Origin of the sequence: Dyella monticola (genome assembly GCF_003363155.1) — a bacterium.
GTDB classification, from domain to species: Bacteria; Pseudomonadota; Gammaproteobacteria; order Xanthomonadales; family Rhodanobacteraceae; genus Dyella_B; species Dyella_B monticola.
In genome coordinates this window covers 143,795-201,465 of sequence record NZ_QRBE01000002.1, presented here as the reverse complement: position 1 = coordinate 201,465, position 57,671 = coordinate 143,795, and the positions used below count along the sequence as shown (strand labels likewise).

General features: G+C 58.5%; 39 protein-coding genes, 2 pseudogenes and 2 other annotated features (2 of these 43 running past the window's edge). Of the genes and pseudogenes, 11 read left to right on the top strand and 30 right to left on the bottom strand.

The window, feature by feature from the left end; translation table 11 throughout:
* The 7 genes and pseudogenes from DWU98_RS04730 to DWU98_RS04700 form a co-directional block, all read right to left on the bottom strand.
* Window positions 1–98, bottom strand: partial view of a lanthionine synthetase LanC family protein gene (locus tag DWU98_RS04730; protein WP_115494346.1) — the 5' end (the start) only. Its footprint begins 2,164 nt before the window's first position; only the first 98 of its 2,262 coding nucleotides appear in the window; it begins with the start codon at window positions 96–98; the stop codon falls past the left edge of the window.
* Window positions 22–1,170, bottom strand: coding sequence for a phosphotransferase family protein (locus DWU98_RS04725; protein WP_158544969.1), 1,149 nt, complete (start codon window positions 1,168–1,170; stop codon window positions 22–24). The genes DWU98_RS04730 and DWU98_RS04725 overlap by 77 nt, the downstream gene beginning before the upstream one ends.
* A gap of 96 nt (window positions 1,171–1,266) precedes the next feature.
* Window positions 1,267–2,115 carry a hypothetical protein gene (locus DWU98_RS04720; protein WP_147293217.1) on the bottom strand — a complete coding sequence of 283 codons (849 nt, stop codon included), beginning with the start codon at window positions 2,113–2,115 and terminating at the stop codon, window positions 1,267–1,269.
* A 31-nt stretch (window positions 2,116–2,146) separates the two neighbouring features.
* Window positions 2,147–2,677, bottom strand: a complete 531-nt coding sequence (locus tag DWU98_RS04715; protein ID WP_115494343.1) for a hypothetical protein — start codon at window positions 2,675–2,677, stop codon at window positions 2,147–2,149.
* Window positions 2,678–2,707: 30 nt separating this feature from the next.
* The gene (locus tag DWU98_RS04710; protein WP_115494342.1) at window positions 2,708–4,546 is read right to left on the bottom strand and encodes a hypothetical protein; all 1,839 of its coding nucleotides are present in this window, start codon (window positions 4,544–4,546) and stop codon (window positions 2,708–2,710) included.
* Between the two features lie 36 nt (window positions 4,547–4,582).
* Complete coding sequence (locus DWU98_RS04705) at window positions 4,583–13,336, bottom strand: Tc toxin subunit A-related protein (RefSeq protein ID WP_115494341.1); 8,754 nt, start codon at window positions 13,334–13,336, stop codon at window positions 4,583–4,585.
* A 658-nt stretch (window positions 13,337–13,994) separates the two neighbouring features.
* Window positions 13,995–14,147, bottom strand: a pseudogene (locus tag DWU98_RS04700) (IS3 family transposase); the annotation flags it as partial.
* A 301-nt stretch (window positions 14,148–14,448) separates the two neighbouring features.
* Between DWU98_RS04700 and DWU98_RS04695 the strand changes: the two are divergent.
* The gene (locus DWU98_RS04695) at window positions 14,449–15,336 is read left to right on the top strand and encodes a phytanoyl-CoA dioxygenase family protein (protein ID WP_158544968.1); all 888 of its coding nucleotides are present in this window, start codon (window positions 14,449–14,451) and stop codon (window positions 15,334–15,336) included.
* 259 nt (window positions 15,337–15,595) lie between these two features.
* Entirely contained in the window at window positions 15,596–15,973 is a 378-nt protein-coding gene (locus DWU98_RS22540; RefSeq protein ID WP_115494339.1) for a glycoside hydrolase domain-containing protein, read from the top strand.
* Window positions 15,974–16,052: 79 nt separating this feature from the next.
* Here DWU98_RS22540 and DWU98_RS04685 read toward each other — a convergent pair whose 3' ends face one another.
* The 4 genes from DWU98_RS04685 to DWU98_RS04670 form a co-directional block, all read right to left on the bottom strand.
* On the bottom strand, window positions 16,053–17,450 hold the full coding sequence (locus tag DWU98_RS04685) for an FAD/NAD(P)-binding protein (protein ID WP_115494338.1): 1,398 nt from the start codon (window positions 17,448–17,450) through the stop codon (window positions 16,053–16,055).
* A gap of 41 nt (window positions 17,451–17,491) precedes the next feature.
* Window positions 17,492–18,010 carry a cysteine dioxygenase gene (locus DWU98_RS04680; protein WP_158544966.1) on the bottom strand — a complete coding sequence of 173 codons (519 nt, stop codon included), beginning with the start codon at window positions 18,008–18,010 and terminating at the stop codon, window positions 17,492–17,494.
* A 504-nt stretch (window positions 18,011–18,514) separates the two neighbouring features.
* Window positions 18,515–18,985, bottom strand: a complete 471-nt coding sequence (locus DWU98_RS04675; RefSeq protein ID WP_115494336.1) for a hypothetical protein — start codon at window positions 18,983–18,985, stop codon at window positions 18,515–18,517.
* A gap of 175 nt (window positions 18,986–19,160) precedes the next feature.
* Entirely contained in the window at window positions 19,161–19,820 is a 660-nt protein-coding gene (locus DWU98_RS04670) for a hypothetical protein (RefSeq protein WP_115494335.1), read from the bottom strand.
* A 610-nt stretch (window positions 19,821–20,430) separates the two neighbouring features.
* Here DWU98_RS04670 and DWU98_RS04660 point away from each other — a divergent pair.
* Window positions 20,431–21,480 (top strand): hypothetical protein, encoded by a 1,050-nt coding sequence (locus DWU98_RS04660; protein ID WP_115494333.1) that lies wholly within the window; start codon window positions 20,431–20,433, stop codon window positions 21,478–21,480.
* Window positions 21,481–21,724: 244 nt separating this feature from the next.
* Here DWU98_RS04660 and DWU98_RS04655 read toward each other — a convergent pair whose 3' ends face one another.
* On the bottom strand, window positions 21,725–22,333 hold the full coding sequence (locus DWU98_RS04655) for a hypothetical protein (RefSeq protein ID WP_147293216.1): 609 nt from the start codon (window positions 22,331–22,333) through the stop codon (window positions 21,725–21,727).
* A gap of 284 nt (window positions 22,334–22,617) precedes the next feature.
* Window positions 22,618–29,259, bottom strand: a complete 6,642-nt coding sequence (locus DWU98_RS04650; RefSeq protein WP_115494331.1) for an autotransporter outer membrane beta-barrel domain-containing protein — start codon at window positions 29,257–29,259, stop codon at window positions 22,618–22,620.
* Between the two features lie 359 nt (window positions 29,260–29,618).
* Between DWU98_RS04650 and DWU98_RS04645 the strand changes: the two genes are divergently transcribed.
* Together DWU98_RS04645 and DWU98_RS04640 are read left to right on the top strand one after the other, a co-directional pair.
* Entirely contained in the window at window positions 29,619–32,327 is a 2,709-nt protein-coding gene (locus DWU98_RS04645) for a serine/threonine-protein kinase (protein ID WP_158544965.1), read from the top strand.
* A 30-nt stretch (window positions 32,328–32,357) separates the two neighbouring features.
* Entirely contained in the window at window positions 32,358–32,891 is a 534-nt protein-coding gene (locus DWU98_RS04640) for an ECF-type sigma factor (RefSeq protein WP_158544964.1), read from the top strand.
* Here the strand turns inward: DWU98_RS04640 and DWU98_RS04635 are convergent.
* The 5 genes from DWU98_RS04635 to DWU98_RS04620 form a co-directional block, all read right to left on the bottom strand.
* The gene (locus DWU98_RS04635) at window positions 32,888–33,319 is read right to left on the bottom strand and encodes a hypothetical protein (RefSeq protein WP_147293215.1); all 432 of its coding nucleotides are present in this window, start codon (window positions 33,317–33,319) and stop codon (window positions 32,888–32,890) included. The two genes, DWU98_RS04640 and DWU98_RS04635, sit on opposite strands and share 4 nt — an antisense overlap.
* Before the next feature lie 803 nt (window positions 33,320–34,122).
* Window positions 34,123–34,707: a metal-dependent hydrolase gene (locus DWU98_RS04630; protein WP_147293214.1), complete on the bottom strand. Its 585-nt coding sequence runs from the start codon at window positions 34,705–34,707 to the stop codon at window positions 34,123–34,125.
* The gene (locus DWU98_RS21625) at window positions 34,700–34,915 is read right to left on the bottom strand and encodes a hypothetical protein (RefSeq protein WP_147293213.1); all 216 of its coding nucleotides are present in this window, start codon (window positions 34,913–34,915) and stop codon (window positions 34,700–34,702) included. Before DWU98_RS21625 ends, DWU98_RS04630 begins: the two co-directional genes overlap by 8 nt.
* Before the next feature lie 789 nt (window positions 34,916–35,704).
* Complete coding sequence (locus DWU98_RS04625; protein WP_115494326.1) at window positions 35,705–36,304, bottom strand: DUF6933 domain-containing protein; 600 nt, start codon at window positions 36,302–36,304, stop codon at window positions 35,705–35,707.
* 278 nt (window positions 36,305–36,582) lie between these two features.
* Window positions 36,583–37,814 (bottom strand): IS3 family transposase gene (locus DWU98_RS04620; RefSeq protein ID WP_115494325.1). Its coding sequence is split into 2 segments (ribosomal slippage): window positions 36,583–37,526 and window positions 37,526–37,814, totalling 1,233 coding nucleotides; the frame shifts between segments, so codons are not numbered across the junction.
* Window positions 37,420–37,536 (bottom strand) — a sequence feature (AL1L pseudoknot). (Overlaps the previous gene by 117 nt.)
* Between DWU98_RS04620 and DWU98_RS04615 the strand changes: the two genes are divergently transcribed.
* The 3 genes from DWU98_RS04615 to DWU98_RS04605 all read left to right on the top strand — a co-directional run bounded on the left by DWU98_RS04615 (window position 37,733) and on the right by DWU98_RS04605 (window position 42,095).
* The gene (locus tag DWU98_RS04615; protein WP_147293212.1) at window positions 37,733–38,938 is read left to right on the top strand and encodes a hypothetical protein; all 1,206 of its coding nucleotides are present in this window, start codon (window positions 37,733–37,735) and stop codon (window positions 38,936–38,938) included. The two genes, DWU98_RS04620 and DWU98_RS04615, sit on opposite strands and share 82 nt — an antisense overlap.
* Window positions 38,939–39,093: 155 nt before the next feature.
* The gene (locus DWU98_RS04610; protein WP_230474687.1) at window positions 39,094–41,016 is read left to right on the top strand and encodes a M1 family metallopeptidase; all 1,923 of its coding nucleotides are present in this window, start codon (window positions 39,094–39,096) and stop codon (window positions 41,014–41,016) included.
* 263 nt (window positions 41,017–41,279) lie between these two features.
* Complete coding sequence (locus tag DWU98_RS04605) at window positions 41,280–42,095, top strand: alpha/beta fold hydrolase (RefSeq protein ID WP_115494323.1); 816 nt, start codon at window positions 41,280–41,282, stop codon at window positions 42,093–42,095.
* Window positions 42,096–42,215: 120 nt separating this feature from the next.
* Here the strand turns inward: DWU98_RS04605 and DWU98_RS04600 are convergent, their stop codons facing one another.
* Window positions 42,216–43,328 carry an AraC family transcriptional regulator gene (locus DWU98_RS04600; protein WP_230474686.1) on the bottom strand — a complete coding sequence of 371 codons (1,113 nt, stop codon included), beginning with the start codon at window positions 43,326–43,328 and terminating at the stop codon, window positions 42,216–42,218.
* 91 nt (window positions 43,329–43,419) lie between these two features.
* Here DWU98_RS04600 and DWU98_RS04595 point away from each other — a divergent pair, with 91 nt between their 5' ends.
* The gene (locus DWU98_RS04595) at window positions 43,420–43,605 is read left to right on the top strand and encodes a hypothetical protein (RefSeq protein ID WP_115494322.1); all 186 of its coding nucleotides are present in this window, start codon (window positions 43,420–43,422) and stop codon (window positions 43,603–43,605) included.
* Between the two features lie 21 nt (window positions 43,606–43,626).
* Here DWU98_RS04595 and DWU98_RS04590 read toward each other — a convergent pair whose 3' ends face one another.
* From DWU98_RS04590 to DWU98_RS04565, 8 genes and pseudogenes are all read right to left on the bottom strand, one after another.
* The gene (locus DWU98_RS04590; protein ID WP_115494321.1) at window positions 43,627–44,415 is read right to left on the bottom strand and encodes an alpha/beta fold hydrolase; all 789 of its coding nucleotides are present in this window, start codon (window positions 44,413–44,415) and stop codon (window positions 43,627–43,629) included.
* Window positions 44,416–44,655: 240 nt separating this feature from the next.
* Complete coding sequence (locus DWU98_RS04585; protein WP_115494606.1) at window positions 44,656–45,654, bottom strand: AraC family transcriptional regulator; 999 nt, start codon at window positions 45,652–45,654, stop codon at window positions 44,656–44,658.
* A 246-nt stretch (window positions 45,655–45,900) separates the two neighbouring features.
* Entirely contained in the window at window positions 45,901–46,791 is an 891-nt protein-coding gene (locus DWU98_RS04580) for a PQQ-dependent sugar dehydrogenase (RefSeq protein ID WP_329955397.1), read from the bottom strand.
* 49 nt (window positions 46,792–46,840) lie between these two features.
* Window positions 46,841–46,954: pseudogene (locus DWU98_RS22470) on the bottom strand (PQQ-dependent sugar dehydrogenase); the annotation flags it as partial.
* Between the two features lie 391 nt (window positions 46,955–47,345).
* On the bottom strand, window positions 47,346–48,686 hold the full coding sequence (locus DWU98_RS21620) for a hypothetical protein (protein ID WP_147293211.1): 1,341 nt from the start codon (window positions 48,684–48,686) through the stop codon (window positions 47,346–47,348).
* Window positions 48,683–49,672 (bottom strand): ATP-binding protein, encoded by a 990-nt coding sequence (locus tag DWU98_RS04575; protein WP_115494320.1) that lies wholly within the window; start codon window positions 49,670–49,672, stop codon window positions 48,683–48,685. Before DWU98_RS04575 ends, DWU98_RS21620 begins: the two co-directional genes overlap by 4 nt.
* A gap of 3 nt (window positions 49,673–49,675) precedes the next feature.
* Window positions 49,676–51,535, bottom strand: coding sequence for a hypothetical protein (locus DWU98_RS04570; protein ID WP_115494319.1), 1,860 nt, complete (start codon window positions 51,533–51,535; stop codon window positions 49,676–49,678).
* Entirely contained in the window at window positions 51,528–52,118 is a 591-nt protein-coding gene (locus DWU98_RS04565; RefSeq protein WP_115494318.1) for a hypothetical protein, read from the bottom strand. Before DWU98_RS04565 ends, DWU98_RS04570 begins: the two co-directional genes overlap by 8 nt.
* Window positions 52,119–52,971: 853 nt before the next feature.
* On the opposite strand from DWU98_RS04565, the gene DWU98_RS04555 reads away from it, so the two are divergent.
* The gene (locus DWU98_RS04555) at window positions 52,972–54,042 is read left to right on the top strand and encodes a hypothetical protein (protein ID WP_115494317.1); all 1,071 of its coding nucleotides are present in this window, start codon (window positions 52,972–52,974) and stop codon (window positions 54,040–54,042) included.
* A gap of 531 nt (window positions 54,043–54,573) precedes the next feature.
* Here DWU98_RS04555 and DWU98_RS04545 read toward each other — a convergent pair.
* Both DWU98_RS04545 and DWU98_RS04540 read right to left on the bottom strand, forming a co-directional pair.
* Window positions 54,574–55,338, bottom strand: a complete 765-nt coding sequence (locus DWU98_RS04545; protein ID WP_115494315.1) for an SseB family protein — start codon at window positions 55,336–55,338, stop codon at window positions 54,574–54,576.
* 29 nt (window positions 55,339–55,367) lie between these two features.
* Window positions 55,368–56,162 (bottom strand): hypothetical protein, encoded by a 795-nt coding sequence (locus DWU98_RS04540; RefSeq protein ID WP_115494314.1) that lies wholly within the window; start codon window positions 56,160–56,162, stop codon window positions 55,368–55,370.
* Window positions 56,163–56,310: 148 nt separating this feature from the next.
* Here DWU98_RS04540 and DWU98_RS04535 point away from each other — a divergent pair, with 148 nt between their 5' ends.
* Window positions 56,311–56,634, top strand: coding sequence for a helix-turn-helix domain-containing protein (locus DWU98_RS04535; protein WP_115494313.1), 324 nt, complete (start codon window positions 56,311–56,313; stop codon window positions 56,632–56,634).
* A gap of 152 nt (window positions 56,635–56,786) precedes the next feature.
* On the opposite strand, the gene DWU98_RS04530 is transcribed toward DWU98_RS04535, so the two are convergent.
* A partial coding sequence (locus DWU98_RS04530) for an IS3 family transposase (protein ID WP_230474685.1) occupies window positions 56,787–57,671 on the bottom strand: 885 nt, incomplete at its 5' end.
* Window positions 57,612–57,671, bottom strand: a sequence feature (AL1L pseudoknot) (it continues 34 nt past the right edge of the window). It overlaps the preceding gene by 60 nt.

Genomic DNA, 57,671 nt, shown 5'->3' with positions numbered 1-57,671 from the left:
TCGGCATGCAGATAGCCTTGGTCATCGCAATGCAGGTTTTCGAACAGAGCGGCGTGGTGCATCCACCAGGGGCGGGTGAGATCGGGAGGGGCGTCCATGGGGCTCCAGCAAGTAAGTGGCGCCTTCTTCAGGTTGCAGCAGCAGGTTGCGCGCCAGTTGCAACAGCATCAGATGTGCGGGCAAGAGATTGATCTCGCCATCATTTTCTTCGTATAGCGTTTGGATCAGCCGGGCGCCGCACAGTGCGACGAAGTGCGTTCGGCTGACGCCGGGGCGTTCGGCCAGGTACGCCTGCCACAGCGCGCTCAACGCTTGCTGGAATGGTGCGAAGCTGGCTGCGCCGCGTGAAGCGAGATCCTGCTGGCTGTCGACAGCGTCGACCGGTACACCGTCCAGCCAGGTCTTCAACCACGATTGCGCAAGACCGGCCAGATCCCACAAAGGATCGCCGAGCGCTGCCATTTCCCAATCGATGAAGACACAGTTCGTGGCGCCGTCAGTGGCGGCGCGCATCAAACAGTTCTGCCACTTCATGTCGCCATGGATCAGTTGCCCGATCGGCCAGTTGGCAGCGAGCGCTGCCAGCGCGGGGAGTATGTCTTCTTGCTGCCCGATCAGGGCGACCAGCCGTGCCTGCGCCCAGCTCTGGTCTTCGCCGGCCAGCGGATGCAGACGATGAAATTGCAGCACCCAGGGCGGGTCGTTCGAAAACGCCTGGCCATGACTATCGGTATGACCCGCGCTCGCCAAATATGCATGAAGGCCAGCCAGGGCCGTACCCAACATGGCAGCCACGGTCGGATCTATTTGGCCGTCCACAATGGCCAGGTCGGCGCAGGGAACGGCATCCGGCTGCCAGTCCATGACCAATGCCTGACGTTGCGCATCGAACAGGCGCAACGCCGGGATAGGGGTCGGTGAGCTGCCGCCACGCTGCAGAGCTTGCAGAATGCGTGCTTCGTTCACCACGCTGGAATGCGATTCCCATGGTCCGGCATCGGGCTGGTGTTGCTTGACGTAATAACCCTGGCCGTTGTGCCAGGTCACGCTGAAACCGCGGTTGCGCTGCGTGTGACTGCGAACGATAAGCGCGTGCTCAACCAGATCCTGCGCGGATATCAGCCGATGGTTGAGCAGGAACAGCAAGGTGTTGTGACGTGTAAGTATCAAGCAGGCATTCCACCGGTAACGGCAAAAAGCAGCGCCGGGTACGCTGCGGGTACCCGGCACTGCCATGAATCACGGCCTACGGCCGCGTCGAACAGACTACTTGCAATTGGGCGTCTTGGTTGGCTTGCAGCAGGGATTGCGGGTCGGCTTGCACGTCTTGGCCTTGGTACTGGCAGGTGCCGGTGCTCCCGGTGGCTTGCAGCAGGGGTTACGCGTCGGCTTGCAGGTCTTGGCCTTGGTGCTGGTCGTTCCCACGGTGGTCTTGGCTGCGGATTCGGGCGACGGCTTGCAGCACGGATTACGCGTTGGCTTGCATGTCTTGGTCTTGGTGCTGGCGGTCGCCACGGTGGCGTTGGCCGCTGATGCAACGGGCGTCTTGCAACAGGGGTTGCGGGTGGGTTTGCACGTTTTGGTCTGCGTGCCGCGCACGGCTTCGTGACCGACGCCTTCTTCGCCAGGGCGGCAGCAGGGATTGCGCGTGGGCTTGCAGGTCTTGGCCTTGGTGGAGAGCACGACATCCGTGTCGAGGACTAATTCCTCGCTGGCGCGACAACAAGGATTGCGCGTCGGTTTGCAGGTTTTGGTCTGCGTTCCTTTGGCAGCTACCACGTCACGGCATTGCGGTGGCCTGGTCGGCTTGCAGCAGGGATTGCGCGTCGGTTTGCAGGTTTTGGTCTGTGTTCCTTTGGCAGCTACCACGTCACGGCATTGCGGCGGCTTGGTCGGCTTGCAGCAGGGATTGCGGGTCGGCTTGCACGTCTTGGCCTGGGTACTCGCCGCACCGCTGCCGGAGCCGCCGCCCTTGCTGCCGGAGGACGATGCCGCTTTGCTGCTTGCGCTCCGCGTTGCCGCCTGGAGGTGTTGCTCCAGGATGCGTCCCGAAAGCATGGCTGCAAAACCAGGCGTCGCAGTGTCGCCGGCTGATGGGAGTGATTGTTGTGTCATGCTGTGCTCCTCTCCTGTTCCAAAAAGATGTCTATGCTGGCGTGGCTGTCGTGGTGACGGCTTGGCCCCAGCGGTTATGTGCAGGATCGTCTGTCGATCGACCCGGGCAGGTTTCCGATTTCATGCTCACCTTGCGCGACAACGGACAGCCACAGAGGCCGCACACGCCCAGTTCCGAACGTGTGGCTTGCAGCAGATGATTGCCCGCGGCGCGCCGGTCCGGGCAGGCGAGGCAAGCCTCCGTGCGCTGCTGGCGTTCCACCGGATCGGTGGTGGAAAACCCGCTCTTGGACCAGGCGAGCATCGCCCGGCTGCCTCGCTGCAATAATTCCATCGTGCCGAACTCGCTCTTGCGGATGGCACGCTGTGGCGGCGAGGCGAGCAGCATGCGCAACATCTGCGGTGTCCGCCGGCTGCTCAGCAAGCTGCGCGCATAGCTTTCACTGGCTAACGCCGCATTGAGGACATCAGGCGAAACCGGTTCGCCCAGGCCGAGCAGCTCGCCGAATTCCGCGCAGAGCTGTCCCTCGGAGGCGTAGGTGTCTTGCGAGTCGATAGTCATGGCACATGTCTCCCTGGCATGCGGTCCCACTTACTGCACCGTGGTGCTGGTGGCTTCGGGATCGAGCGTCGAGCCATTGTCGGCAAGGATATCCCTTACCGTGAGCGTCAGTTCCTGCTCGGGTTCGCCGCCATCGATGATGAGCCACGCAACCGAACGATCGCGCGCATCCAACTGCACCAGGCCGATGGTGATCGCGGTGTTCTGCTCATCGGTCAGACGGTAGTTGAGCGGATTGCTCGCAGTGCTCGTGCGCAAGCGCAGGTTGAAGTCGACCTTGATGGCCAACGCCTGCTCGTAGTCGGTCCAGACGGCGCTTTCCAGCCTGAGTGCACCCGGCACCGGGCCGCCGGCGCAAGCGGGCAGCGGAAGGCCGGAAACGGCTGCGTTGATGGTTTCCAGGCGGCAAGGAATCGAGGGTGTCGAGCACATCTCGTAGCCCGGCAGGTTTTCCGGATCGATCAGACTGAACATCCGCTTGATCTGCTGATAGCCCTCCATCGCCCAGCTCATATAGTCGCCGTAGAACAGCGTCTGCAATATCTGGTTGGCGCCGCTGTAGTCGGCAGGTCCGGTGCACAGCAGACCGGAGTCGTTGGTCGTCTCGCTAGGCAGAAAACGCGCTGCGCCATGCGCCATGATCATGGCCAGGCCCTGCTTGAACATGCCATTGAGGCGCAGCAACTGCCCTGATACGTAGACGGTGTCCTGCCCGTAGGCGTTGAACGCGAAGGCGTTGGGATTGAGGTCCTCCCAGTTCAGATAGAAATTCACACGCGGATAGAAGGCCTTGAACAACGAGGCGAAATATTTGAACTCGTTGACCAGGAAGGTCTCGGTCAAGCCGCGGAAGGTACCGTTCAATGCGATGTCGCGCGCCTGCTTTTGAGTGATGTACGGGGTCGCGCCGAAAGGCACCGGCGACTGCAACGCGAGTAGTTCGTCCAACGGGGTGAAATGAAGCGAGACGATCTCATGAGCGCCTTCACTCAGCGCGGCGGATGCGGAAACGGTATTGCGAGCGCTGGCGGCATAATCATCGGTGCCAATCTTCGGCAGTTCGTCATGACTATCCACGAACATGGCAGCAATCGTGTCGGCATCCTGCATCGCCATCACCATATGGTCGCCGGCGACCACGCCGTTGGCTTCGAGGAACCAGCCCGCCTCCTCCTGATTCTCGAATTGCTGCGCCGAAATCGCATGAAAACCGACCCTGTATCTGCCCAGCACGACGGCGGTCACCTTGACGGGGTCGCCGTGATAGTCGACCAGGTAATCGTCCAAGGTGATGCGGTCGGCGGTCTTGAGGGCGCCATCGGCCATCAGCATCGGCTGGTCCGGGGTAACCACGAGTTCACCCTGCTCGCCATACTGCAACAGCACGGCCGTTTGGTTGTCGGCCGGCTCCATGCCGTCGGAGAACGTGACCGGCCGCGAAATCCAATCCAGTACCGGCTTGCCGTTAACGACCCTGACCCGGGTAGTCAGGACGGGATCCTCAAGGCCAATGGATTCAACGACGCGGTAGGCACCTGGCGCGACGGTAATGCGCGTGCCCCAGGCAAAGCAGGAGCAACAGCAGTAGCAGGCACGCCACGACCAATCGCGGTCTGAGTCGCGCTTCTGAAGGCAACCATCCATGGTGATTTTGTAGATTCGCTCGCCGGTAGCGCGGTTGTAGCATTCACCGGCCTCCACCGGGAAAGAGCCTCCTTGCGGCTTGCAGTCGGGAAGGTCCTTGCCATCCCAGCCTTTGCACTTGCACCATTTGGCCATGGTGGAGGATTCGCGAAAAACTTCGCAGTGATTTTCGGTACAGAGACTGGTGCCGGGCGGGATGTTCTTTTGACACGCGTCGTTAGCCATGGGGTATTCCTTGTTGGTTAATGGCGTGCGCTGCCTCTACTTGAAAACCGAGGCAGTGAATTGCACGGAAAGGAAGATGTTCAACAGTGCGTCGGCGCTGATGTGACCGTCTGGATCTAGCAAGCGGGCCAGCTCCTTGTTGGCTTTCATGGCATCCAGGTTGAAGGTCAGATTCCATCGGCCGGTGATTGCGTCCCGGCCAACCTGCGCATAAGTGACCCTGCCGGCCAGGCCAAGGGTGGGAATGGCCTGAACCGCCTGGTCTCCGGCGGATAACGACATGAAGCTCGCCGATGCCGGCAGGGAGATGCCATCGCCAACCACCATCGCCACGATCACCTCGTCCACGACGAGGCCGGTGGTGTGGGGCGGGAACAGGCTGTTCGCCACGTCGAAGGAGAGGGTTTGGCTCTTCGCGGAAGCGGTGTCGTCGATGAACTCGTTCCAGCGGTCTTCGTAGACGGCCACCATGTTGAGCATCAGCGCTGCGCTATAGCGAGAACCCGATAGCGCTTCCTCCACCCGTCGCTGGTAGGTGGCGCCGGCGTCGAGCGCGGTGTAGCGCAAGGTCAGCTTGACGTCCTCGATCGCCGAGAAGTCGAACTGGTTGGTGGCCTTAGGTAACTGGTAGCGCCAGTGCGAAACGGCACCCGTGCCCTCGAAGCGCTGCAGCTTCTCGCCATCGCCGAAATATTCGATGAAGGCGCCGTCGGCCATGGCGCGCCGGCTCAGCGAGACAGTCTGGTTGGCGCGCCAGTCCTGCCAGACCGCATCACCCGGATCGCCGCTGTTATCGAGCATGTATTGCAATCCGGCGGGAGTTGGCAGCCGCAGAATCTTGTTATGGGTCTGGATGATGATCGCATGTGCTTCTTCGAAGGCGCCGTTTTCGTCCACCGGCAATAAGCTGACTTCGAGGGTTTTGATGCGGCGGCAGTAGTGGCTGGGGAAGTCGAAGTCGAACAGTGCTTCGCTCAATTCGAAGTCCGCTACGCCCTCGCTGCGCAGACGCAGCAGCTGCGCCGGATTGATCTGCGAGAGCAGAATTTCCTTGGTGATTTCCTGGCGCAGAATGTCCTTCTGCGAATAGGCAAACTCCATGCGGTCCAGCGCCAGGTTGAGGCTGTTGCCTGCCATGAGGCCGCGGCGAGACGGGTCCCACGGATCGCTGGCGAGATAGTTCTCGGTGCTGGCCAGCGCCCATTGCAGGCTGCTCTGCGCGGCGTCGACCGCCTTGAGCGCCAGTTGATAGGCCTGGTAATAGAGCGCCGATGCACGACTGACCCGCCAGGCGTAGTAATCGGGGTTGTCGAACTTGTTTTGCAAGAAGGCCTGCTGCGCCTTGGCGTTGTCCATTGATACCTGGTGCGCCGCGTAATCCGCATTGGCCGAGGCGACCTCCGCTTGTGCCGCCGCGATCTGCTTATCGATCTGCACCAGTTCTTTTTCCGCCTCGCTCTTCTGCTGCTCCCACTCGGCCTTCAGGCGCTGGAACTGGCCGATGCTGTCGGTCAGGTCTTTGGCCGTGTCGAATACGGTCGACACCTGATTCAGCGTGCCGGCGGTGCGATGCAGGCCCAGCTCTACCTGTTTGCCGCCATACGTCATGGCGAATGGCGAGCCCACTTGCGGTGCGAGGGCGAAGATCGCCGCACCGGTTTCGAAGCCGATCGCCGAAAAGCTGGCGATGCGCGAGGCCAAGCCGAAGGTAATGGACAGAATTTCCGCGGCGATCATGCCGTTGGATGCGAGGTCGGCGTAATACTTGCGACGCTGCTCAGTGATCGCGCGGCTTGCCTGCAATGCCTCCAGCGACGATTGCGCTCCCTTGGTCCGCTTTTCGAATGACAGCAGTTGTGCCCGGTCGAGGCGCTGTTCGTGCGTGGATTGCAGGATCATGAAAGCTTCGCTGCTCTGCGCGGTAAGTGCCTGCTCCAGTTCGCCGCCCAGCATCTGCAAGTCACCGACCACACCACGCGCGTTGCCAATCAGGGTCGGGAAGCGGAATACCTGGGCAGTCGGCGGTTTCATCGCCAGCTGCGCGAAGCCGCCGCTGGAGCCTGCGGCCGCTGCCGCCCGCACCAGCGCCAGCGGATCGATCGGCGCTGCAAACAATGGCAGCAGCAATGGATTGCCATCGAGGTCGAGACTGTTGCGGACCTTGAACAGGCGATCTTCCACGATGTCCCAGCGCGCCAGCAACATGTCGTTGTGCGGCACACAGAACAGGGCGTCCACGTCATTGAACGCACCACCGGCCAGTTGCGGTGTCGGCAGCTGCGAGCCGCGAACGGCCAGCAGATTTTCCATCTCGATAAGGAATTGCGGGATGCCGCTCGGATCGTCGTTGTAGCGCTCTAGGATCTTCTCGAAGGTGACCGGCAACTGATCCGTGCAAGGGCCGACCGGTTCGGGGCGCGGCCCCAGCAGGTCGCTGGCCATGACATAGAGCAGGTAAGCCGCATTGAGGTATTCGCGCGTTTTGCGCTGGAAGAAGCTGTCGCCCCAGGCAACCAGCACGTCGATGTAGTTGCAGTACGTGGCCTTCTCGAAGGCGCCGATGCGCAGCTGTGCGATCGCGTAGGGGTCATACGGATCGCTGTTGTATAGCGCGATCTGCACCGGATTGGTCAGCGTGGCCACCAGCGATTGCTGGGTATGGTTGCGGAACGGCTGGAACCGCCAGAACTGCCCACCCAGGTCGGCCGTCTGGTGGTTGAAGAGTACGTTGCGCACTTCTTCGATCATGCGCGTGCGCAACGGTTTTTCCGTGACGCTGGGGAACAAATAGCTGAGATTGGTCTTGCTGGTGTAGCTGCGTGCGACCTGGTTGTCGTGCCTGATGACGCCGTTGACCTTGAGGGCATCGAATGCCTGCTTCGCCTGCGCTTCGTCGATGTCAGGCGTGCCGAAATCGCGGGGCGACAGTTCGCTCAATCGCTGGGTCGGATTGAAGATGTATTGCAACCAGCGCAGCGCCGAGGGGAAGTCGCCGGCCTGGAACAGGGCGTCGGCGATCAGCCGCGGCGTAAAGAAGAACAGCTCCCAGAAATAAATGCCGTAGACACCTTCGAAGTCGACCTGGGCGGCATCGCCCTGGCCAGGAGGCACAACACGCTCGCCCGGACCGTAGCTGCTGAACGGCACCTGCGGTACGACCGGCGCCTGCTGCTGCCGCAGGTCGAGCAACGCGTCGACGCCGCCGACCTGCAATGCCGTGGTCAAGCGTGGCACGGCCCCGGTCGTTAGCCGCGTGAAGCGATAGCTCAAGTCCTGAATGCCGCGTCGCCAGGTGTTGTTCACATAGCCTTGCAAAACCACAGCAACGTCGGCGGTAAGCAGTGCGGCCTTCTCCGGCGGCTCATCCGGGAACAAGTCGCCGAGATCGCCAAGCGGATCATAGTTGGGCGAGATGTACCCTTGCGGCCCGATCACTTTGCGCAAGCGCAACGTATCGAATACGTGCTTGGACTGCGCGGCGGAGAGGCCCATTCGGATGAAGCTTGTGTCCGTAATGATTATGTCGTCGTTTTCCGCGTAATAGGACACGCGAGTCATCGTCGGCAAGTCGATCAGAACCACGCGGACCTGGGCCGTCTTGATCTGGCGGCTTTGGGCCGGCTCTTTGTCGAACAGGAACGACAGATCCTCCTCGCCGCGGAACGGACGCAGCAGGTAGCCATCTGCATTGATGAAGTCTTTGTTGAAAAGCTGGTCAAATACAGTCGCCGATTCGGCCGTCGAGATATCGCTGCTGATGAACGACGCTTTAGTGATCGACTGGCTGGTTGTCAGGCCGACTACACGCGCCTGGATGTCCATGCATGGCCCGCGCTCGGTATCGGGAGCGATCAGGTAGCTTTCCGTGCCGACATTGCCGACGAACAGTGCTGGCTGGTTCTTCACCACGTAGGTGGTACACGTGCGATTGGCAAGAGCACCAAGCAGCAACGGACTGCCCATGGCGATGAACAATATGCTGCGCAGCGCGAATTCGATGGAGGCGTGGTCGGGGGCGTCGATCAGGATGCTGGCGAGGTTGGTACGCGAGCTGAAAGCGGGTGTCACGTAGCCGTCATCGGCAACGATGCCTTCAGCGCGCAAATCTTTCAGCGCCTGATCGGCAGCGAACTCGCCCAGCGCCGTCATCTGGAACGTGGTGACTTGCACCGCGTGCTGCTCAATGTTGGCCACCAGCAGGCATCGTTTGATCCATTGGCGGATGATGTCTTCGTCCCGGCTCTGCGCGCCGAACAGGATGGCGCCGAAGTCCGCGTTATCGTTGAAGCCAGGCGCAACCGTATAGTTGCCGTCGCCGGCGGCGCTGACATAGCCAGCAGCCTGCAGGTCATCAATGATTTTCTGCGCAGCGTTGGCGTCCACGCCTCTGAACAGCAGTGTGCTCGCCTTGATCTGGCTGCGCAGAGCGGCTGTCTCGATGGTGTTGTTCCAGTCGCCGTAGTAGTTGTTACGGAAGACATTGAGAGTCGGCTGGGCGTACAGCCGGTTCATCGCGTAGTCGTACAACGGACGTAGGGTGGGAGGCACGCCGGTGGCGTAGTTGTCGGCAAAATTCAGAAACTCCGTGCGCATGAACAGATAGTCGCGCTGCAGTTCCCGATTGAGCACCAGCGGCTCGCGCAAACTCACGACGCCGCGGATGTTGGAGGCGATGGCCTGGTTGACGATGCGGCATCGACGATAGGTATCCAGCTCGAACTGGACCACGGCAGGGTTGCGCTGGCTGCCGACGTCCGGCGCGTTGACAGTGATCTTCGTGCCGTTGGAACTGTTTTCCAGGAAGGGGCCGTAAAGCACGGCGATCTTTTCGTCGATGCGCACGTCGCTGTTCGGCCCGATCGGCGCCTTACTTGAGAACACCTGTACGTTGCACTTGTGCCAGAACAGGTTATTCATGTCGAAGATGCCGTAGCCCGACTGTGGCGACAGCTTCACCTCGTTAGGTGCGACATACACCACTTGTTCCGGAGCCAGCGTCTGATCACCCACCCATTTGCCGCTGGCATCCATGAAGCTGTAGCGGATCGCGGCCTTGTGCACCACGCTGTTCTTTGAGCGGGTGTCGCCCTTGTCCGTCTCGATCGCAGTGCTCGACACCACGCTGGTTTCTACCCAGAACACGAATAGCCGGCCGAAGGCGTAGACCGGCGTGACGTAAGGTGACTTGATGGTGACGTCGATGCGCGACCACTGCGCCCATGCCGCGCCGCGTTCCTGTTTGGTCCAGTAATATTCGTAGGGTGCAGTGCTGGTACGGGCGAACTGGAAGAGGGTATCGATATCGCCGCGCTGGCTGTCGATAACCGTGCAGCGAAAGGCGTCGACGAATTGCAGCGAGGCAAGCTGGTCGAGCCCTTGCATGTAGGTGCGGTAAGCCGCGGTCACGCGCTCGGGCGTGATATTGACCTGCATCAGGTCCGATTCGAGCGCTTGGAACAGCGTGGTGCTGGACGAACGGAGGGTTGGTATCAGGTAGTTCTCTGGATAGAGGAACACCTTGCGGTTGGCTTCCCATGTGCGGTAGGTGGTGAGCCATTCCCACCAGATGTGGGGGATGGGCAGGTGTTCGATCCCCGGTTCGAGGTTCGCACGCGCGCGGTTCAAGTACATCTGCACCGCACCGGTGGCCTCCACTACTTGAGATGTCTGGTTGCCACCGCCCATCTGCACGTCAAGCAGCAAGTAGCTCGATAGCCGGTCTGGCGTGGTGATCTCCTTATGGCTGACTTGGAAATACCAGAGCAGGGTAGGGAGCAGCGCATCGCGCTGTGCTTCGAGCAAGGTGGGCTGGAGATCGGCCTGTTTGTCGGGCCACGTCTTGCCGAGGAACGCCGCGGCGGCTCCTTCGCAGGTGTCTGCCAAGTCCTTCCACTTTTGCCAGTGGTTCTCGCCATCGACGCCGCTCAAATTCCATTGCCGACTGGCCAGGAAAATCTTGTATGCGGCACTGTTGAAGCCGCCCCGGGCCAAGAGATCGAAAATGGTGGCCAGACGCGACAAGCCTTCCGTATCCGAGTACAGCGTCGCATCCGCGTCCAATGCCGTGACCACACCGCACAAGTCGTTCTGCGGCCAGCCGGTCAGCAGACAGAGTGCTTGGGCTTTTTTCCCCTCCTTGCAGGTGCTGTCGTCCGGCGTCGCCAGATAGGGCAGATAGGTTTCATCGGTAAGGCGGAGTCGAAGACGCGTATCGACATAGCGCGTGAGCGCGCGCACGGTGTCCAGGCTGAATAGCTCGGACAGCGTGACCCCGAAAGCGCCAGGATTGGACGTGATAGCCACGACGACCGCATCGGCGATGCCCAAAGCGCGGCAAGCCATGTCCAAGCGGAGCAGGGCACCCAGCGTGTCAGAGATCTGCTTCCACTCCTCGCAGCTCGCTGCACTCGGTCGCAGCAAGCGGCCGATCCAGGTCGGAGCGCCAGGCTGTGCCGTGATCAGCCCGCCCAGGGCCGCGATGCTGGTCGCCGAGCTGTCCAGCAGGCCGGCCAAGCCACTATTGAGTATTTCGACCTGTGCGTCGTGAGCGGTATTCAATGCCGTGACAATCTGCTGCACTTGCGCTGCGGTCAGCGATAGTGGCGACTTACGCAGCGGCTCTAGCGATTGTGCGTCGACGCGCCGTGGGACCAGCGACAGCGGAGGAGCGGGCGCATTCGGTACGTAGCGCTTATATGCCTCACCCACCTCGATGAGGAGTGTAGGCGTCAGAAGCAAGAGCGCCGCGTAGATCAACAATGCCCGTTCGGCATCGACGGTGTCACCCAGGAGCTGAGCCGGTGCAAACAGAACGTTGGCAGCCTGCGACCAGATAACTTGCATATCGGCGTAGACCGGCGCCGTGAGGCCTGCGCTCTCCGGCAGAGCTTCCTGATCGACAAAGAAGGCGAGCTCCTGCGGGTCCAGCGCAACTTGCTGCAACCACGTTGCGAACAGCAACAGCAGCGAGACGGCATCCGCAGGCAGCGGTTCGGTCAGATCAAGCTGCAACCAGCCGGCCACCATACCGAAATCGGCGATGTCGAGCTGGCAAGCCTGGGCCAGCGAAGCGATGCGATAAAGCGTCGACAGATTAGGGACATTGAGCGGAACAATGTCTTCATCAGGGAAAGCCAGCGTGGCGAGCTCGATGAGGTTGGAGGCATCTAACTGCAAGCCGGCGCGCAGGCGGGAGATATTGAAACGGTTGTCGCTGGTCTTCGATTCGGCGACGTGCCAGTCGACGATCTCTTCGTCGGTGTATAGCGGATTGGCGTTGTCTTCGGGGTGGTAGATCGCGCCGTCTCCACGTACCACCGGGTTATTCCATACCCAGTCGAACACCGACATCATCACGTCGGCGTCGTACCGGCCGCTCGTGGACATCACATTCCACAAAACCGAAGCGCGCGCCCAACTCCATCCCAATGCCTGTACAACGCCTTGCGCTGTCGCCAGCTTGTGCAAGGCGTGGGCATCGAGTGCTCCGATGCGCAGGCTGGACAGGGCATAACCGAGGTTCGCGAAGCTGATGCCGCTCCACCGGCTGAGTCGGACATAGCGATTGATAGCGTCGAGCGTCTGGGAATCTAGATGGGCGATCGTGTCCGGTGCGGTCGTGCCAAGCACGATGCACACGGCTTGTGAGTCAGGCAGGCTGAGGTTGAACCAGAAGTTGTGTGCCAGCCCGGCATCGAATTCGGCCGCACTGAGCTCCTGCCGAGTCAATTCGGTAATGTGTGCGCGCGTGAGTCCTGACTGGCGCGAAAACACCTCGAGCTGATTCAGGGTGTCCAGCCCGGCGGTGCGCAGGCCCCACGCCAATTGCAGGCCAGGCGTACCTGTGATCGGCGTGGCAACGAACGATGCCTGCTCGCTCGATAGTTGCAGATATTCCCGCGCCAAGGCGCTCGGATCTTCGCTCTTAAGGCCGCTGGTACTGGCATACAGCACCGCCAGACTCAGATCCAAGCTTCCTAGCGTCAAACGCACGCGCCGCAATGGCTGATTGTGAGGAGCGACGAACGGATAAGTCGTGGTCGCCAGGTATCGGGCCACGTCATCCTGCTTGGATTCCTCTGCAATGTGTTTTGCGAGAGTCTTGTTGACAATGGTCAGGTAGGGCAGAAGGTCGTTGGTGGTGGCACAGCTCAGCGGCAGCGTAAACAGGTCGTGCCGGCGCTCCGACAACGCATAGCCGGGAGGGATGGTCGTCTCATTGGTCTTACTGACGTAGCGGTCAGTGATCCGCATGATATCGACGTAATATGCCGCGGGACCGAAAATCGACTTGCACGACTCGCATTGGCAATAGTTCTGATTGCCGAACATATCCTTGTAGCTGGGCAACGCTTGAATTTCGCCCAGTGTGTCTTCGTCAACCGTGGCGCCGCGCCATTGCGCAAAGGCAGAGCCGCCGCGCGCCGCCATCAGATTTGCCCACAGGTGCGTTATCTTGTGCTTGATGTCCAGCGCGCGCGCGTGAACCTGCGAGGCAAGCGCGCCGTCCAGCCAGTGGCTCGTGCGGGACACGAATTGCTCCGCAGGCATGGCTGCGATCTGATGTGCGCTGTGAAAGCCGTTCTGCCGCAGGGTATATACGACGTGCTGACTATCGCTGAGCTCCAGCAGACGCTGGTAGCTCTGGAGCGCGGCCATCGCCGTCGCGCTGTCAGCGGAGATATTTTTTCCGTGCAGCGCAGTCTGGTTGGCAATGAAGTCGAAGGTGGTCACGTCGAAATCGGGGTTCTCCCGAAAGAAACGATCCAGCTGCGGGTCAGCAATCTTCATACGGCGTCACTCCATTGAGGGATATGCGCATCACCTTGGCCTTGGCTATGCGCGACCGCGCACAGGCCTTCGTCCGCATCGCGAGCGACGCGCGGTTGGCCGCAGTGATGTGAATCGGTGAAGAGCAAGAGGCGAAACCAGGCCAAAGCGAAACCGAACCGTGTTCAATTCGGTGCACCACGATGGCTGCCGTTGCTGGAGAGCGGCGATAGCGGCTATCAGCCGTAAAGACGTCTGTCTCGTATAAGAGGAAGGGCGATGCCACCCACGCAGCAGCATTCTGTTTACCGAACCCAAAAATCGGTAAACCTGTCGCTGTGGACAGGCACCGACGCACCGTTATATCCCCTGTCTTCCCTGACATCAGTGCCCCCCAGCGCTGATTTCGGTATGTCGCCTCAAACCGCGCAGCGGCGGACGACCGCAGGGACTATCCGCCTACAAATGTGAAGATTGTGCGATGACAATGAGGGCGCGTGGACCGCGTTGGCTAACTTGAAAGTCTGCTTTCCGCATTGGAATCGCAGGAAAAAGCGTACCGCCATCTCCAAATGGGCGGGTTGCCTCCGGGACGCAGAGGCGTGATGGGCTAAACAAGCCGTTGCGAGAAGTATTCAAGGCGGACTTCAACGAGGAGTGGTCGCGCATGACCGCAAGGTTTTATCACTACCACTTCGGTCGTACGAGCAAACACGAAATCCTTTGACCTCATTTCATTCGCTGTTGTGGGCCGAAACGATGGTTGACGTTCGGACGAGGGCACCTACTTTCGCTTGCGTCGCCGTACTTGCAGCCCCGCTCCCTGATAAAGCATGAGCCAGAGCACATGGCTGTTTGAGGCCTTGCTACGACTTCGGCATCTGGAACGCAAATTAACGCGACCCGGCGGTTGTTATGCATGAGGGATGCTCGCAGGCCAGCCCCTTCCTCGCTGACACGAAACGCCTCATGATTCCGTGCGGCGCCGCCGAGACGCCTGGGGCTGGAAAACTATTGAAGCAGCGGGGAGCACGATGGTCGAGACGGCGACGAGCCTTGGTATCAAGGAGTTGCATACTTACTGGGCTTGCCAGTGCGCGCCAGGATCTGCTGCGCGGCTGCCGCAGGATGTCGTGAAGACGTTGCTGGCTGGCTTGCGCCTTAACGTGCTGGAGACGCTTCGCTATTTGCATCAGGAGCGGCCGAGTTATGCGCAATTCGAAGCCTGGGTATGCGAGCGCAATGGCGGCGAACTGAAAGAAGCTTCGCTGGATCGCCTGCGGCGTGCACTCGCAGGCGAGGCCGTCGGCGCCGAAGTCGGCGATCTTGAGCATGTCGACGGGTTGACCGCCGACGAGCTTGCCCACTGGCACGAGCATGGCTATGTCATTCTGCGTAACGCGATCAGTCCGCAAGCGGCGGAAATCGCAGAGACGGCCATCTACGATTTTTTAGGGATGGATCGCGACGACCCGGAGTCCTGGTATCGCCAATCGCTGGGGCACTCCATCTGGGTGCCGCTACTGCGACACCCGGCGCTGGTAGCCAATCGTCGCGCGCCACGTATTCATAAGGCCCATGCCCAACTGTGGGGACGCGAAGATCTTTGGGTAACCATCGACCAAGGCGGATTCAATCCGCCGGAGCGCGACAACTGGCCATTTCCCGGACCGCATTTGCACTGGGACGCCACGCTCGCCGAGCCGCACTGCTTTGAATTGCAAGGCATCCTGTATCTCGCCGACGTTGCGGAGGACCAGGGGGCATTCAGCTGCGTGCCGGGCTTTCATCGCGCGCTGAAGCAGTGGCTAAAAAGCGTTCCCTCAGACGTGAATGTGCAGAATCATGCGCGGCGCACCTTGACGATGAAACCGATTGCCGCAAAGCGCGGCGACATGATCATCTGGCATCACCTGTTGCCGCATGGCAGCAGTCCAAACCGTGCGCAACGACCACGCGTCGTGCAATATATGTCGCTGCGGCCCACGCGCTTTGCCTACACGGAAGAATGGAAGTCTTGATTGCGATGGCTTCGCCAGGGCAGGGGCGCGAATGGATTCTGGATGGCTACAAACCTTGCAGCGGTGTTCAAATGAGGCAAGTGTCCGCGCTGTAGCGGCCGCCTCAACACGAAGAGACTCCAAGTGACGAAACGTACATGCTGGGTGCGTGGCACCGTGATGGTCGCGCTATTGAGCGCGGGATGTGTCAGCAATCCGTCTGGCCATATCCCGAGCGGCGAGCGGGATATGGCGCTGACGCAGTACGTCGATCCGATGATTGGTACGGACCAGGTGCCGCCCCTCGTCCCTGCCATCGCGCAGACCGAGTCGTCACCGGAAGATCTGGGACGAAGGCGCCACGTCCGGTTGGTTTGTGTGGGCGGCACTTGGACTGTATCCGGAAGTGCCCGCCGTCCCAGGCTTCACGCTGTCAAGCCCGCTCTTTAGCCATGTGACAATCCGACTCGCTGATGGCAAAACCCTTAAGATCGACGCCAGCCATGCCGGTTCGACCTACGTCCAGGACGTTGCACTCAATGGCGCCGCGTTGACGTCGACGTGGATCGATTTCAACCAGGTGAGGAACGGCGGGACACTCCAGTTCCGTCTTGGCGATGCGCCATCGTCGTGGGGGCGGCCAGCCACCACACGATAGTCGGCGGCTGAAATAGTGTGATCCAGTCTTCCGGATGCGCGCCGATGGTACGGGCTTTCGAGGACGACTCGCCCGTCAGCTATGCGACCAGCGCGGATGATTTAGCCGGTTCGCCGCGCGACACGCTCAGTTGGTTTGCCAAGGCATCGGCGGCACTGCGGATCTCCGGCATGGCCGTGCATTCCCATAGATTGCCGCGAAGCAGCGAGCCGATGGCATATAGCCCAGGCTGCACTTCGCCAGCGGCATTGATCAAGCGTCCGTCAGGCTGGGCCTGCACACCGAGCTGCAACGGATCGGCTGTTGCCAGGCCGTCTTTCAGTAGCCCTGACAACAGGGAGTGTTCGGCGAAAGCGACAGCGGTGTCCAGGCCCGTTGCCTGTACGACGATATCCGACTGAAGCGTAGTCACCTTCTGGCTTGCGCGGGACCGAACCGTAACATCAAGCGGGCCTTCACCATCGACGTCGAGCACGCGAGCGGCGAGTATCTGTAAACGCCCTTCATCGCGCAGCTGCTGGATGACCTCGGCCGATTGGGGGGCGAGGCGATGACGCGCCGATTCCCACACCCATCGTGCATGGCGCAGAAACTGCTTGCGTTGACGCGGCGTAAAGTCCTGCCATAGTTTCGCGTTGATAGGGCGCATGCCGTCAATCACGCTGCGCCAATCGATGTGCTGGTGTTCGCGGAACGTACGTCGGATTTCAGCGAAGGCACGCGTCGGGCCACCACATCTCAGAAGCCTGGCGTTGAGTTCAGCCTGCTGCGGGAACGGATCAATGGGAAGCGCCGGATGCACGAACGGCAGCAAGCCATGGCGGGAAATAGCAATGAGCTCAATGTCCGGCCAACGGATGGCGGCCGAAATCAAGGTGTCGATGGCAGTGAGCCCGGTGCCGATCACAATGAGCCTACGCGGTTGGATCGGCCGCGAAGCAAGCATCCAGGGATCCAGCACATACGCGCCGCTGCCAAGCGCGCGCGTAGAAACGGTCCGCAATGGACGCGGTGAAAGGGCACCCAACGCCAGAACGACTCGTTCAGTCGTTACGGTTCCACCGTTGTCAAGCGCGATCTCATAGCCGTTGAACGAAGCCTTGATGCCTGATGCGATGGTGGGAGCGATAGCGAAGCGCCGGCCACTGCATTCTGCATTGCGTATGCGTTTGGCCAATTGCGACTCGATATATTCGCCAAACAGGTGGCGCGGCAGAAAGTCGGTAGGCTTGGACATTGGGCGACGTCGAGTGCTATAGCCAATGAAGTCCTCGTCGGCATCCAAATAAAGACCCATGCCACTGGCGCGTACATTCAACAGATGGCGATCGTGCGAGGTGCTGTAGGCGACACCCCGTCCAATATGAGGCGCGTTCCCCGTCACCCAGTGCACGGTCTTGGATGCATCCCGTGAAAGGATCGCGCCGAACAATGCCGCTCCCGCCGCGCCGCCGCCGATGATTGCGATGTCTGACATAGTGAGGACCTTTTGGGGGAGCGAAGGTTACAGCAGAGTACTTACGTAGATGTCGCTTCATCGCGCGTGGTTCGATGAAATTCGGAAAACCATTGTCCGTCGTCGTGAGTGAAGCTGCGATAGCAATTTAATTCGCCACCATACACGTGCAGCGAAAGCGCTTGGCGGGTCTTGGAGAGGTTGCGGCATCGGTGTGCATAGTCCGCTTGGGAAAACGCAATGTGATCACCTACGCCAACGACCAGGCTATGATCGTGCTCCAAATGGACCGGAGGTTGCGGACAAAGCTGGAAAGATTCCACTTCCAACACACCGTCAAGTACGAATTCCATTCCCCACAAGCCGTCATGGTCGTGAAGGGGCGTTGCATGCCCAGGAGGCCATAAAATCAACAACGCTTCATAATTGCGCGCTGTACCAACGCCAAGCGGAATGCGGCGATACGCTGGCGTTATGGGTGCAGAAAAAAGCATGCCGGACTGTGGGCAGCCTGGCCAGGTCGCGACGGACGAAAGGGCGCTAACAACGTTGTCTACGTCAACCTGCTTGTGGTCACGCACGCACGCATCGATCGTCTGCAGAATCCGTTTGCTCCATGCGCGAATGGAGGGTGTGAGTGCGTCGTACATCGGTAACCCCTGGTGTTGGCGTACTCCGACCCAAGCGAACCATATGCGTCGTTAAATATCCGCTAGATCGAAGCGACTAAAACGCACGTCCTTATGCACTCGGGAGCTCAAGCTAACGATTTATGCACGACAAAACGTAAAAAAGCATATTTAGATGATTTTCGTATCACGCAATAGTTAAGGCGAATGACAAGCCTGCTTCCACGCCTTTGCGTGTCAGACTGGCTACACGCGCAAAGCGTGAGGACGGATAGACGGCCGCAGGAAAGTTAATGAATCCGCCGCTGGGCTTTCGACTTCGTAGATTCCCGAGCTACCGCGATTGTTGTCGGTGGTCTCACATAAGAAATGAAGCACTTTGTCGAATAGTGCGAGAGCGGGGTAATTAAGCTGTGTTATCGGGGATGGTCGCGTATGTGCTCTTTCGATAAGCAATCAGTGGGCCTGAGTTTGGCGGCGAAATCGACCTGACCAATCCATTCGCACCGATCGGAACTCGGCGATCACGTCATTCGGCGTATGCGGATGGATCAGGATTTCCCCATCGACCAGTTCATCGCAGAAGCGTCCACCCTGAGGTGGCTCGATGGCATAACGGCTGGTATGCGGATCTCCGTGCACAAGGTGCGCATGCAAGACGCACATGTGAGGCTCATGCACCCGCGCTATCAGTCGATGCGGCTCGAACCGGATTTCGGTGTAAACACCATGAGGGCCTCGCGCGTGGAGGATGCCTCCAAACAGCGGGCTCGCAGGGTGGGTGGCACACAGTGCTGTGGCGCTGATGCCCATAAGCACGATCATGACCCCTGTCTTGGGTCGAAACCATGCGCGAAGCGCATCGCAAGCGAAGCGGGTCGCCGTCAGGGCGATGGGGCTGGAAGTCGGCGTGCGCAGGGTATCCATCGGTGCGTCTCAAAATTTGGATGCCGATTAAAGCATCCGTGAGTCGCACGTGCTGAGACCTAACCTGCATCGTCCGATACGGGATATCGCCCAAGAGGCGATCGATGCAGGCATACCCCGCGTGCAGCCTTACTAAAATGCGGTTCCCTTGCTTCTTTATTGTGGAGAAAGGGATTTATTCACCCACTATCCTGAGGGGAGCGGTTGGCTCTTTGTGCCGAAAATCCTGCGTCAGGTGAGTTACGACGGGATAGGCGCGCCACAGTTCCGGATAGGTGGACGCTGCGACAGGGAGCGTATGTGCCGAGAGGTCTTTTACAAAGATATTGTAGGTGGGCTGGGCCAGGCCCCCTTGAGACACCTTCTTGTGGAAACTATCGAGCAGCAGCAAAACGTCGCCGACGTAATTGATCTTTCCTGCTTCGATGGTGAAGGGCATGCCATAAGAGGTTGAGCCGGTTAAGTCACCTATTTTGACGCTGGTCCAGCTGTACTCTCCCGCAGGGAGTTGCATCACGATGAGGTTGTTCCGCAAGGGCAGCGCAACAACCTTTGACGGAGACAAGCCATGCATTTTGTCGAAGTTGATGGTGACAGGCGGATACGCCACGCCGCCGACCGATCTGACCAGGACGTTGGCGACCATGATGCCAGTCCCCGGAGGCAACTGTGCTGAGTCAGTCACATTCTTGTCGGTGGCGCATGCGCTGAGCACCACGACAAGCGACAAGAGCCACAATCCACGTAGCGACATCGTATTCCCCCTGATTATTCGATCCTTCCCCTTGGCCCTTTCCCTGGCCCGCTGCGCGTAAGGATAAAGGCGCAACTTCATGACTGCTTTGATTAGTTTCCCGATGCGCAGCACACGCTGTCAAGAAGAAATGTAGCGGATGGAGCGCTAGCTAGAGAAATTCCAGCCAAAACCGATCAGAACATCTTATGCTGCCCCCGCTATTAGCCCTATGGGAGTGCACCCGAGCAGTCGTGTTGAAGCGCTTGAATCCACCAGCGAACCAAACCGAATACATGGATTTCGAGAAGTCCATGCTCTTACTCGTGTATTGAAAGCGAAAACAAGTTTCCCATGGTCTACGCATCCGCAGTAGTGAGTTCTTTAACGTGTGCGTTGAATGAGTGTCGTCGCTTCCAATTCCACTGGAAGCACCGATTGAATGGCTTCAGCCACCTCGACAGGGCGAGGGGCGCGTTTGGGCACGATGCCTTCGAGCTTCTGGGCGCTGGCATTGCGGCGGTGGTGGCATGGTTCTACTATCTTGGAGACGCCTTCGCTCATGCGCTTTCAAGCAGGATGGCGTGTTCGATACGCCAAGTGCGTGTGGAAAGGGGATCTAGGTTTTGATGCTTTCAGGCGATGTAGCGCTTTAGATGAAGGCGGCCATGGGGCGTATTGCGTCGCGGCCGTCAGCCCGGAGGAAGTCGAGATGCCGGAAGTCAGTTTTCGCATGGATGGACGCGGCAAGGTCCATCAGTATCAGAAGGACAGCTATTTCGCGGCGTACCAGAATAAGGGTCGCTACGTAACCATGAACGTCCAGGATTTCGCGGCCTGGAAGAACGCCGGCAAGCGAACCTTCAGTAATAAAGTGACTGACCCCAATACCGGTAAGAATTACGCATACCATGCCGGCGATTTTTATGAGTTCGACAAGACCCAGGTGCACAACCTCGGGCGGCCCCTGAAGAACAACTCGTGGAACATGGGGTTTGGCACTTGGAAGGGTGAAAACGACGCCATGAAAGATCGGTTTGCCAAGGGCGAATTGATTGATCGCCGGCGCGCCGATCGCGTTGCTGGGCCGCTTGAACCTATGGATGTAGGCACGTATGCGGCACCCGTGGCCATCGGCCACAGCAGATTTCCTGTGTTACCGAAGGCCCAGGGCGCCTGGGAGGCCAATAACGACCACATTGCATCCGGCGAATCGATCAAGCGGCGCAATCCACATAATGCCCAGCAGGCTTATGACGAAGGGCTGGCGATCGCCATCGATAACCCGCGCATGCACGCATCCAAGGCGGCTTCCAACTTTGCATCCTTTAGCCCTACCTATGGCAGCAGGCAAAAGGAAATGGATACGGAGCCAGACAGCACTCAACGCGCGCGCATCGAAGGAGATGTCGCCCATCCGGCCAGGGCGTTTTACCGTGATGCGTTGATGCAGCTTCACGGAGCGCCGGGTCAAGATTATTCGGCGCTTCATCATGTGCACCAGCCCAAGCTTAATTTCACGCAAAAATCCAGCCAGTTTACGCTTACGGGCGCTTACCGCTACATGTTCAAATCGAGCGGCAAGTTCAACCAGCATTTGGGGGCGGGCCGTGGATTCAATCCCGATGATCCTGGGCATGAAGTGCAGCAGCTGCCGAACCGGGAGTTCAAGTACTCCCAGCCGAACCCCGCAAAGACACAAGGCAGCATGTTTGTCATGCGTCTCACATCGTTGATGAAAACCCTCAAGTTGGCCAAATAGACATGGCGCCTCTGTGTATTCAGGCAGCTCTTGGCGGGCTTGATCGGAAAACCGGTTCAGGCGCGTGCGGTCTTCCTTCTGCGCAAATACGCTTCCATTAAATAGCTCATAAAATTAATGGCATGCATTGCCACGGGCACATATTTGAGGGATGAAATTTAATCCTAAATCTGTGTCTAAAATCGCGGCGCGCAAAGGTATTAATTCCAACCTGGTATCGGCAGACAAAATCTACGCTCGATGCTTAACGCTCATGGGGCTGTCGCCTCGCGGCCTTAGTTCGCAGGGTGGCCTCAAGCTCATGACGAGCGGGCTCGATTATTGCAGGCAACTGGCGTAACTCGATGGTTTTGCCAAAGCGTTCGTCATAAACAGGGATGCGGCTTTGGAGAAGCGCGCGATTGATTTTCCCGATCAGGTTGCCGAGCATGTCCACTTCATCGGTAAACCATAGGCGTCTTTTCTTGGACGTCGCTATCACAGCCTTCTTTTCAAGCACGAATACCGTGAGCGTTCCCATTCGCGTGCGTACTGAGCGCACCTTGGCGCAGCCCAGTTCGTCCCAACGAATTTTCTCCCAGGTGTATCCGAAGAGATGCTTGGCAATGGCCATGTCGTCAATGACGATACTGCACCGCCCGAGCAGCGCGAAAACGACAGCAAAAAGCCAGAACGGCCCGAACATCAGGAAGCCGCGCCATCCCCACCTCCAACCGTCGTGATAGCCGGTGACCATGTTCAACGCGATCATCGCGCCGACGATAGTTCCATAGATGCCTACGAACAGTCCGTGGGCAGGAAATGAAAAGGACTCACGTGATGCGCGACGCCGTGTAAAGGATGGCTTCTTCATGATGCCTGCGTTTTCAAGTGACGATTGTCAACGGAGTGGTTGGATCTGGAACTGACGGAGTCAACCGACGACATGTTCGATATAAAGAGTGCAGCGAACCGAACCAATAGACATGGCGTCGACTGTTTCGATTTTTCCGGTTGCCCACATGGCGGTGACGACGGAAGCTCCTTTTCCCCGGTGAGTTCCTTCTTCTTAGAGAGTAGGGCACAGGGGGTACCCTCTCGGGCGGGCGGGGAATTTGCCTTCGTCGTCACCGCCATATGGGCAACGTGCACCCATCATCACCAGCGTATGCGGAAGCCCACGGTGCCGTTGAGCGCATGCGAGTTTCCGAAGTCGTTCAAGCCGGTCGACGCTTGTACTTCGCCGTAAACCGAATAGCGGCCGCCGGCCCAATCCATTGAACCACCGATACCCAATCCGCCCCAGGTACGCTCATTGCGCGTGATCAAATCGGTGCCGGAAACATTCACACCCGCTGCATCGCCCAGGTTCTGGTATAGATTGGCGATGGCATAGACATGCGTGGCGACCGGGCCAGCTGAGCCCTTGTACGTATGGCCGTAGTCGAACATCAGGCCAGCACGACCCGTCGCATTTCTACCTTGCTCTTGCGTCACTTTTGCACCGAACGCATCGGTGAAGCTGTCGAACGACACTTTGCCGTAGACCACTTGCGCCTGAGGAATCACCGACCATTGATCGTTCAACTGGAAGCGTCGACCCACTTCAAGGCCCAAGGTGTAACCGTAACCGTGGTTGTCGTTTTCAGTGAGTTGCGTGGCCGAGGTCGAGTCCAAGTTCGTGCTGAAGTTGGTCCAACGGCCCTGTGCATCGACATAAAAGCCGTTATTGCCAAACCAGGTGAGCGCTCCGCCGAAACCAACGCCGTCGGTCTTGATGCGTCCATCGCCATAGATCGACGTTACGTCCGATTGATAGCGGCCGTACTGCACCATCGCACTCCCCACTACCTTGCCGCTCTCATTTTCGCCCAGCGTTTTATCGATGCCGATCTCGGCTTTCCAGGTCGACAAGTTGTAATCGGCGTCGCTGGTGGTGACCTCCGGCTTGAACGATTCAAAACCACCGTCCACGCGCATCCACAGGCCCTCGCCGGGTTGCATGGCACCCTTGGCCTGCGAGCCTTCCCACTGACGATCGCCGATGCGCTGGAACAGCGTGTCGAGTGTGTTCATCTGCTCCAGCGCGCCTGCATAGGCTTCGTACAGCGGCACGCCAGGCTGATAGAGCGGCGACGGCGGCGGCGGCGGGCTGCCCTTCGTGATCGTTTGGGTCGACGGATTGACAAGCACCGAACGCAGATACCAGTCACCGTTGTTCGAGCTCGGCGTGCCTTGATACAAGCGATACGCGTAAGCACCGGCCACGACGGCTTGCTGACCTTGGAAGACGTCGTTGCCTTGCAGCGCAAACGTACCTTTCGAGGCGCCGCTCACATTGACCACTTCGATGCCATTGACGGTCGGCGCACCGGCGCCAGCCACGTTCGTCACACTCAACGTCGTGGCGCCGGACGTATTGCCATTAACAACCAGCTCATCGGTGGTCGAGTTGTCGCCGCCCAGTACCGTCCGAACCTTCAACAAGCCATTGTTGCCCGCATAGTTGCCGTTGACGGTAAAGACATTCCCCACGCCCGTCGTGCCGTTGGTGAGATCGATCGTTCCACTATTGGTCACGGTGACGGCTTGACCCGCTGCGAAAGGACTCACGGCAAAATTGCCGCCGCCGGCACCCAGCGTCGAGGTCGCATCGATCGACAGCGTGCCCGTGCCCGCGCCGCTGTTGCCAAGCACCAGGTTGCCGTTGAGCGCAAGGTTCGACCCGTGGGTCAGCTGGACCGCTTCGAAGTGTTGAAACTGCGCGGCGCCCGTGAGTGCCGTGTTATCGAACACCAGTTCGTTAACGCCCTGGTTGCCATCGAGAACGGTCGCGCCGACATTGGCGCCGGTGAGATTCGTCAAGACGGCGAGGCCATTGCTGCCGTTGAACGTGATGGACGGACCGGCCGTGCCACCGGTCCATTGGAGCACGTTGTTGCCCGCCTCGTAGTTCACAATCCCGGTGATCGAACCGCCACTCAAATTGATCGTATTGTTGACGCTTCCTACCGTCGACAAAAGCACATCGCCGCTGATCTGCCCGGCACTTTGATTGAGGGTCATCGCCGCATCGGAACTGATCGCGGTGCCACCCGTGCCGGTGAGTTGGCCGTTGTTGGTCACCACGTAAGACGGTGAGCCGGTCGAACCGCTGATGCTAAGCCCCATCACGCCACTGATCAGGCCGGTGGAGGCGTTGTTGATCACGCCAGTAATCTGGCCTGCGTTTTCGACGGAAATACCGTTGCCGGTGGTGGACGTGATGCTGCCCGCGTTGGCGATGCCACCGGCAATCGTGCTGCCATTAACGTCGATGCCCGCATTGGTGCCTTGAATGCTGGCGCCCGCCTGATTGGCGATGCCATCGCTGAGCGTCGCACCATTTTCGAGGGTGATGCCGTTGCCATTGCTGGCGGTAATGCTGCCGCCATTGGTGATGGTGCCGGACACGGTACTGTTGTTTACGCCAATACCGTCGGCGGTTCCCTGAATGGTGCCATCCGCCTGATTAACGATATCCCCCGTGACCGCGGCACCGTTGGCAAGCGCAATGCCGCCACCATTTGTGGCAATGATCTTGCCGCTGTTGGCCATACCACCCGAAACGGCGCTGCCGCTGCCACTGACGTCGACACCGGCATTGGCACCTTGAATGCTGGCGCCCGTTTGATTGGTGATCCCGTTCTGAACGCTGCCACTGTTAATGACGTCGATGCCGACACTGCCTCCCGTGATCGCGGCGCTATTGCTAATGCCTTGAGCAACGCTGCCGCCGTTGATGTCGATACCGGTACCAAGAGTGGTAATGGTGCCGCTGTTAGTAATGCTGCCAGTGATGGTCCCTTGGTCCTCGATCGCGGACACGGGCTCAGCACCGTTGCTCGGCCCCACGCTGGAAAGGGTTCCGCTATTGAGGATGCTGCCGTTGAGAAGCGCTCCGCCGCTCCCGTCTATAAATATCGAGTCGACATTGCCTTTGACTGCCCCTGCATTGACAATGTTTCCATTGATGGTGGACCCCGCATTCTCATCAAGAGCGTAAGCGGTCGATTGAACCGTGCCGTTATTGGTGAGGTTGCCGTTGAGTGTGCTTTGAAAAACGGTTACGCCAATGTTGTCGTCGGTAATGGAACCATCGTTGGTGATACCACCATTGATGGTGCTGCCGCTCACCAAACTGATGCCTACGTTGCTGCTGGTGATCTGACCGTTACTCGTGTTTTGAATGCCGCCGCTGACGGTGGCACCCGAAACAACGATGGCATTCGCGGAGGAACCTGCCGCGGAAGATGTCAGCGTTCCCGAATTAACGATGCCGTTGGTGACCACGGACGTACCCGAGACCCCAATGGCGGTCAGATAGCTTTTGATCGTGCCCGTGTTGACAATACCGTTCTTGGCGGTGGCGCTCGCAACCGCTATGCCATTGCCTTTGGCTGACGTGATGGACCCATCGTTCTCCAGCGTTCCGCTGAGCGTCGCGCCATTTTCAACGGCGATGCCATTGCCAATGCTGGCGGTGCCCGTGCCGGCGGTAATGCTGCCGCCATTGGTGATGTTGCCGGACACGGTGCTGTTGTTCACATCAATACCGTCGGCGGTTGCCTGAATGATACCGCCCGTCTGATTGACGATATCCCCCGTGACCGCCGCGCCGTTGGTAAGCGCAATGCCGTCGCCATTCGTGGCAACGATCTTGCCGCTGTTGGCCATGTCGCCCGAAACGGCGCTGCCGCTGCCACTGACCTCAATACCCGCGGCACTGCCTTGGATGCTGGCGCCCGCCAGATTGGTGATTCCATTTTGGACGCTGCCGCCGTCTAAAACGTCGATACCGACACCACCTCCCGTGATGGTGGCGCTATTGCTAATGCCCTGAGCGACGCTGCCGCCGCTGATGTCGATGCCGGCGTCAACGCCGCTAATGGTGCCGCTGTTGGCAATGCTGCCAGCGATGCTCCCTTGATCGTCGATCCCGGACACCATGCCTGGCCCGGCTGCGGAAAGGGTTCCGCTGTTGATGATGCTGCCGATGATCTTGCCGTTACTCGTGTTTTGAATGCCGCCGTTGACGGTGGCGCCCGCGATAACGATGGCATCTTCGGATGGATCTGCCGTGGGCGATGTCAGCGTTCCCGAATTGACGATGCCGTTGGTGACCACGGACGTACCGCTGACTTCGATGTCGCCCGCATTACTGTTGATCGTGCCCGTGTTGACAATACCGTTCTTGGCGGTGGAGTTCGCAACCAATATGCCGTTGCCGTTGGTTGACGCTATGGTCCCATCGTTCTCCAGCGTTCCGCTTAGCGTGGCGTCATTTTCGAGGGCGATGCCATTGCCACTGTTGGCGGTAATGCTGCCGCCACTGGTGATGGTGCCGGACACGGTGCTGTCGTATATGCGAATACCGTCTGTGGTTGCCTGAATGGTGCCGCCCGCCTGATTGACGATATCACCCGTGACCGTCGCGTTGGCGGCGCCCGGAATATTGGCAAGCTGTATGCCGTCGCCATTCGTGGCAACGATCTTACCACTGTTGGCAATGCCACCCGAAACGGAACTGCCTTCGACGCCGATCCCCACAACGGTGCCTTGAATGCTGGCGCCCACCTGATTGGTGATCCCGTCCTGGACGTTGCCACCGATGCCGATCAAGATGCCGTCGCCTCCGTTGCCGGTACTTTCCCACGTGACGGTGCCGCTATTGCTAATGCCTTTAGCAACGCTGCCGTCGTCGATGTCGATACCATTGCCAGTGGAGGTAATGGAACCGCTGTTGCTGATGCTTCCGGTGATGGTCCCTTCATCTTCGATCGCGGACACTGCCACCGCCGCGCCGGTGCCTGGCCCCGGTCCCTGGCTGGAAAGGGTTCCGCTATTGATGATGCTGCCGTTGAGAATCGCGGCTCCGGTGGTCCCCTTGCCGGGATTTCCTACCAGCGTTATCGCTTCGGGAATGCCGCTGACCGTTCCCGTATTGACGATGTTGCCATTGATGGTGGACCCGATGCCTTCCTCAAGACCGTAAGCGCCCGATTGCACCGTGCCGTTATTGACGAGGTTGCCGCTGAGTGTGCTTTGCGAAATGTATACGCCGGTCTGGCTTTGAATGGTGGCGCCCGCCTGATTGACGATATCGCCCGTGACCGCCGCGCCGTTGGCAAGCTCGATGCCGTCGCCATTCGCGGCAACGATCTTGCCGCTGTTGGCGATGCCGCCCGAAACGGCGCTGCCGCTGCCATCGACTTCGATACCCGCGCCACTGCCTTGGATGCTGGCACTCGCCTGGTTGGTGATGCCGTTCTGGACGCTGCCACCGTTGACAACGGCGATGCCGACACCGCCGCCCGCGATCGTGGCGCTATTGCTGACGCCTTTGGCAACGCTGCCGCCGCTGATGTCGATACCGGCATTGACGCCGGTAATGCTGCCACTGTTGGTAATGCTACCAGTGATGGTCCCTTGGTCATCGATCCCGGACACGGGCACAAAGCCGTTGCCCGGCCCCACGCCGGCGAGGGTGCCGCTGTTGATGATGCTTCCGTTGAGAATCGCTGCGGGAAGCGTTCCGCCCCCTACCAGCAGTAGCGCTTCGGTATTGCCATTGACCGTTCCTGTATTGACAACGTCGCCATTGATGGTGGTCCCGCCATACGCTTCAAGCGCGTAAGCGGCCGATTGGATCGTCCCGTTATTGACGAGGTTGCCGTTGAGGGTGCTTTGCGAAAGGAATACGCCAATTTGGTCTTGGGAAACGGAACCGGCATTGGTGATATTGCCAGTGATAGTGGCGCCGCTCACCAGATTGATACCCGCATAGTTGCTGCTGATCTGACCGTTACTCGTATTTTGAATATCACCGTTGACGGTGGCACCCGAGACAACGATGCCATCGTCGGATTGACCGGTAGCCGTGGGCGACGTCAGCGTTCCCGAATTGACGATGCCGTTGGTGACAACGGACGTACCGCTGACTGCGATATCGGACTGATCGCTGTTGATCGTGCCCGTGTTGACAACACCGTCCTGGGCGGTGGCGTTCGTAACCACCATGCCGTTGCCGTTAGCTGAGGCGATGGACCCATCGTTCTCCAGCGTGCCAGTTAGCGTCGTGCCATTTTCGAGGGTGATGCCATTGCCAGAGCTGGCGTTGCCAGTGCCGGCGATAATGCCGCCGGCATTGGTAAGGTTGCCGGACAACGTGCTGTTGTTCGCATCGATACCGTCTATGGTTGCCTGAATGGTGCCACCTGCCTGATTAACGATATCGCCTGTGACCGAGGCGCCATTCGCCACCGTGAGACCAACGTTGGCCGTCAACGCGCCCGTCGCCGTGTTCGTGATGCCGTTATTGATCGTGTAATTGCCGGTAATCGAGACGGCAGCCGTGCCGCCCGTGATTTGGCCAGCGTTGACGATGCCATCGCCGACCGAGGACCCGCCGGTGGTCGTGGTCGTCAGTGCAAGACCCACTCCCCCAGCACCGATCGTGCCGTTATTCGTGACTTGGTCCGTCACGGATGCATCTTGAAGCTCCAATCCGTACGTGGCGGGTGGCGTCTCCGTAATGCTGCTGTTGTTGATGACCGAACCGTTTACGTTATTGGTCACCAAAATGCTGCCCGATGGGCCTGCATTGACGACACTCTGCGCCAGGGCTGTCGCCGGCCCGAAGCTGGCCATGCCGATCAGCGCGGAGGCTGTCAGCACCGCGCTGCGCTGACGGACGACCTGTGAAATGGCCAGTGACATTGCGCTCTTGCGCGGAATGGGGCGGCGACGCTGCGTTTGCATGACGATTTCCTCAATGGATAAGGTGGGCTAGGGCGGTCACAGTCGAGAGCGGCGGAAGCCGTCCTTCGAAGCAGCGCGTGGCCTTAACCCCTCGATCCGGCGGTCAAGACGTCGTAACGTCGTTTTTTTTGCCGGTCATGAAGGAATACGCAAAACGTTTGTGAGGTCGATCACGGACCGATTTCTGGCTGTTCAGCTTGCCGGGACGTGCCCGGATAGACCCGCCGGAACGCCCGTGACTTTATTTTCCGCCCCGTCCGGCGCTATCTTGGACGCGCGCATTCCGCGAGCACTGCGGAATTCCAGGGGGCAATCGAATGGGCGACGCACATTCGGAGCGGTACCGCCAGGCAAAGGCGTTGGCACATGCCGCACTCGATCTCGATCCGACCGAACGGTCGGCGTTCCTTACAGTGCGCTGTGGCGGTGATGCGGAACTCTTCAACGAAGTGCAGTGGCTGATCGCATCGTTGGAGCCAGACGATTCATCGTTTCTCGACAGCGACCTTGCCTACCTGTTCGAACCAGGCGCGGATGATGTCGTTGAAGTGGACACACCGCGCAATTACCACTTCATTCGCCGCCTCGAAGAGGGGGGGCACGGTGTCGTTTACCTCGCAGAGCGATGCAACGGCGATGTTCGCCAGCAGATCGCGCTCAAGCTGCTGCATTTAGCCGGGCGATTGAGCGAAACGATGATGGCGCAATTTCGCGCCGAAGGCGCCATCCTCGCTCGATTGAATCACCCGAATATCGTCCATCTGATCGAAGCAGGAACCTTGCAGGATGGCCGCCCCTTCATTGCAATGGAGTACGTGGACGGTTTGCCGATCACCGACTATTGCAGCGCACATTCGCTCAATGCACGCCAGCGCGCAGAGCTGTTTGTGAAGGTATGCGCGGCGGTGAGCTATGCCCATCAACATCTCGTGCTGCATCGGGATTTGAAACCCAGCAATATACTCGTGACCGCCGAGGGTGAACCTAAATTGCTCGATTTCGGTATCGCCCGCTTATTGGACCACGGCGATACAAGTGCTGCTTGCCGTACGGTTGACGCACAACGGTTATTGACACCCTATTACGCGAGTCCGGAACAGATGAAGGGGCAGGCGCTAACCACGGCAACCGATGTGTATTCGCTCGGTGCAGTACTGTATGAAGTCATGGCCGGACGCCCACCGTTTCTTGCCAAAACGGGCGAAACTTTCGAGTTGGCGCACAGCGTTTGCGAGAAAGAGCCAGAAAAACCGAGCCATGCGCAAACCGTCGTGCTTGGCGGCAACGTGAACAAGGTGATATCGGTTCCTGGCGACCTCGACGCCATCGTGCTGAAAACGTTGCGTAAACGGCCAGAAGATCGATACACCTCAGTGTATGAATTGGGTACGGATCTTCGCCGATTCCTTGCATCCAGGCCGGTCGCTGCGCGCAGAGGCAGTGTGATCTATCGTTCACGGCGTTTTGTGCAGCGCAATCGATGGAAAATCGCCACGATATCCGCCTTCGTACTATTGATCACTGGCTTTGCCGTGGTGCGCCAGGTGCAATTGCAGCGCACGCAACTGGAGCGCGACCGTGCTGAGCAGGTGGTCGCATTCATCAACAACTTTTTCGCAGAAGCCGATCCCAGCAAGTCGCGCGGTGAAACAGTCACAGTTCGGGAAGCTCTGGACACGAGCGTCCACGGACTGGAGTCGAAAAGGTCGCTCGATCCTGAGATTAGGGCAACGATTCTCGCCACCATTGGCTACGCTTACAACGGCCTAGGGCTGAACAAGAAAGGTATCGCAACGCTTCAAGCGGCATTGACTTATCTCGGCAACGGGCCTGCGTCTGCCGTCGATCGCGTTAACATACTTATTGCCATTGCCAACGCTCATTCGACGGATGGCAACTTCCGCGAGGCAATCGCGTACTACGACAAAGCCGAAAATGCGCTGCAAAACGTGTCCGACAAGCAAGACCTACCCGATCAAATAAGCATCGGAAAGCTTCAAAATTCGGTGCTCGCGGCCGATGCGAATCTGGACAAGGCGATTCCCGCCTTGCGCGCCGAGATCGAAACGGTACGCGAGCGGAACGAAGAATCGCTCCTTCCGGAGGCCTATAAATCGCTGGGCTTGGCCTATCAGTCCAAAGGTGATTATCAAGCGGCTTTCGATGCATTGACCTTGGCCGTCAACAGCTCAGCCAAGAGCAAGGGGTTCGATGCGCCGTCAACACTGGAGTTTCGCGCATCGCAGGCGCAAGCCCAAAAACTGCTGGACCCAGCGAAGGCCATTCCATTATTTAAATCCATCATTGCCGATCATGCGCGAGTCATCGGAACCTCCGACATGAGCTACGCGGTGATACTCAACGATTTAGCAGTTACCCTGGGCGGCGCGGGCCAGCGGGAAGCCTCCGTGCCGATATACGAACAGGCCAGGCAAGTCGCCCGCGCCGTGGCCGGCCCAGAGGACCGCTTCTATTTGCAATTGACAGGCAACGAAGCGATTGCGTTGGTGAAGCTGGGACGCAAGGCCGAGGCAGCACAACTTCTTCAAGGCACACTGCCGGCGCTGGCGGCGCACCAGCAAAGCGGGATCGACAAATTGGTCTACGCGCATACGCTTTACAGTTTGGGCGCCACGCAGTTAGGGGTGAATGATGCGAACGCCGAACGTTACTTTGCGCAAGCCGATGCAGTGCTGGGGCATAAAGCCCCCGATGGCTATGTGGATGTCTATGAAGAGATCCTTTATCAGCTGACGAACGCACAGGTTCACAACAAGCACTACGGTCAGGCTGAAGCGTCACTGCAACGGCTTGAGACCGTCGAGGCGCAGTTGCCCGGTACGGCAGCGCGGGGCAAGTCGTTGCACGTCGATCTGCTATTGGGAGAGGGAAAATACGCCCAGGCCGAACGTCTGGCAAAAGATGACTACGAGACGGACGCCGCCCTGGGCAATTGCAGCAAGGCTGCGATCTTCTCCGCACAATACGAGCAGGCCGTAAAAAAACAGAGCGCGGAACACCCTGCGCCGTTGCAACCATGCGTCAACAAGAAAGTATCAGGTGTATAGACGATGCAATCCGATCCTTCCATCACGCAGATGATCGCGGCCAGCAGATCCGGTGACGACGCAGCGTTCGCTTCGCTTTTTTCCGCCGTGTACGCCTCGCTAAGGCAGATGGCGCGGCGCAGGCTGTCGGAGGTGGACGGTTTCTCCACGCTCAGCACGACGGCGCTGGTGCACGAAACATACTTGAAGATGCTTGGCAGCGAACGCCCCGAACTGATGGACCGCGGTCACCTGATGGGAATTACCTCCCACGCGATGCGGCAGGTCCTGATCGACTATGCCAGGCGCCAGCACGCCGCGAAGCGCCCGCAGCGTGAAAACCGGCTCGCGATCACCGAGATCGACATTGCCATGGAGGATCCGGTCGACCTCGAATCGATAGACGCCGCTCTCACCAAGCTGGCCGACGTCGACCCCCAACAAGCGAAGGTGGTGGAAATGAAATTCTTTGGCGGCATGACGTTGGAGGAGATCGCGCAGACGCTGGATATCTCCACGGCGACCGTGACGCGGGAGTGGCGCATGGCGCGCGCGTGGCTTCGTCGCGAATTGGGTGGCACTTAATTCTCCTGATTTGGCGCCCGATTTTTCCTGAATGAGCCGATAGCCTCCTGCGCTTCGAGCAGAAGTTTGAGGCGGACCAGCTTCTGGTCGATGAGTAAAAGCTGTTCGCTGAAAATGCCTCCGGGTTGGTCGTCCCACGCCAAGAGCGTGATGACGTAATCGCAGCCTCCGGCGTTTCTCAACAGGCGGGTGGGAATCAGCCACTTCCAATCCGCAAAATCGAATTCGAAGTCGATCACGCCCGATGGCGCATTGCATAGCGTCCTCATCCGCGCAGGTCCAGCCAGTGTCCGCACACTCCACCAACCGTCGCCTGCCTTATGCAATTCGGTGATGTCGACGAATGACCACAAGACCAAGTTGTATGGATTGACGAGAAAGCCGAAAGCCGTCTCATAACGGACCGCAATCCGCTGGGTGCGTGTCACCGAAGAGCTAGCCATAAGCATAAGCGCTTCTCCTCGCAAGCAGGTCTTTCAAGGTAATACGCAGGGGAGGGGAAAACTCGATCAAAGTGATTTTGCGCGAGGCGTCAACTGAGAACGCGATCGCAACATCAGCCCAGATACGTGTGAACCAATTACATATTTGTGAAAGCGGCATACTTTATGCTCTACGCGTATGTTCGGCCTACTGTCCGGCGAAACGCTAAATGCTGATACTGAACAACGTCCAAGTTCTATGTGACCTCCAAGAACATTAAAAACGGCACTATGGCCGATGTAAGCTATGTGGACGTGTATTCGCTACGGAATAGAGTGGCCAGTTGAAGACGCGCCGCCGAACGTTGATGATTTCGGGGTGCACTTCATTTACACGACCTGTGGCCGCAGAAACCGCCCACAGAACATCGGCGGCAAAGGCCCTAATGACTCTAGCACTCCACTCCACCCTGGGTTATCTCAGCCCCGTCGAGTTTGAGCTACAACATGTCGCTTAACTAAGTGTCCATGATTCAGGGCAAGATCATTCTGATCCAAATTGACTCAGTAGATGACGAGTGACTCCACAGATTCCCGCGGATATCTAACGGGCATCGATTGAGTGGCTAGGCAGCGTTCCTGAAGCGGACGGACGGTTATGGTCAGTTCGGCCAGTTGTCCATACAGCGTATGCAGGCCCAGCACGACGTTGTAGGCGCAGGTTTTAGCACCCCCCTCGGTGACTTGCTTGACCGCTTCAGCCTTGTGTCCCGTGGCGGGGCCGCTAAGGCCAAAACGAAGTAAGGGGGTCAGCCGCCGTCTAATCCGAAGTTCCAAACGGCCTGACAGGCCAGCATCACAATAGCAATGACGGCCACGCCGCCACGTGCTGGACGACGCAGGTCGGGCGAACTGGCGTACAGCGCCAAGCCGATGGCGATGGTGCCGGCTTCTAGCAGGAAATCCACCCAGTGCGTCGCGTACAGATGAAGTCCAACCACGGGACCATGCCGCCAAAGAGGCAGCCGGCTGGTGAGATAGTCGGCGGCGACATGCGACAACACGAGCATGCCGGCGCCAAGCGCCAGGTCTATGCGACGGAAGATTAGTGACGTGATCGTGGCGACCACGATGGCGGCCGCGCATACGCCGAGAAGAGTATGCGTATCGGGGCCGATGCTCAGTGCCGGAACCAAGCTGCCCAGCACGTCATGCAGATCCGGTTCAATGGAGGCGAACAACAACCATGCCATAGGCAATGCCTGCAACCGGCGACGTGCGCCCAATGCGATGGCGTAGTGGCCCATGTACATCAGCGCGTTCGCCTGACGAGTCGGTGATGGATCAGGCAGATGATGGCGCCCGGTACTGTGAAACCCAGCAGCATCAGCCAAGCGAAATTTCCCATACATCCCCCGGTGACGAACACCTATGGAACTGCGCAGCCAGAGAATATTTCGCCGCGGTTGCGAGAGCAAGGCGAGGAGACATCAGGGCGATGTCGTCGCGGCGGAACGCCTCCACAACATCCTCCAGCTCCCTGAACTTCGCGCGAAAGCAGCGCAGACGATGCCCGCTCTTTGGCAGCTTGCGCTGGATCACGCCGAGCGCCTTCTACTGGTCCGAGTAGCTACCCTTCGGCGCTCGGTTGCGATGGTTCGTTCGCGCTGCAAGCCCATGCTCGTGCAAGGGATGCCGCCGCCTCCGCGTCCGCCGCAGCGTAAATCGGAGCGTAGTATTGAGTTTGGGCTGTGCTGTGCTCGCTGTTGGTGTTCAGCGGTAGGCGCACTTACATGCTGTGTTACGGGACCAGGATGCGCAGCAACGACAATTTCAAGCCGAGACGGGCCGCAATATTCTTGCTGACAATCAGCGTTGTTTCGGGGGTGTTGCCATCCAAGTAGACGGCCATTCGTATACGTAGGTCGGGAGTATCTACCAGCCCATTTACTGCGCTGGCCGTCTTGCGGATAGGGTGCTGCGCTAGAACAGTGCGAGTTGTCGGCGTTGGATATCTTTCCGGTGGCGGTCGACTGTCTGCGCCAGCTGTCTTTGGTAGCGTTCGGACAGGTAACCGCACTGCATGGTGCCGCCGGGTGCGATCGAAACGGCTGACGTACATGCCAGCCGTTGAAGATCCTTCCTGTATCGAAGGATGTCGCTATGGCCCTCTGCGCTACTCCACGCGACTTGCTGTGCCTCTAGAGGTTTGAGCCAGCCGGCCCTATCCACAAGAAGAGGCAGTCCACATATGGACCCTAGGCAGAGTGATTAGGGAGGGTTATCAGCGGTAGGACGGGCGCGGATCTTGTTTCTCAAAAGGCACTGTTCGTTGTCTGCTGAGACGTAGGCATGCCACTGTTACGGCCTCAAATGGCCGACCGATCGCTTTCAAGCGTCGTCGTTGGCAGCGACCAAGGGATGAACCCACCTTCGGCCATAGTCGATGAGCACGGTGTCGGGCGGAGCGAGTTTATCAAAGACTAGGTTCAATGGCCGATGATAGTGGCCGCTTTCGTGATGCGACTTGGGGAGTGTAGGGTGGCTGAAGATTCCCTCCCACCAACTGGCGGCAACTTCCGGAAGCGAACGATTCCCGTCAGCGAAGCGGTGCCAAGCTTCGAGCTTGAACCGATTCATCGATCCCAACAGACTGCGATCACTGGTGTTTGCATATGTCGGCGGCGCTTCCCAGGCAGCCAATTCGGCACTGCACTGAGGCCATTCCGGGTCAAAGTCATAGTGCAGCAAGAGCTTGAAGAGCTGCTGCCCGGCATGAATGTGGAGGTACTTCAAGAATTTGGCATGGCCGGGGAGTACAAGCCCGGCGCCAGTACTCGCATTTAGCAGCGTCAAGAACGGTTTGCGCTCGAAGAAGTCGAGATCGGCGTACCACTCACCCAGCGGATTGGTCGGAACAGGAGGCGCTGGTAGCTTGGCCGACTGATGAAGGCGCTTCAATAACTTGGTGGTGCAACGCAGCGTGATCATGGCGTGATTTTAACGGTGTTCATTAGCTTGGTTTCGAAGCGACTTTGCCAATGGGGATACGTCTACCGCCTATTGGAGCAGGGCGCTGCCCTGAATGCGATTAGCCCGTGTTATCGAGGGTAGGGCGGGCGTCTGCTTCCGACCCATTGCGTGCAGCCGACTCTGTGAGAAAGATCCGACCGCTTTCAAGTTGGAACAGACGTTCATTTACCTCCATGCTCGGCGACACCAGTGTCGGCTGAACCGCCCCGTCTTTCGTGGAGGCTGTTTGGTTTAAGTCATGCTGATTCAGCGACTCGTGATTGGGCGAGTTGCCGGTAGTAGTTTGCCTCGGCCTCTGCCGGCGGGATATAGCCAATCGGTGCAAGCAGCCGCTGGGTGTTGAACCAAGCTACCCATCCCAGCGTCGCAAGCTCCACGGCCGCCTTGGTTTTCCATGGTCCTCTGCAGTGAATCAACTCGGCCTTGTAGAGCCCATTGATGGTCTCAGCGAGCGCGTTGTCGTAGCTGTCGCCGCGACTTCCCACCGAAGGTTCGATTCCCGCTTCAGCCAGGCGTTCGCTATAGCGGATGGAGACGTATTGCGAGCCTCGATCGCTGTGGTGGATCGAGGTGCCATCGCGCTCCGGACGACGGGCGTATAGCGCTTGCTCGAGCGCATCCAATACGAAGTCCGTACGCATCGAATCGCTGACCCGCCAACCGACGATGCGACGGGCGAAGACGTCGATGACAAACGCGACGTACAGCCAGCCTTGCCAGGTCGAGACGTACGTGAAATCGGAGACCCATAGCTGGTTGGGTCGGTCAGCACGGAACTGCCGATTGACCTTGTCCAGCGGGCGCGGTGCATCACGATCGCTGACCGTGGTGCGCACGACCTTGCCGCGCATGACGCCGCGCAGCCCATGCTTGCGCATCAGTCGCTCGACCGTGCATCGCGCCGCCACGATGCCTTCGCGACCGAGTTGCCGCCAGACCTTGATGGCGCCGTAGACCTGCAAGTTGGTGTACCAGACGCGCTGGATCTCTGGCGCCAACTGCTCGTCGCGCTGCGTTCGCACCGGACGTCGTTCCGGCTGGCGCTGGCGTGCAGCATGCACACGGTAACCCGACGGGGCGATCTGCAAGACTTTGCAGATCGGCTCGACCCCGAACGTGCTTCGGTGCGTATCGACGAAGGCCCTCAGGACTTCAGTCGGCGGTCGAGCTCCGCCTGGGCGAAAAACGCGCTGGCCAGCTTCAGGATCTCGTTGGCGCGGCGCAGCTCCTTGACCTCGCGTTCTAGCTCTTTGACGCGCTTGGCTTCCGTCGTGGTCACGCCTTCTCTCACGCCGGCATCGACCTCCTGCCGTTGCACCCACGTCAACAGTGTTTGCGGTACACAGCCGATCTTCGGTGCGATCGACTCGACCGCCGCCCACAACGATGGATACTCACCACGGTGCTCTTGCACCATCCGGACCGCACGCTCACGGACTTCTGGGGAAAATTGCTTCGACTTGGTCATGGCTCCATTCTCTCAAGAGTTCGAGCCTCCACAAATCCCGGGGCGATTCACTGAATGCTCTGACGCCAGAACTCATTGAAAAATGGGCTAACGAAAAGCGGCTTATCAATCCGGTCGCGAAACTCGCAGATGTCGGGGTTTTCCATCCGACGCCGTGCATTGTTCTGATCGTCGAAGGTGGCAAAGCATGCTTCCCGACCATTCCGGTTTGCGGCGATGAGAACTGGCAAATAAGGCGAAAACAACACGACGACCAGGCCGCTCTTTGGGACAAAGTCGAGTGGTTTATGCCGCTATGGCTACCGATGGGTGAAGTTTCTAAGCTACTTGCTTCCGTCAGGCATGTGACGAGAGAACGGGCGCTCGATCTTTTCAAATATCACACGTCAACCCTTTATACATTAGCTTTCCAGGCAGTTTGCATCGAACAGATATTACCCGTCGCTCGCAGCCTTAAAGAAATCGTGCCATTAGCGCAGGAAGCTTATCTAGGCGCATATAGCGGATATTGGGCTACCAGTGTCGGAGCATTGATACCGGCGATCGAAGGCAGCCTCACAAGAATTGTTTCGGATCTTGGTACAAATGCTACCGCACCGGACAAAATTGATCATGCTGTGAACCGCGCAATAGAGACTGCGGCACAACTACATTTTGACCGTATGTGGGTGCCGCCAGAATATAAGACTTGTGACTATCTATTCGGGCAAGGCGAGCGTGTTTTCGCCTTTGAAACATTTCGAAGGTGGCTCAAGAATCATTTTTTCTGCAATACCCACGAATATGATGGGGTGACGTGGTTGAATCGACACATGTTCGCGCACGGCACCGCGGCGTCATGGCAGCAACCGGCTAATTTCGCTCGAATGGTGGTCGCGCTTGCGACACTCGCAGCCATCGAATACTGGTACGACGCCTCTCATAGCGTCTCGTTTTTTCTTCCTGCCATGAATGACGACAGAGTCGGGCCGAAGTGCAAGAAGGCGAGAAACGCGACTGCCCTTGCGATCCGGCATCAATCACTTCCAGTTATGCCGATTTCCGCATCGTGCAGCCACATAAATCACAAGACACGTCCTGGTAGCAGTACGAGACTGCATGGAGATGTCGCAGACATGCTATGACCTACTGGCTGGCGCAGTTTTTTCATTCTGCCGAACACTCAGCTCTTGGTTACAAGGAATACGCGAGCAGCGGTGCATGCTGGGATTGTTCCAATAAATACCTTGCCGAGTAGGCCGCCACACGAGTTCAAGATACCAAGCCAAGAGCAAGGATAGTGACCGTCAGGGATTTGATCAGCACAGCAGATGATGCCATTACGTTTTCTGGTGATGAGCGGGGGGATTTCATGAGTCAGAAAGTTGCTGCAGTTCGCGCCTGGTGCGAACAACGCCTGTGTCGTTGCGCTGGGGTCCTCCGGTTGCGGCACCTGATGGTCTTAGGGGGGACGATAAGCGCACTGGCTCTGATGGTGCCGCCCGTCGCTTTCGCCGCTAGTCAGGCGGCTGTTGGCGCAGGTAGCACGCAAACACAGGGGCAGGCGCAGGACAAGAAGCCGGCGCAAACACTGTCCGCCTCCGAGCGACAGGAACGGCGCAAAGAGCTCCAGCAGAAACGGCAGCAGATGGAACAACAACTGGGTATCGAGACGCCGATGCCCACGCGAGATCAGATGATACGAGGGGCCAACGGCCCGTATCGCGCGAACAACGATTTGCTGTATTACCACCTGAATATACGCGTCGATCCCAAGGCAGAGACAGTCAGTGGTGTGAACACCATCCGTTTTCGCATGCTCAAAGACGGTAACCGTATTCAGATCGACCTGCAGCAGCCGCTTGCCGTGGACAAGATCCTCTTTGGGAACGCGACTCTCAAGTACGATCGCCTGGAACGTGCTGTATTCATCGATTTTCCGCAGATGCTGCACGAGGGGCAAACCTATTCGATTGATTTTTACTATTCCGGTCATCCCGTACATCAGGGGAGATTTGGTGACTTTACGTTCGGCAAGGACCCAGACGGGAACGCGTGGGTGTATACCGCCGATGAGGGTGAAGGCGGCGCCAGTACATGGTGGCCGAGTAAGGAGGAATGGCGTGATAAGCCGCAAGAGGGCATGGATATCAGTGTGGCGGTGCCGAACGGCCTGACCGATGTTTCCAATGGAAAATTCGCGGGCAAGGTTGATCTGCACGACGGCTACACGCAATGGAACTGGAAGGTCCAAAACCCGATCAACAGTTACGATGTATCGGTGAACATAGGAAACTATGTGCATTTTTCGGACAAGTGGGGCAACTATTACGTCCTGCCGCAGGATCTGGAAAAAGCACGAAGTCAGTTCAAGCAGGTGGGTGGCATGATGGAGGCCTACCAGCACTACTTTGGCGAGTATCCGTTCGCGAGTGACGGTTACAAGCTCGTTGAGGTGCCTTATTCCGGCATGGAACACCAGAGCGCGGTTACGTACGGAAACGGATTCAAAAACGGCTATCTGGGGATGGATTGGGGCGGAACCCCTTATGCACTGAAGTTCGACTTCATCATCATCCACGAGAGCGGGCACGAGTGGTTCGCCAATGGCGTCACGGCATCCGACCTCGCCGACATGTGGATCCACGAGGGTTTTACCACCTATCTGGAAAGCCTTTACGTCGAATATCACTGGGGCAAGGCCGCCTCGCTTGAGTACGTTAACGGCTATCAGTCCAAGGTCGAGAATCTGCGGCCGATCATTCCGGAGTATGGCGTCGGCGCGGAGGCGCCCGAGGACCAGTACTTCAAGGGCGCGTTGATGCTCAATACGCTCCGCAGCGTGGTCAACGACGACCAGCGCTGGTGGGACGTGCTGCATGGCTTGTTCCAGCACTTTAAGTACCAGAGTATTTCCACCAGTGATGTAGTCACTTATTTCAACCAACACACTGGCATGGATCTGACGCCGATCTTCGACCAATACCTTCGGTACCCGCACATTCCCACACTTGACCTTCTATTTGGAGAAAGTCCGGGAATGGTCATGTATAAGTGGAATGCCAATGTCGATAACTTTGCCATGCCGGTACGCGTCGGCGAGCCGGGACACTGGCAGATCATTCATCCCACCACCCGCTGGCAGTGGATGAATACGCCGCTGACGAAAGATCAGTTCAAAGTAGCCACTGACCTGTATTACATAAATGTCGACAAGCAGTAGGGGCAGGGTATTGGCACGTCATTTCGTCATGCTCGATCAATGGCTGGAGTTTCAGAAAACGTTCGATAGCTTTATCGCGTCGGTTCGTTGATCCAATGCTGCGCGGCCTTCATGGCCGCGCTCGCGACGGGTGGATAGAACGGCATCGGCGGTTCATCGTGACGTGCGCTCAACGCCCACTCTGCTGACAGAACCTGTCAGCACGCCTTGTTAGTCTCCTCGCCAACCGGACAACCGCTCTAAGACGACGGTAGGGAGAGGGCATGAGCACGCTGAGTTCGCAGATCACGACGCGCGATGGAGTCTCTTTATATTGGCGTGAATGGGGGCAGGGGGCGCCAGTACTCTTTGTGCACTCCTGGGCGCTTCAGAGCCGTATGTGGGACTACCAGTTCGCGGCGCTCGGCGACAGGATGAGATGCTTGGCTTTCGATCGGCGAGGGCACGGCCGCTCTGATTGCCCTCCCACCGGCTACGATTACGACACGCTTGCCGACGACCTGGCCGATGTCATCAATACCCTTGATCTGCGTGAGTTGACGCTGGTCGGCCATTCGATGGGCGGTTCGGAAATTGTGCGCTATCTGACGCGCCACGGCAGCAGCAGGGTCAAGCGCATCGCGCTCATTGCACCTGTGTTGCCGTATTTGACGAAGACGGCCGATAACCCGCTAGGCGTTCCTGAAGAGAAATTCGAAATGGTTCGCGCCCTTTGGCAGAACGATTTCCCCAAGTGGATCGTCGACAATACCCCGCCTTTTTTTATCCCTGAAACATCGGAACAGATGATGCAATGGGGCGCGAGACTCCTGATGGAAACGTCGGTGCCCGTGGCGATCGAATGCAACCGCGCCGTGACCTGCACGGACTTTCGCGCAGAACTCCCTAAAATCGACGTTCCGACCCTGCTCATTCACGGAACCAAAGATGCATCCGTCCCGATTGATCTGGCAGGTTCCCCAACGGCTGCATTGATCCCCCACTGCACGTTCAAGGTCTATGAAGGCGCACCACATGGGCTGATGTATACGCATGCGGAGCAATTGCATGCCGACCTGTGTGCGTTTGTAGGGGTTTGAAACCAGGCAGTAATGCAGAAAGGTGTGCCAAGGATCGGCGTCGCAATGGGTGCAATCGTCTATACGGGTGTCGGTTAATAAACGGGTGCGCTATCGATCAGCACCGGTTCGAAGAGCCATCTAACCGGTCTGTGGCATTCGCATGCGAAAAATTTCGGCCGGTGCCATACGGCGCGTATCGCGCGGCGGGTAACCGAACTGTGCCTTGAATGCCCGGCTGAAGGCCGCTTCTGATCCATACCCCGCTTTGTGAGCGACTTCCGATACCTTGAACGTGCCTGCGTGCAACCACTCCGCCGCGATGCTCAAGCGCCATCGCGTCAGGTAGCGCAGCGGCGGTACACCTACCACTGCGGTGAATCGGTTTGAAAAGATGGATCTCGACATCGCCGCAGTGCCTGCCAGCGACGCCACCGTCCACGCGCGGCCTGGCTCGAGATGCATCGCATTCAATGCCCGCCCGATACGTTCGTCGCTTAGTCCGAACAGCCATCCGAGCCGACTACCCTGACTGTTGATCCATGTGCGCAAGGTGCGGATGACCAGCAGGTCGATGAGCCTGGAGATCATGAGGGAGGAGCCCGGACCGATGTTGCTCGACTCGTCGGTCAGGAACTGCGAGAGCGTTGCCATCCACGACGGCACGTCATCGCTATCGTGTTTGACATGAATGAGGCCAGGAAGCCCTGTGAGCAAAGATCGCAATGGCTCACCGTTGAAATGGAATATCCCCGCGAGAAAGCATCCCACGATGCCATGGTTGCCGCCCCAGCGTACGGTGCGCGTTTCCTGGCAGGGGTTGAAAGACACATTTGCCTCGATGCGGCGGTGCACGTCACCGCCAGCTCGATCACGCAGCGTATAGCCATCGGTGTGCAGCAGCAGAACAAAGTCGCCCGGTTTCAGGAGTACCGGCTCACCCTCTCTTTGCGAGATCAATGCTTCGCCGTCACGCAGATGCAGGAAGCCGGCCGGCCCTGGTGGGAAGATCACCTCGGTACTGGCGCCCAGCTCGCCGTGGAACACGATGTCGCCACGAAGACGAACCAGCTTGAGTACCTGCGACAATGCATCACCCCGGTGGGATGGCACGCGTTGTTTCTCCATCTCCTCGACGGATGCGGCATCGGTCGCAAGACGTCGATGGTTCAATCTTTTCCCAGGTCGGTGCACGTTCGAAGATTCGATGACGACAATTTTCCTCCACGAGATGTGAGGAATCTGGCCGAGCACTCTAGGGAAGACGTCGGAGACTGACCATATCGTGGCGTCTCGTTTGCATGACCTATCGTAGGGTCGACCCTTGTCAGCGCCGAAAGCCGAAATGCCGAGGAAATCCCTTGCGGCACGTCATGCCGGCTCGATCTTGACCTTGCGCATGCATGAAAAAGCCGCCCTCGATCGAGAGCGGCTTTTTCGTTTCTATGCAGGCATGGATAAGGACTGGGTGACGAACAAGGCTCGCCAGAGCGATCCAGCCATCGAGCAATTCAGCCGTTCGCTTCGATGAAGCGTGGCGACGCTATGCCGTTTATTTTGCAGCCGCCTCGATCGCCTTCGCCAAACCGTCCGGGTCGGTAAGGAATGGCGTATGACCTGTCGGCAGGGTGTACTCGGCCCGCACCGGCGTAGCCGCAACCATCTTGGCCTGGAATGACGGGCTGATGACCTGATCCATCGCCGTATGGATATAGACCTTGTCGACCTTGCCGAAGTTGGCGGCCGTCACGTGCACGGGAGTGGCCAGCGGGCCCACGGGCTCGTCCAGAATCAGATCCGGGATCACCTTGCGCAGCTCTGCAGGACCACCATTGGCAAACAGATCGGCGCGCGCCGAATAGTCGATGGAAGCAAGGCCCTTTGCCTTGTCGTTCTGCAGGTGCGGGCCGATTTTGGCGTCTGCGTCCTTGTTGGCCATCGACACGAGCGAGTCGCCGTCTTGCGGCAGATAGGCTGCGACAAAGACCAGGGTCTTGATCTTGTTCGGCGTCTTTTCCGCGGCGTCGGCGATGACGATGCCACCGAAGCTGTGCCCCACCAGCACGGCAGGATGATGGAATTTGTCCAGCGCATTCACGACGGTGTCGCGATAAAGGTCGAGGCTGACCTTGTCCGGTGCAGCGGGTGCACCCGGTCGGCCGGGCAGATCGACCGCGACAACCTTATAGCCATCCGCTTGAAGTTTGGCGGTGACATGGCCCCATATCTGGGCGTCTTCGAAAGCACCGTGGACCAGGACAATGGGCGGCTTCTCCGCAGCCATGGCGCTGGTACCGAAAGCCATGGCTGACGTGAGAAGGGCAGCAAGTGGGAGTTTCATCTGTGGAGCTTCCTTATAGAGGCATCGGTGCCGATGCCGTGAGTTGGAATCTGGCTTTTAAAAAGCCGCAGGTACGCCGCCACTTCCGCGTTCCATGGATGGGGGAGGGCTTTGGCTGCCAACTCTAGGGAGCGCATCGGGGACTCACCATAACCTGGTGTCCCGTTTGCATGATCCATCGTATGTTTCGTGGATTCGGAACCACGATGCTGATCGGCGCGATTCGAGGGCCGACTCAACTCACTTCAATGAACGTCCAAAGGGATCGTCAGTGAGTTCCGAACTTCGCACGAGAAAGACACTCGGCTGTGCGATTCGATGTGCATCGCGCGGTGGATAGCCAAACTCTTCCTTGAAGGCGCGACTGAAGGCAGCTTCCGAACCATAGCCCACGTCGCGCGCCACCTCAGTCACTTTCAACGTCCCTGCGCGCAGCAGGTCAGCGGCGATCGTCAATCGCCAACGTGTCAGATAGCGCAATGGTGAAAGCCCCACGACCGCCGTAAAACGATTGGAAAACGTCGAGCGCGACATCATTGCCGTTTGGGCGAGCGCGGCGACCGTCCAGGCACGGTAGGGCTCCCGATGCATCGCGTTCAACGCGCGTCCCACGCGTTCATCGCTCAGTCCTGACAGCCAGCCGATACGGTTACCTTGCCGGCTGACCCACATGCGCAAGGTGCGTATAACCAGCAGATCGATGAGCCGCGAGATCATCAGCGATGACCCCGGGCCGGCGCTGCGCGATTCCACCTCCAGAAAATGCGCGATGGCGGCCAACCAGGCAGGTTCGCTGACTTTGTCGCATGTCAGATGAATAAGCCTGGGGAGCCCGGTTAGCAAGGAGCGTAACGGCGCGCCATCAAAATAAAACGACCCTGCAAGAAAGGATCCCGCAGTGCCATCGTCCATTGCCCATCTAAACGTCTGGGCATTTCTGCTCGGGCTAACGTCTATGGCCGCCTCGAAGCATTGACGCGGCTTGCTGCTCGACTCGCTTCGGATCGTGTATCCATCCGCATGTGGCAACAGAACAAAATCGCCGGGGCGCAGCAATACCGGGGCCTCATGGGGGAGGGACACCGACAGCTCCCCGCTGCGCAGATGCAGGAAGGTAGCCGGCCCCGGAGGGAAATTCACTTCGGTAGCGCTGCCTAGTTCGCCATGGAAAACGCGATCGCCGCGAAGGCGTATCAGCTTGAGTACCTGGGACAGGACATCGGAGTGCTCAGACAACATGGCTTGCTCCTCCGGCATGTGAAGAGGCCGCAGCTGGCAACGATAGTCGCTCTCGCGGTTCGTTGTTGCCCATGCTTGGCGTGCGGATATCTTCGAGGGGGCTGCATCCCCTTGCCAGCCTTTTTGAGAAAATAAAGCAGAGGCGGCATCGAACGGCGCACTGAAATCATCACGCCGCTACAAAGCCACCTAAGCTCGATCCGCGCAATGGATGTGTGTGCCCGAAGCGGCAGCTGATGCGTCGAATTATTTCGGGGTGAGGTGGAACAGGCCGCCGGATTCGGCGTCTTGCAGCATCCAGAGCGAGCCATCCGGCGTCTCTTCGATATCGCGGACGCGTTTGCCGATGCTCCAGCGCTGCACCGCGGTGGCGCCACCCTTGTGGTCAAACTCGACGCGAACGATGGACTCGCTGACAAGGCCGCTGAGCAAGGCGCTGCCATTCCAATGCGGGAACGTGTTGCCCTTGTAGAACATGAGATTGCCCGGCGCGATCACCGGCACCCAATAGATCACTGGCTTGGCGAGATCGGGCCGCGTATCAGGGTTTGGAATGGGTACGCCGTCATAGTTGATGCCGTAGGAGACCAGCGGCCAACCGTAGTTCTTGCCACGCTGGATCAGGTTCAGTTTGTCGCCACCGCGCGGGCCGTGCTCGAGTTCCCACAGACGGCCATCGGGAGCAAAGGCGAGGCCATAAGGTGTGCGGTGGCCGGTGGTCCAGGTTTCGGCCGGCGTCAGGTTGGGCCCGGGGAATGTATAAGTGCTGACTACCGGCGCCGTCTTGGCTTTCTCGGTATCGGCTGCCGGATCAATCAGCGGAATGGTGCGAGCGCCAACTTTGCCTGCCCATGGATTGCCCGGAGCGGGTTTGCCATCCAGCGTCAGCCGCAGAATCTTGCCTACCGGTTGGCTGGGATCCTGCGCGGGAGTGAAGCGCTGGCGGTCCCCAAGCGTGAGGAAAAGGTACTTACCATCTGGTGAGAAGGCGATCTGACCGCCGGGCTGGCCGCCCTTGTCGGTAGGCATCTGCTGCCACAACACCTGAAAGCCGTCCAATCGCGGCTGCTTGCCATCCAGCACCAGCCGCCCCCGACCCAGCGCCACGCCGCCGCCATAGTTTACCCGGCGCGACATAGGTGAGATACACATTGTGGTCAGTGACGTAATGCGGCGAAAGGAAGACACCCAGCATGCCGTCCTGACCTTCAACATAGCAGGGCGGGACGCCCGCGATTTCGGTCTTGGCGCCCTGCGGAGCAACCAGATCGACGCGGCCGACCTTCTCGGTCACAAGCATGCGACCATCGGGCAGAAACGCGATGCGCCAAGGCAGATCGAAGCTCGCCACCGGCGTGATGGTGAAGGGAAGGTCGGGATCGGATTTCTGTTCGCCTGCACCGGAAGATCATTGTCTGTCTGCCACGGAATTTCATGACTTTTTAAGTGATTGATTTAGCTGCAGGGTCTTGGCAGCCAAGTCGCCGTATATGCGCCTTTCTCAGCGGAAAACTGTGCCTCCGTTCGGACAAACGTTGAAAATTGTGCTTGGTTTCAATCGCGCCGCAAACAAGTATGGGGTGATTCGGTCACTGATGTTCAGTTCAATGCTTGCGGCAATGGGTCTACGAATCGAAAAGAAAGCCGAGGCATGATTGCCTCGGCTTTGAAGATTGCTGCTAAATAAAGAGTTAGTAGGTGCCTGGTTGAAGCGTCCAGGCGATCCTTGCTGATGGCATCCGCTCCGGTGGTAGGCAGATAACCGTCCACGGACAACGCGTTTTAGGCCTGGTCTTACGTTGGTCATACAATTCTGGAGCGTACCGGCCAAGGGTCACTCGAACCCCATCGGCATATCCCCGAGAAAGTACTCGCTGGATAGTACGCTGCAACAACGCTTGCCCGAGGGAGTGGGCCTGCACCCGCGCTGCCAGGGTATCTCCCTTGCCAGTCTTTTTATCGGAATACATGGCCGACGCAAGGCCACTCAGCACATGAAGCGTGACTGGATCTACAGCCTCCGTATGGAGATACACACCGTTGATTCCAGGAAATAGCGAGATTTGGCGCGTGGCATGCCGTGCGTTTTGGTCGGAAGCCAATCGTTTTAAGCCGGTTGGCTGCAGCATCCGCGCCAATTCGCTCCCAATATGCACCAACGGATCCTTCCAAGGTGATGGCAAAGATACGACCGAGGGCCTTAAGGACAGTAAGCCGCTATTCGGGCTAAGGCGGCATCGGTCATAACGGATGGATCGCTCTAAAGATATGCGCTCGATAAACAGCTGATCATTGTATGGGCTGCACCCCTCATGCTGCGCCGGTAGCAGCACGTCGGGAGGCGACACAGTGAGCGCATCGAGTGCGTGGCGTCCAAGAGCATCCCACCGCGTCGGTGGAACAAGGTAGTTGATGCGTCGGCTCGCCGCCGCCCAGATGCCATAACCCTCAATAACGCGACGTTTGGCAGGCAACGTCGCGATATCGCCCTCTATCGTAGCGACATAGTCAACCAGATCGTGCCCGCAGGAACACGCCCCTAACGGCACACCCTCGCTCGTTCCGCTGAGCAGCGGGCGATCACAACGGGGGCATGCGTCGATTAGCGCAACGCGATGCCACGGGCAGTGATGAACACCCGGTGCTTGAAAAAGCATGGAGTGATAGCAGTGGCGGGCACATACCGGACAGATACGAAAGTGCCAGGGCATCACGTCCCAAGGGATGGGACCACCAAACGGCCACCAGTACTCCAGCGGCCAATAGGTAGGGTCCAGCGCGCCATCCGCCGACAAGCTTAGCAACCTATCCGATGCCGCCTCTGTATGAGTGAGCTTTTCGAATGGGTTTTCATTTAGGCGAAGGGTAACGCCCAATGCAGAACGGAGTTCGCTCTTGGCTAAGTGATTGAGTCGTGCAGCACGCCAAAAAACACCGAAACGTGAGCTACCTGCGTAGTTGGCCCAGTTTTCGCCAAGCAAGCGCCGAGGAACATATTTGTCACTGTCTGAAAACTTCGGAAGAGCGTTCATTGGTCCCCCTTGGGCTTGTAGGTGTGGCGTGACAACTCGAGCTCGACCAGACCCGACGCATGGAGTGCTTCAGCGAGATCCTGATCTGTAAAGCTTTCGAATGAAGGCGTGCGTGGCACAATCACCGTAAGCAGATACACGACGGTGGCCTCGAACGTTTTCATGGGCCATGTCCAGTTTGGAGGTAAGCGTGCTTCTGTACGAAGATTGGAGGCCATCGCCCACAAGCGAGTGGCGTACTGAGACATGCGAAAGCCGTTTGCAAAGGCCTGGCATGCATAGTGTTGAGTGAAGCTGATGGCAGAGCCTGGCGGCCATTCCGTGCCCTCGTCGTAACGAGACAAAACGTACGCAGCCTCCTCAGTATCACAAAGCCCGGTGAATTCGTGCTTGCGGATAAGAAACCTTCCAACAACATGAGGTGGGTGATCGTTGCTCGCAATGGTTTCGTTCGTAAAACCTGTGATGTCGCGCTGATGCACAAAGGCAATAAACAGGTAATAGCCAGCTTGTGTCATCCTGTTGTCCAAGGAGACCAGGTTCTCGTAGTCGGTTGGTACCAGACGCTGCGCTTCGTCAATAAAAAGCACAATCAGCCGTGTTCCGGCGTTCTGGCAGATCTCGATCAGTCGGCCCGCTACCATCGCACCTAACTCGACTTGGGTTGCGCGCGCAGGAATGCGAACCCCCAGAAGTGCCATACACATTTTGAAGAAGGTGGTGTCCGAGCGCTTATGCCCATCAGGCGCATCCATGCGGAAAAACGCGGCTCTGCGATCCCCCATCCATTCAGGGTGATGCATCAGATATTGCACGGCTTCGGATTTTCCAAAACGAGCAAAACCGAAGATGCCAAGACCACGGTACCCAACATCAAGCGCAGAATTAATGGCGTCTGCAAGGCGCTCAATGGGGTTCGTTGCAACGGTGGGGCGAAAAAGCTGCTCAAGCGGGTGTGGCATAGGAAAAGCTGCTACTGCATTCATGGCTTAGTCCTTACGGTGAGCAAAGCTTGTGGGGCCACGCCGCGGAAGTACGACCGGACGCGTGCTGGCTTCGTTCGTGGCGAGAGAAGACGGTTTGAATTGCGCATCGACGCGCGCGTAGAGATCGGGCGAGGCTTTCCCCTGTGCTGCTTGTTCGCGGGTAAAAGCGTGGTAGGCCTCGATCGCATCGCGGCTGCCGACCAACTCGAGAAGCCCTCGGTTTCGGGCGCGAATGATTTGTTGACGCAAATGCAAGTCGTGGGGGGTACGGTCCCACGGGGGCAGGGCTGTCAGGCGTGACCATGGCGCGCCGTCCTCGGGATTCAGCAATACGACGTGACGAAGGTCTTCCAGGTTGGCCTCCGCGGGAAAACGTTGTCCAACCAGATCACGTCGCCCCATCAGTTTCTGGCTGCGATAGTGCGCGTCGTAGTACTGAACAAACGGCAGACGCCCCGTTGAGCCATCGCCACGGATACGCGGGAAGAAGCGCATGGTCGTCAAACGCGAGGCATCAGCAAGAGCATCGCTGCTATACCAGCTCCATCCCGAGGCCAAATGGGTATTCAACACACTGGCCGGTGTCCGTCCGCCAAGCCCAGAATGCGGCGTGACGTTATAGCCCGCGGCAATGACGTCCATCAGATCCGCGAGGCCCTCATAGTGGAATGGGTGGTCATCCGCACTCAAAAACGACGTACGGGTTTTGCCATGCGTGCGCGTTTCAGGTTGAAAACCTCCGGCGATCTGGCGCAGAGCACCTTGTTCCAGAAGACGAAATAGCGCCTCAACGTAGGGTCGAACTTCCGGGACGTGCGCCGGGCCAAAGTTCAGGATGCCGCGGTAGTGAGCGACGAGATTTTCCACGCACACGTCTGCGTGATGCGCGAGCGCGTTGTCCCCTGCAATAGCGACGCCACGCGGCCCCTCACCATGTTCGTTGACCGGCAGACCCAGTTGCGCGCCAACTGGATATTGCATATCCGGGACGATCAATTGCCGTGGATGCCAGGGTGAAAGCACCCTGTGAAACAAGCGCAAAACATCCAGGCGGTTGTAGCTACCTAAAACGAGCACGTAACCCAACAGGTATCGCGATACGGCACAGATCGCCGCTAATAGCGTGACGCACTCGATATGACGTTTGGCGAACTTCCCGTTGGGCGCTTCCAGGTTGAGATGCCAATCGACGTCCACCTTGTGTGCATCAAACTCGATACGGTCCAGCGGGGCCAGATGAAAGAGCTGACTGAATCGCACCACGTTGGGCTGGCTATCCTCAACGTCTGCGGCGCCGGCCTCAAGCCGTGCAAGCCGCACACGCTTGATGTAGGTGAGGAGGGCACGTCGCCCTTCGTCCTTGACGGTGAAGGGATAGTCTTTGTCGCTCAGCTCAGCGCGAACAGTGGCCTTAAACTGCCCGAAAAGTCGATCGAAAGTGCGAACCTTGCGGTTACCTCCAGGGAGAGCTCCTTTGTAGTCGTCGACCAACTTTTTGAGTTTGACGCATCGCATTAACAGTTGCGAAAAGGCATACGGACCTTTCGTTATTGGCGCCTCAATAAGGGCCTCAGCCGGTGCCAACTTCGGACGCCTGTGCCTGAAAGGAATGCATGCTCTAAAGCCGACGCGCAAGCCATCGAGTGCCAATTCCATGGCGATCTCACAGTCGCGACCGACGGTGCGCGGGTCGACCCCGTGGTGCTTGGCGGCTGCGGTGATGGCTCTGCCGCCGGCGACATCAATGAGCGCTGCGCACCGGGCTTTGTAGATGGCTTGATGGTGGACAACGATGTCGCTGGATGCGGGACGTACAAAATTTCGTACGTCCACGCCGACAATGGAGAGAGGGCAGTCACGCATGGCCGTCCCTCCTGGCAATGACGCTGAAACGGCCAAGCCGTGTTGGATCGGTCATCATCAACTCACCGCTATGCACGAGGTCGAAGATGACTGCACGAACATCAGCGGCACGAAAAGCCTGAAGTTGCAGTTCGATTTGTTCGACCATGGCTTGCGCGACGATGTGAAACATCGTCAGAACCTGGTGCCTCAGCGATTCACGATGAGGAAGAATGCGCGCACTTTGTACGTAGGGAAGAAGTCTGTACCACGTGCTCAATATTGCCGATTGCCGGCGTAGGTTGTCCTCAAAGCAGAATTCGACTGCGATATGGGCAGCTTGCGCGGCCTCGATCACGTCGCGCGTGTGGCGATGCTCTCGACGGGGTGTTGACGTGTGGAGTGTGTCGCTTGCCGCGACAGAAAGCCAAAAGCGCTCTCTTCCTTTTTGCTCACGAGTCCAAAATGCGAACTCCATCTTGGTCCCGGACGCCAAGGCCAGGATTCTTGGGCGCTCCACGTATGCCGTGATGTTGGGGTCAAACTCAAACGTGAGCGCCAATGCCGTATTGAGACAGCCGATTAACTCGACGGTGCGCACCATCTTCGGGGATCGATAGATATAAAGGTCGCCGCGACGTCGCTCGGGTCTGGTAAGAGCGCGAGGCGAAAAGGGCGCAATAGTGCCTGGGCTGGTCCCCGTTGGGGGAGCGTTGGAGCAATGGGGGTCTATCGCCGCCTCCCTCTTGGGGGCCGCGTTGGATAGGTTCTGCATGTCTGGTACCTCCAGGGCAAAAGCCGCCCCTCATCCCGGCAGGGATGCTTGCGTCGCGGCGACAATGGAGGTACTGTGCGATCTGAGATCCCAGCACTTTGGTACCTCAAAAGCCTCTTTGGTTGCGGCCGAAGGGGCTTTTTTATTGCCGTGAGGGGCGGCAAAACGTTCGTGATATCGGGTGGCGCACCTCCTTTGGTGTAAGTGGGGTCGGCTTCGTGACAGCGGCCAGGTACGCCGCGTTGTTTACATGTTGTGAATGGTCCTTCACTCAACCGGAAAGCTGCGTACTTATCTCTGTCTCACTCCCGTCGCGGGGGTGATTGACGTACTTCTTGCCGCAATGTGGCCAGCCACCCTGCCAGATCTTTGACAAGGGCATATTTGCCTCGGCGATTCGGTAGGGGAAAAACCGGAATAGGGACTAACCCCCGGACGTATGCCTGGCGGAACGCATCCATGGTGGGATACCCCAATGCTTGACGTAGGTCGTCCTGTCCGACGAGCGGGCCATAACGCTGAAGCAAATCATGCTCTAACGCATTCGTTAACGCCTCAAGGGCGTTGCCATCGCCATTAGCCATCGTGCAGTCAAGTCCAGTCATGACACGTAGCGTAGCTATGGACGTCGCAAGGGGCCAGAAGGGAAAATTATTTGACTCCGTTACTCTATTTTTAGAGCATGAAAAAGCGTAAGCCATTGATTTATCAGAAGGACTATACGCCCGAGCGGCTAAAACTCATGGCTTGTTTTTTGAGTGCTTCCGAACCCCTCGCAACGCGCCATGCCATTGACGTGTTGGCATGCGGCGCATGGTTTGAGGAAGTCCGTCTGGAAACACGGGAACGTACGGCCTATGCCGTAGGGAAAAAAATTCAACCGCATACCTACAAATCTGCGCGCGGCGATCAAGCGCCGCACCACCATAATTTGTGGTCAAAGTATGCACGTGGCCTTATTAGACCCGGAGATGAAACGGTCAAAGCAGCCAGCCGCGTTGCACCGCAGACCGAGGATATTTTGACCACGCACGCATGGCTTGCCTTGGATGTCAGCCATCCGCTTCAAGACAAAGGCAATGAGCTCCTGCGCGCCTTGCGCCTTGGGGTGCAACAAGCCGTATTTAATCCAAATTACATCGAGTTCAGACGCTACGTAAGGCGTCCCACACTTGGCCGCACATTAAAAATGCTTGAAGTGCGCGCCGATCTGGATAGTGTTGCAGCTATCGTCATCTTGCTGCGTGAGTCACATGAAGCAGGCGACCGAGCAAAAGCCCTCACCCTAGGCGAATCGCTGCACAATGTGCTGTTAATGGCGGCCATTAGTACGCCGCTTTTATGCATACGATTTGAATTGATGCTTTTTTTCAAATACCGCATCTTTCCTATGGCATCGAGTGAAGAAATCGCCTTTGATCTCGATCCATCCGTCATGTGCGAGCAGTCACGCATTCTAAGCAGCATTATGCTCATATTGGAGGACGCGACACGAATAGGATTCACACATAAAGGCGCGACAGGAGAATTGCGCAAAATCATAGAGGGAGACTTCGGCATGGACCTGCAGTACGGTCTCATGCCTCGGTGGGCACTCGTCAAACCCGCGCATGAGTCGACCGAAGCTGCCCGGAGACTTGTCGCAAACAGAGGTATTCTGCGTGACTGGGGGCTGGGCGTGTTGCGCTCGGGACGTGTGCAGCAATTTGTTCCCGACGAAGTGTTCGATCGTATGACGCAGGTCGATAGCTAGGGGCGATCGATCTCAGGATGCCATTGCAGCTCTACGTACGTTATTCGGTCCCAAGAACAGGGTCCTATCCTGTCCCTGCAGCCGTTGAAGAGGCCCTGGGCTCGAATGAGAGCGATCGGAAGGTTCGTGCCCTGAGATTTTTCCTGGGTAATGCCACGACCGAGGGCCAGGAGGATGGGGCGCGCGCAGAGCGCAAAGCGTTGACAGAGCGCTATGGCTATACCATCAACGATGCCGGCAACATAACTGGCGCGGTGCTCTTTCGAGTATCCAAACGGACGCCCCCATGATGGGCGATCCAAGTCGTGACACTAACCTCGCGCTGGGGCTTCTCCCGTCATAGAGGTATTACGATGCATATGGTCTGGGGTCACAACGGCAAACGCTTGCAGGTGCGTAATGATGCAGGGACGCTACTTTACGAATGGGGCAACAACGCGCCGTCGAAAATCAATTTGGCGCTGCTTGCGCTTGCATTGAACCAGTGTCTGGGGACAAATTGCGCTTTGCCTAGCCTCACCCATGAGGCGATCAGTGACGCAGGTGGTGCGACGGCGCCGGTCGTTGATAAAATGGCGTCAGTCCTGCTTGCGCCAGGCCTTCCCGGTGCGAGGGTTCGTCAGGGAGGAAGCGAATGATAAACGACGCTGCCTCGACCCCAGCTTGGGTCACGATCGCCATGAGCGCATCGGCCAACGCAGTATCGGCAGGCTCATTCAATCCCAGCACAATCTCGGTGCGAGGCTCTTTGCCGCGTGTCAGTTCATAGAGAAACGCCTGGTCGACGTGGCCGGTGGCGTTGAACCATTCCACTAATTTGACCGCCACGGGATAGAGCGCGTCGTCGGGTAACCGGAATATCCAGGGTGCATGAAGGGATGGCCATTCGGCGTCGTGATGCGTTTCCGCGATAGAGCGGCGCAGCAAGGTTCGCTGCGCCGCCCGCAGTTCGAACGGCGCTTCCGAGAGCGGATTGACGATATACGTTTGGTCGCCACCCGCCGCCAAAAGCACGCGCACAGGGACGAGCACGAGTTGAGCTGGTGCGGGTAGCGAAAAGGCCACATGCGTTGGGTGCGTAAAAACGGGGGCGAACGCCGTGCCATCGCTCTCACGCTTCCACTGCACGAGATTGCGCTCCGGCGCTGCGTCACCGGGCCCTGGCCGTTGTCGCAAGATGACGGACACCCGTTGACCGCTCAACTCACGCAGAAACGCTTCCTCCGCATGAACGTCGCGGCCGGCCTGGCGCCACAGCGCCTCCAACCTGTCATCGCTTGCGTCCGTCATCGTCATGTACCCGCGGATCGATCCCTGGCGGGGCACTAATGAACCGTGCGATGGCGCGTCATGGCAATCATCAACGCCTCCGGCGAGGGGCGAACAGTGAGGTACTCGTCGTCCAACCGAGTGACTTCGTGCGCGAAAATCAACGCAAGCGTGCTCAAAGGCAAGTCGACCGGCCGCGTCATGCCGCGAATGGTCCAGCCCTCCGCATGGGCGCGGCGCGCATAGCTGGCGATCGCATCCGCAAAGACCAGGCTGAGCCGCGTCGCGTCCTGCCCACCTTGCTGGTGCGTCATGGCCAGCGTGCGCATGGCGAGATAAATGAGGTACATCACCTGGCTTGCACTGAAGTCTTTCAGTGCTCGGCGTAGTCCGTCGATCGCCTGATCGGTCCATCCCGGGTTGTACCCGGACTTGGCCAGCGTCCAGCGGGCATATTGAGCCACCTCCGCCAGGGCCAGATCCTCCCAAAGAGCCAACAGCGCCTGGGAAGTGTCGTCGGAAAGCTCGATATCACGCAGCAGCACTTTCAGTTCCTCGTGCTGCCGCCGGCAGTCACGCGGCGCCCAACGGATCCGCCAGGCAATGCTGTCGAACCCATGGTGCATCCAGTCCCGCGCGAGCAGCCAGTCCTCGGCATGGGACTGGGACACCTCCGGTTCGATGATTCCCAGGGCGTGCAGGGAGAGCAGAACACGCTGGGAATAGCTGTCGTGCGGCGCAAGCGGTTTGTTGAGCGCATCCAGGGGCAGCAGGCGTGTCAGGGATATATCCGCTCCCACTCGTACGGCCGCCGAAAAGAAAAGGCTGGCGGTCAGGTCAGTCGGATTCACGTCATACCTTTAAGTTGTTGAATTGGTTGAATCATCAGGGCGCGCTGGGCAGGCTTTCTGACAGCCCTGCTATACTAAGCAAGTCTTAGTATGCAGGCAAATCCCTGCCACCGAAGCTTCTCGCACCATAGCGAGGGCAGTAGGACTGGTGGCACGAGGCGGAAAAAAAGAGGCAGTGGTAGCCACTCGCCTCCGGGAAGCCAGGACGGCCACCGGATTGTCTCAGCGCGAACTCGGTGTACGCGCGGGCCTCGATCCCTCCGTGGCATCCCCGCGGATCAATCAGTATGAGCGTGGAAAGCACTCGCCAGATACCAGCACGCTGGCCAAGTTAGGCGAGGTCTTGGATCTGCCCGTGGCTTACTTCTATGCCGGAGACGATGACTTGGCCGAACTGATTACGGCCTTTCACCGGCTGTCCGCGACCCGCCGGCGACAGCTCATGCGGCTGCTACAACGGGGCCAATCCTAGAGGACGCTCTCCCGACTTACCCTTCGATCGAGCCATTGCTGGAATACTTTCAGTCGATCTTTTTCCTTAGGACTGAGTACCGCAGGGTAACCGTAAAGCATCGGCACGCGCACTGAATCGCCCCGTCTTTCGTGGAGGCTGTTTGGTTTGGATTACGCAGCTTGGCGCAGTGAACTCATGGGTTGATAGTAATCGGCTTCGGCCTGCGCGGGTGTCCGGTAACCGATCGACGACAGCAAGCGTCGATGGTTATACCAGTCCACCCATGCCAGCGTGGCCAGTTCGACATCGTCCATGCGCGGCCAAGATCGACGGTGAATGACTTCGGCCTTGTAGAGTCCATTGATGGTTACAGCCAACGCGTTGTCGTAAGAATCGCCTACGCTGCCGACCGACGGCTCAATGCCCGCCTCGGCCAGTCGTTCGGTGTAGCGAATGCTGACGTATTGCGACCCACGATCCGAGTGATGAATCAACGCTTGTCGAGTCGGTCGTCGATCACACAGGGCTTGCTCCAGCGCATCCAGCACAAAATCCGTATGGGCTTTGCGTGATACGCGCCAGCCAACGATACGACGGGCGTAGACGTCGATCACGAAAGCCACGTAGACAGAGCCCTGCCACGTCGACACGTAGGTGTAATCACTGACCCACAGTTGATTGGGACGGTCGGCGCGGAACTGTCGATTCACCCGATCCAGCGGCGATGGCGTGGCCTTGTCGCTGAAGGTGGTGCGCACCGCGCGGCCACGGATGACACCTTGCAGGCCGAGACGACGCATCAGCCGCTCGACGGTGCAGCGAGCCACCGCTATGCCTTCGCGCTGGAGTTGGCACCATACCTTGCGAACACCATAGACCTGGAAGTGCTCGGCCCAGATACGCTGGATGGCACGCGATAGATCGTCATCGCGTTTAGCGCGTGCCGAACGCTCATCGGGGCGTTGGCGTTCGGCCACGTGACGGTAATAGGTCGACGGAGCAATCGGCAACACGCGGCAGATCGGCTCGACTCCGTGGACAGCACGGTGATCGTC

Bases quoted from the DNA above. Each gene is read 5' to 3' on its own strand.
- DWU98_RS04595 (WP_115494322.1), top strand. From the start codon at position 43,420: ATGCCGAGGAAATCCCTTGCGGCACGTCATGCCGGCTCGATCTTGACC.
- DWU98_RS04565 (WP_115494318.1), bottom strand. From the start codon at position 52,118: ATGGTGCGCACCGTCGAGTTAATCGGCTGTCTCAATACGGCATTGGCG.
- DWU98_RS04580 (WP_329955397.1), bottom strand. From the start codon at position 46,791: ATGTCGCGCCGGGTAAACTATGGCGGCGGCGTGGCGCTGGGTCGGGGG.
- DWU98_RS04640 (WP_158544964.1), top strand. From the start codon at position 32,358: ATGATCGCGGCCAGCAGATCCGGTGACGACGCAGCGTTCGCTTCGCTT.
- DWU98_RS04625 (WP_115494326.1), bottom strand. From the start codon at position 36,304: ATGATCACGCTGCGTTGCACCACCAAGTTATTGAAGCGCCTTCATCAG.
- DWU98_RS04555 (WP_115494317.1), top strand. From the start codon at position 52,972: ATGAAAAAGCGTAAGCCATTGATTTATCAGAAGGACTATACGCCCGAG.
- DWU98_RS04685 (WP_115494338.1), bottom strand. From the start codon at position 17,450: ATGTCAGACATCGCAATCATCGGCGGCGGCGCGGCGGGAGCGGCATTG.
- DWU98_RS04605 (WP_115494323.1), top strand. From the start codon at position 41,280: ATGAGCACGCTGAGTTCGCAGATCACGACGCGCGATGGAGTCTCTTTA.
- DWU98_RS04615 (WP_147293212.1), top strand. From the start codon at position 37,733: ATGGATACTCACCACGGTGCTCTTGCACCATCCGGACCGCACGCTCAC.
- DWU98_RS04570 (WP_115494319.1), bottom strand. From the start codon at position 51,535: ATGCGTGACTGCCCTCTCTCCATTGTCGGCGTGGACGTACGAAATTTT.
- DWU98_RS04670 (WP_115494335.1), bottom strand. From the start codon at position 19,820: ATGAAGTTGCGCCTTTATCCTTACGCGCAGCGGGCCAGGGAAAGGGCC.
- DWU98_RS04660 (WP_115494333.1), top strand. From the start codon at position 20,431: ATGCCGGAAGTCAGTTTTCGCATGGATGGACGCGGCAAGGTCCATCAG.
- DWU98_RS04720 (WP_147293217.1), bottom strand. From the start codon at position 2,115: ATGACACAACAATCACTCCCATCAGCCGGCGACACTGCGACGCCTGGT.
- DWU98_RS04675 (WP_115494336.1), bottom strand. From the start codon at position 18,985: ATGGATACCCTGCGCACGCCGACTTCCAGCCCCATCGCCCTGACGGCG.
- DWU98_RS04545 (WP_115494315.1), bottom strand. From the start codon at position 55,338: ATGACGATGACGGACGCAAGCGATGACAGGTTGGAGGCGCTGTGGCGC.
- DWU98_RS04575 (WP_115494320.1), bottom strand. From the start codon at position 49,672: ATGAATGCAGTAGCAGCTTTTCCTATGCCACACCCGCTTGAGCAGCTT.
- DWU98_RS04650 (WP_115494331.1), bottom strand. From the start codon at position 29,259: ATGCAAACGCAGCGTCGCCGCCCCATTCCGCGCAAGAGCGCAATGTCA.
- DWU98_RS04705 (WP_115494341.1), bottom strand. From the start codon at position 13,336: ATGAAGATTGCTGACCCGCAGCTGGATCGTTTCTTTCGGGAGAACCCC.
- DWU98_RS04710 (WP_115494342.1), bottom strand. From the start codon at position 4,546: ATGGCTAACGACGCGTGTCAAAAGAACATCCCGCCCGGCACCAGTCTC.
- DWU98_RS04715 (WP_115494343.1), bottom strand. From the start codon at position 2,677: ATGACTATCGACTCGCAAGACACCTACGCCTCCGAGGGACAGCTCTGC.
- DWU98_RS21620 (WP_147293211.1), bottom strand. From the start codon at position 48,686: ATGAACGCTCTTCCGAAGTTTTCAGACAGTGACAAATATGTTCCTCGG.
- DWU98_RS04585 (WP_115494606.1), bottom strand. From the start codon at position 45,654: ATGTTGTCTGAGCACTCCGATGTCCTGTCCCAGGTACTCAAGCTGATA.
- DWU98_RS04590 (WP_115494321.1), bottom strand. From the start codon at position 44,415: ATGAAACTCCCACTTGCTGCCCTTCTCACGTCAGCCATGGCTTTCGGT.
- DWU98_RS04655 (WP_147293216.1), bottom strand. From the start codon at position 22,333: ATGAAGAAGCCATCCTTTACACGGCGTCGCGCATCACGTGAGTCCTTT.